44 protein-coding genes (1 of these 44 running past the window's edge) are annotated in these 57671 nt (G+C 73.1%); 23 read left to right on the top strand and 21 right to left on the bottom strand.

All coding sequences use genetic code 11. The features are described from left to right. Nucleotides 1–3302 carry part of the coding region annotated (locus tag ABD879_RS13550) for an Lhr family ATP-dependent helicase (RefSeq protein ID WP_345021201.1) on the bottom strand (this coding region is incomplete at its 3' end). Its footprint begins 752 nt before the window's first position, so 3302 of the 4054 annotated nt are shown. A gap of 126 nt (nucleotides 3303–3428) precedes the next feature. Between ABD879_RS13550 and ABD879_RS13545 the strand changes: the two genes are divergently transcribed. Both ABD879_RS13545 and ABD879_RS13540 read left to right on the top strand, forming a co-directional pair. Beyond that, entirely contained in the window at nucleotides 3429–4733 is a 1305-nt protein-coding gene (locus ABD879_RS13545) for an alpha/beta hydrolase fold domain-containing protein (RefSeq protein WP_345021199.1), read from the top strand. Between the two features lie 9 nt (nucleotides 4734–4742). Beyond that, entirely contained in the window at nucleotides 4743–4937 is a 195-nt protein-coding gene (locus ABD879_RS13540; protein WP_285493091.1) for a DUF3046 domain-containing protein, read from the top strand. Nucleotides 4938–4975: 38 nt separating this feature from the next. On the opposite strand, the gene ABD879_RS13535 is transcribed toward ABD879_RS13540, so the two are convergent. The 4 genes from ABD879_RS13535 to ABD879_RS13520 all read right to left on the bottom strand — a co-directional run bounded on the left by ABD879_RS13535 (nucleotide 4976) and on the right by ABD879_RS13520 (nucleotide 8078). Next, on the bottom strand, nucleotides 4976–5428 hold the full coding sequence (locus ABD879_RS13535) for a DUF350 domain-containing protein (protein WP_345021198.1): 453 nt from the start codon (nucleotides 5426–5428) through the stop codon (nucleotides 4976–4978). Between the two features lie 31 nt (nucleotides 5429–5459). Further along, nucleotides 5460–6617 carry a glutathionylspermidine synthase family protein gene (locus ABD879_RS13530; RefSeq protein WP_345021197.1) on the bottom strand — a complete coding sequence of 386 codons (1158 nt, stop codon included), beginning with the start codon at nucleotides 6615–6617 and terminating at the stop codon, nucleotides 5460–5462. 2 nt (nucleotides 6618–6619) lie between these two features. Beyond that, nucleotides 6620–7006 carry a hypothetical protein gene (locus ABD879_RS13525; protein WP_345021195.1) on the bottom strand — a complete coding sequence of 129 codons (387 nt, stop codon included), beginning with the start codon at nucleotides 7004–7006 and terminating at the stop codon, nucleotides 6620–6622. A 211-nt stretch (nucleotides 7007–7217) separates the two neighbouring features. Then, entirely contained in the window at nucleotides 7218–8078 is an 861-nt protein-coding gene (locus ABD879_RS13520) for an ATP-grasp domain-containing protein (RefSeq protein ID WP_345021193.1), read from the bottom strand. Between the two features lie 243 nt (nucleotides 8079–8321). Between ABD879_RS13520 and recA the strand changes: the two genes are divergently transcribed. The 3 genes from recA to rny all read left to right on the top strand — a co-directional run bounded on the left by recA (nucleotide 8322) and on the right by rny (nucleotide 13858). Further along, a complete protein-coding gene (recA, locus tag ABD879_RS13515; protein WP_345021191.1) occupies nucleotides 8322–9440 on the top strand; it encodes a recombinase RecA in 1119 nt (372 codons plus the stop codon). Between the two features lie 1731 nt (nucleotides 9441–11171). Further along, the gene (locus ABD879_RS13510; protein ID WP_425549632.1) at nucleotides 11172–11765 is read left to right on the top strand and encodes a regulatory protein RecX; all 594 of its coding nucleotides are present in this window, start codon (nucleotides 11172–11174) and stop codon (nucleotides 11763–11765) included. Nucleotides 11766–12280: 515 nt separating this feature from the next. Then, entirely contained in the window at nucleotides 12281–13858 is a 1578-nt protein-coding gene (rny, locus tag ABD879_RS13505; protein WP_345021189.1) for a ribonuclease Y, read from the top strand. A gap of 241 nt (nucleotides 13859–14099) precedes the next feature. On the opposite strand, the gene ABD879_RS13500 is transcribed toward rny, so the two are convergent. The 5 genes from ABD879_RS13500 to ABD879_RS13480 form a co-directional block, all read right to left on the bottom strand. After that, complete coding sequence (locus ABD879_RS13500) at nucleotides 14100–16058, bottom strand: S9 family peptidase (RefSeq protein WP_345021187.1); 1959 nt, start codon at nucleotides 16056–16058, stop codon at nucleotides 14100–14102. A gap of 212 nt (nucleotides 16059–16270) precedes the next feature. After that, nucleotides 16271–17269, bottom strand: a complete 999-nt coding sequence (locus tag ABD879_RS13495; RefSeq protein ID WP_345021184.1) for an amino acid ABC transporter permease — start codon at nucleotides 17267–17269, stop codon at nucleotides 16271–16273. Further along, nucleotides 17266–17967 (bottom strand): amino acid ABC transporter permease, encoded by a 702-nt coding sequence (locus ABD879_RS13490; RefSeq protein WP_345021181.1) that lies wholly within the window; start codon nucleotides 17965–17967, stop codon nucleotides 17266–17268. Before ABD879_RS13490 ends, ABD879_RS13495 begins: the two co-directional genes overlap by 4 nt. A gap of 207 nt (nucleotides 17968–18174) precedes the next feature. After that, on the bottom strand, nucleotides 18175–19044 hold the full coding sequence (locus ABD879_RS13485) for a glutamate ABC transporter substrate-binding protein (RefSeq protein WP_345021179.1): 870 nt from the start codon (nucleotides 19042–19044) through the stop codon (nucleotides 18175–18177). A 42-nt stretch (nucleotides 19045–19086) separates the two neighbouring features. Next, nucleotides 19087–19917, bottom strand: coding sequence for an amino acid ABC transporter ATP-binding protein (locus tag ABD879_RS13480; protein WP_345021177.1), 831 nt, complete (start codon nucleotides 19915–19917; stop codon nucleotides 19087–19089). A gap of 280 nt (nucleotides 19918–20197) precedes the next feature. Here ABD879_RS13480 and miaB point away from each other — a divergent pair, with 280 nt between their 5' ends. Then, entirely contained in the window at nucleotides 20198–21727 is a 1530-nt protein-coding gene (gene miaB / locus ABD879_RS13475; RefSeq protein WP_345021175.1) for a tRNA (N6-isopentenyl adenosine(37)-C2)-methylthiotransferase MiaB, read from the top strand. A 307-nt stretch (nucleotides 21728–22034) separates the two neighbouring features. Here miaB and ABD879_RS13470 read toward each other — a convergent pair whose 3' ends face one another. Next, nucleotides 22035–22229 (bottom strand): antitoxin, encoded by a 195-nt coding sequence (locus tag ABD879_RS13470; RefSeq protein WP_345021172.1) that lies wholly within the window; start codon nucleotides 22227–22229, stop codon nucleotides 22035–22037. Nucleotides 22230–22330: 101 nt separating this feature from the next. Here ABD879_RS13470 and miaA point away from each other — a divergent pair, with 101 nt between their 5' ends. Further along, nucleotides 22331–23263 carry a tRNA (adenosine(37)-N6)-dimethylallyltransferase MiaA gene (gene miaA / locus ABD879_RS13465; RefSeq protein WP_345021205.1) on the top strand — a complete coding sequence of 311 codons (933 nt, stop codon included), beginning with the start codon at nucleotides 22331–22333 and terminating at the stop codon, nucleotides 23261–23263. Continuing rightward, on the top strand, nucleotides 23221–24048 hold the full coding sequence (gene dapF / locus ABD879_RS13460) for a diaminopimelate epimerase (RefSeq protein WP_345021170.1): 828 nt from the start codon (nucleotides 23221–23223) through the stop codon (nucleotides 24046–24048). Before miaA ends, dapF begins: the two co-directional genes overlap by 43 nt. Nucleotides 24049–24330: 282 nt before the next feature. On the opposite strand, the gene ABD879_RS13455 is transcribed toward dapF, so the two are convergent. After that, entirely contained in the window at nucleotides 24331–26232 is a 1902-nt protein-coding gene (locus ABD879_RS13455; protein WP_345021169.1) for a sensor histidine kinase, read from the bottom strand. A gap of 331 nt (nucleotides 26233–26563) precedes the next feature. On the opposite strand from ABD879_RS13455, the gene ABD879_RS13450 reads away from it, so the two are divergent. Next, the gene (locus tag ABD879_RS13450; RefSeq protein WP_345021167.1) at nucleotides 26564–26983 is read left to right on the top strand and encodes an ankyrin repeat domain-containing protein; all 420 of its coding nucleotides are present in this window, start codon (nucleotides 26564–26566) and stop codon (nucleotides 26981–26983) included. Between the two features lie 530 nt (nucleotides 26984–27513). Here the strand turns inward: ABD879_RS13450 and ABD879_RS13445 are convergent. Beyond that, nucleotides 27514–28134 (bottom strand): TetR/AcrR family transcriptional regulator, encoded by a 621-nt coding sequence (locus tag ABD879_RS13445; RefSeq protein ID WP_345021165.1) that lies wholly within the window; start codon nucleotides 28132–28134, stop codon nucleotides 27514–27516. A 101-nt stretch (nucleotides 28135–28235) separates the two neighbouring features. Between ABD879_RS13445 and ABD879_RS13440 the strand changes: the two genes are divergently transcribed. The 5 genes from ABD879_RS13440 (at nucleotide 28236) to ABD879_RS13420 (ending at nucleotide 35124) form a co-directional block, all read left to right on the top strand. Further along, complete coding sequence (locus ABD879_RS13440; protein WP_345021163.1) at nucleotides 28236–29246, top strand: hypothetical protein; 1011 nt, start codon at nucleotides 28236–28238, stop codon at nucleotides 29244–29246. A 178-nt stretch (nucleotides 29247–29424) separates the two neighbouring features. After that, the gene (locus ABD879_RS13435; protein WP_345021161.1) at nucleotides 29425–30423 is read left to right on the top strand and encodes an ABC transporter permease; all 999 of its coding nucleotides are present in this window, start codon (nucleotides 29425–29427) and stop codon (nucleotides 30421–30423) included. Nucleotides 30424–30482: 59 nt separating this feature from the next. After that, a complete protein-coding gene (locus ABD879_RS13430) occupies nucleotides 30483–31403 on the top strand; it encodes an ABC transporter permease (RefSeq protein WP_425549633.1) in 921 nt (306 codons plus the stop codon). Next, a complete protein-coding gene (locus ABD879_RS13425) occupies nucleotides 31400–33409 on the top strand; it encodes a dipeptide ABC transporter ATP-binding protein (RefSeq protein WP_345021157.1) in 2010 nt (669 codons plus the stop codon). Before ABD879_RS13430 ends, ABD879_RS13425 begins: the two co-directional genes overlap by 4 nt. Further along, nucleotides 33406–35124 (top strand): ABC transporter family substrate-binding protein, encoded by a 1719-nt coding sequence (locus ABD879_RS13420; RefSeq protein WP_345021155.1) that lies wholly within the window; start codon nucleotides 33406–33408, stop codon nucleotides 35122–35124. Before ABD879_RS13425 ends, ABD879_RS13420 begins: the two co-directional genes overlap by 4 nt. Before the next feature lie 25 nt (nucleotides 35125–35149). Here ABD879_RS13420 and ABD879_RS13415 read toward each other — a convergent pair whose 3' ends face one another. The 4 genes from ABD879_RS13415 to ABD879_RS13400 form a co-directional block, all read right to left on the bottom strand. Next, nucleotides 35150–35839 carry a hypothetical protein gene (locus tag ABD879_RS13415; protein WP_345021153.1) on the bottom strand — a complete coding sequence of 230 codons (690 nt, stop codon included), beginning with the start codon at nucleotides 35837–35839 and terminating at the stop codon, nucleotides 35150–35152. Between the two features lie 129 nt (nucleotides 35840–35968). After that, entirely contained in the window at nucleotides 35969–37363 is a 1395-nt protein-coding gene (locus ABD879_RS13410; RefSeq protein ID WP_345021151.1) for a (Fe-S)-binding protein, read from the bottom strand. After that, a complete protein-coding gene (locus ABD879_RS13405) occupies nucleotides 37363–38571 on the bottom strand; it encodes an FAD-binding oxidoreductase (protein ID WP_345021148.1) in 1209 nt (402 codons plus the stop codon). The genes ABD879_RS13410 and ABD879_RS13405 overlap by 1 nt, the downstream gene beginning before the upstream one ends. After that, nucleotides 38571–40025 carry an FAD-linked oxidase C-terminal domain-containing protein gene (locus ABD879_RS13400; RefSeq protein WP_345021146.1) on the bottom strand — a complete coding sequence of 485 codons (1455 nt, stop codon included), beginning with the start codon at nucleotides 40023–40025 and terminating at the stop codon, nucleotides 38571–38573. Before ABD879_RS13400 ends, ABD879_RS13405 begins: the two co-directional genes overlap by 1 nt. Before the next feature lie 98 nt (nucleotides 40026–40123). Between ABD879_RS13400 and ABD879_RS13395 the strand changes: the two genes are divergently transcribed. Beyond that, nucleotides 40124–40828 (top strand): hypothetical protein, encoded by a 705-nt coding sequence (locus tag ABD879_RS13395; RefSeq protein WP_345021143.1) that lies wholly within the window; start codon nucleotides 40124–40126, stop codon nucleotides 40826–40828. Between the two features lie 58 nt (nucleotides 40829–40886). Here the strand turns inward: ABD879_RS13395 and aceB are convergent, their stop codons facing one another. Then, on the bottom strand, nucleotides 40887–42503 hold the full coding sequence (gene aceB, locus ABD879_RS13390; RefSeq protein WP_345021141.1) for a malate synthase A: 1617 nt from the start codon (nucleotides 42501–42503) through the stop codon (nucleotides 40887–40889). A 332-nt stretch (nucleotides 42504–42835) separates the two neighbouring features. Here aceB and hflX point away from each other — a divergent pair, with 332 nt between their 5' ends. From hflX to holA, 6 genes are all read left to right on the top strand, one after another. Next, the gene (hflX, locus tag ABD879_RS13385; protein WP_378272170.1) at nucleotides 42836–44278 is read left to right on the top strand and encodes a GTPase HflX; all 1443 of its coding nucleotides are present in this window, start codon (nucleotides 42836–42838) and stop codon (nucleotides 44276–44278) included. A gap of 671 nt (nucleotides 44279–44949) precedes the next feature. Continuing rightward, entirely contained in the window at nucleotides 44950–46164 is a 1215-nt protein-coding gene (hutI, locus tag ABD879_RS13380) for an imidazolonepropionase (RefSeq protein ID WP_345021139.1), read from the top strand. A gap of 116 nt (nucleotides 46165–46280) precedes the next feature. Continuing rightward, on the top strand, nucleotides 46281–47126 hold the full coding sequence (locus tag ABD879_RS13375; protein ID WP_345021137.1) for a DegV family protein: 846 nt from the start codon (nucleotides 46281–46283) through the stop codon (nucleotides 47124–47126). A gap of 1153 nt (nucleotides 47127–48279) precedes the next feature. Next, nucleotides 48280–48903, top strand: a complete 624-nt coding sequence (locus ABD879_RS13370) for a ComEA family DNA-binding protein (RefSeq protein ID WP_345021135.1) — start codon at nucleotides 48280–48282, stop codon at nucleotides 48901–48903. Next, entirely contained in the window at nucleotides 48900–51236 is a 2337-nt protein-coding gene (locus ABD879_RS13365; RefSeq protein ID WP_345021133.1) for a ComEC/Rec2 family competence protein, read from the top strand. The genes ABD879_RS13370 and ABD879_RS13365 overlap by 4 nt, the downstream gene beginning before the upstream one ends. Before the next feature lie 734 nt (nucleotides 51237–51970). Next, nucleotides 51971–52930, top strand: a complete 960-nt coding sequence (gene holA, locus ABD879_RS13360; RefSeq protein ID WP_345021131.1) for a DNA polymerase III subunit delta — start codon at nucleotides 51971–51973, stop codon at nucleotides 52928–52930. A 7-nt stretch (nucleotides 52931–52937) separates the two neighbouring features. On the opposite strand, the gene ABD879_RS13355 is transcribed toward holA, so the two are convergent. Both ABD879_RS13355 and rpsT read right to left on the bottom strand, forming a co-directional pair. Then, nucleotides 52938–53486 carry an RNA 2'-phosphotransferase gene (locus ABD879_RS13355; protein ID WP_345021128.1) on the bottom strand — a complete coding sequence of 183 codons (549 nt, stop codon included), beginning with the start codon at nucleotides 53484–53486 and terminating at the stop codon, nucleotides 52938–52940. 67 nt (nucleotides 53487–53553) lie between these two features. After that, on the bottom strand, nucleotides 53554–53832 hold the full coding sequence (gene rpsT, locus ABD879_RS13350) for a 30S ribosomal protein S20 (RefSeq protein ID WP_345021126.1): 279 nt from the start codon (nucleotides 53830–53832) through the stop codon (nucleotides 53554–53556). A gap of 260 nt (nucleotides 53833–54092) precedes the next feature. On the opposite strand from rpsT, the gene lepA reads away from it, so the two are divergent. Then, nucleotides 54093–55928: a translation elongation factor 4 gene (gene lepA, locus ABD879_RS13345; protein WP_345021124.1), complete on the top strand. Its 1836-nt coding sequence runs from the start codon at nucleotides 54093–54095 to the stop codon at nucleotides 55926–55928. 123 nt (nucleotides 55929–56051) lie between these two features. After that, nucleotides 56052–56789, top strand: coding sequence for a Uma2 family endonuclease (locus ABD879_RS13340; RefSeq protein WP_345021122.1), 738 nt, complete (start codon nucleotides 56052–56054; stop codon nucleotides 56787–56789). A 209-nt stretch (nucleotides 56790–56998) separates the two neighbouring features. On the opposite strand, the gene ABD879_RS13335 is transcribed toward ABD879_RS13340, so the two are convergent. Beyond that, a complete protein-coding gene (locus tag ABD879_RS13335) occupies nucleotides 56999–57418 on the bottom strand; it encodes a DUF4870 domain-containing protein (protein WP_345021120.1) in 420 nt (139 codons plus the stop codon). Nucleotides 57419–57671 lie beyond the last annotated feature (253 nt).

Genomic DNA, 57671 nt, shown 5'->3' with positions numbered 1-57671 from the left:
GCCCGGAACGGCCCGTGCGTGCGCGCGTACCGGGACACCAGGTCGCCGAGCGGGTCGTCCAGCGGCTCCAGGAACGCCTCGGGGACGCCCACCGGCAGCGGCACGCCCAGCGCGTCGCGCAGCCGGGCCGCGTCCTCGACGGCCGCCCAGCAGTCGCGCCCGCCGACCCGCACCCGGATCGCCCGCCGCGTCCCCTCCAGCTGCGCCGCCCACTGCGGCCCCGGCCCGCCGCCGTCTTCAGCCGCGTCGCCCGCGGCGGGCTCGGGGGCCGTGCGGGCGGCCAGCTCGGCGGCGGTCAGCGGGCCCAGCTCGCGCAGCAGGTCGGCGACGCCCTCCACGTCGCGGGCCCGGCGCTCGGGCGTCAAACGCTGCAGCCGGCGCTCGGTGTCGGCGACGACCTCGGGATCGAGCAGCTCGCGCAGGTCGGCCTGGCCCAGCAGCTCCGCCAGCAGCGCCGTGTCGAGGGCCAGCGCCTGGGCGCGGCGTTCGGCCAGCGGGGAGTCGCCCTCGTACATGAACGCGCCGACGTAGCGGAACAGCAGCGACCGGGCGAACGGCGACGGCTCGGGCGTCTCCACCTCCACCAGCCGCGTCCCCCGGCCCGACAGGTCGCGCATGACCTGCGTCAGCCCCGGGACGTCGAACACGTCCTGCAGGCACTCGCGCATCGTCTCCAGCACGATCGGGAACGAGGGGTACCGGCTCGCCACCGCCAGCAGCTGCGCGGCCCGCTGCCGCTGCTGCCACAGCGGCATGCGCCGGTCGGGGCGGCGGCGCGGCAGCAGCAGCGACCGCGCCGCGCACTCGCGGAACCGCGCCGCGAACAGCGCCGAGCCGCCCAGTTCGTCCACCACGGCGCGTTCGATGTCGTCGGGGTCGAACACGACCAGGTCCGCGCCCGGCGGCTCGTCCATGTCGGGGATGCGGATCACGATGCCGTCGTCGGCGTGCATGGCCTGCGCGTCCACCCCGTAGCGTTCGCGCAGGCGCCCGGCGATGGCCAGCGCCCACGGCGCGTGCACCCGCGCCCCCAGGGGGGAGTGCACCACCATGCGCCAGTCGCCGAGCTCGTCGCGGAACCGCTCGACGACGATCGTGCGGTCGTCCGGGACGTGCCCGGTGGCCTCCCGCTGCTCGGCCAGGTAGGACACCAGGTTGGCGGACGCCCACTCGTCCAGCCCGGCGGCGGAGACGCGCGCGCGGGCCTTCTCGGCGGGCAGCCGGGCCAGCTCGCGGGTGAACGCCCCGAGGGCCCGCCCCAGTTCGGCGGGGCGCCCGGGGGAGTCGCCGTGCCAGAACGGGAGCTTGCCGGGCTGCCCCGGGGCGGGGGAGACCAGCACCCGGTCGGGGGTGATGTCCTCGATGCGCCACGAACTGGCCCCCAGGACGAACACGTCGCCGACCCGCGACTCGTACACCATCTCCTCGTCCAGCTCGCCCACGCGGGACGCCTTCTCCCCGACGAGGAACACGCCGAACAGGCCGCGGTCGGGGATGGTGCCCCCGCTGGTGACCGCGAGCCGCTGCGCCCCCGGGCGGGCGCGCAGCGTGCCGGTGACGCGGTCCCACACCAGGCGCGGGCGCAGCTCCCCGAATTCGTCGCTGGGGTAGCGGCCCGCCAGCATGTCCAGGGTCGCCTCCAGCGCCGACCGGGGGAGCGTGGCGAACGGGGCGGCCCGCTTGACGACGGCCTCCAGGTCGTCGACGGACCACTCGTCCATCGCCACCATGGCGACGATCTGCTGGGCCAGCACGTCGAGCGGGTTGCGGGGGTGCCGCAGCTCCTCGATCTCGCCGCGCCGCATCCGCTCGGCCACCACGGCGGTCTGCACCAGGTCGCCCCGGTACTTGGGGAAGATGACGCCCTTGGACACCGCCCCGACCTGGTGCCCGGCGCGCCCGACGCGCTGCAGGCCGCTGGCCACCGAGGGGGGCGACTCCACCTGCACCACCAGGTCGACCGCGCCCATGTCGATGCCCAGCTCCAGGCTGGAGGTGGCCACGACCGCGGGCAGCCGCCCCTGCTTGAGCGCCTCCTCGATGCCGGCCCGCTCCTCCTTGGACACCGACCCGTGGTGGGCGCGCGCGACCTCCCGGGGCGCCCCCTGCGCCACCCCCGCCTGCGCCATCATGTCGGCGGGCATCCCCGCGGCCCTCCGGCCCGGTGCCTGCTCGCGCCCGCCGCCGGTGGCGTCGCCGCCGCCGGTCAGGGCGCGCCTGACGTCCCGCATGCCGATGCGCCCCGGCTCGGCGTCGCCGCCCTGGGCGGGGGCGCCGGTTCCGCCCGGGGGCGGCGGAGCGTCGTCGGGCGGGCCGTCGGGCGGGACGAGGCGTTCGAAGGCCAGTTCGTTGAGGCGGCCGCACAGGCGCTCGGCCAGGCGGCGGGAGTTGGCGAACACCAGCGTGGAGCGGTGGGACTCGATCAGGTCGAGCAGGCGGTCCTCCACGTGCGGCCAGATGCTGCGCTGCCGCGGGTCCGCGCCGCCGGAGGCGTCCACGAACCGCCCGATCTCGCCCATGTCCTCGACGGGGACCACGATGTCGAGGTCGAACACCTTGTCGGACGGGGGCTGCACGACCGTCGCGGGCCGGGTGCCGCCCAGGAACGCCGCCACCTCGTCCACCGGCCGCACCGTCGCCGACAGGCCGATGCGCTGCGCCGGGCGCTCCAGGAGCGCGTCCAGGCGTTCCAGGGACAGCGCCAGATGCGCGCCGCGCTTGGTGCCGGCGACCGCGTGCACCTCGTCGGCGATCACCGTCTCGACGCCGCGCAGCGCCTCGCGGGCCTGCGAGGTGAGGATCAAAAACAGCGACTCGGGCGTGGTGATCAGGATGTCCGGCGGGCGGGTGGCGAGCCGGCGGCGCTCGTCGGCGGGGGTGTCGCCGGACCGGACCCCGACGCGGATGTCCGGCTCGGGCAGGTGCAGGCGGCGCGCGGCCTGCCGGATGCCGGTCAGCGGCGCCCTCAGGTTGCGTTCGACGTCGACGGCCAGGGCCTTCAGCGGTGACACGTACAGCACCCGGCACCGGTGCCGCGGATCGGCCTTCCCGCCCGCGCCGCCCCGGCTTTCGGCGTCCCGGCGTCCGGCGCCCGCCGGCGCGCCGCCCGCGGCGAGCCGGTCCAGCGACCACAGGAACGCCGCCAGCGTCTTGCCCGAGCCGGTGGGCGCCACGACCAGGGTGTCGGCGCCGCTCGAAATCGCCTCCCACGCGCCCGCCTGCGCCTCCGTGGGCGCGGCGAACGCCCCGGTGAACCACGCCCGCGTGGCCGGAGAGAAGCGTTCGAGCACGTCAGCGGTCATGCAGCCATCCTGCCTCGCGGGTCCGACAGAGCGCGTCGGGGTGACGTGCATCACGTTGTAAGTGGTCGCTTTCAGAGTTGAAGTGTCAGGCAGGGACGAGTCGGTCCGCCCCCCGAGGAGCCCCCCATGTCCTTCGCCCTGTTCGCCATCGGCGTGACGGCCCTGCTGCTCGCCGTGAACGCCCACGCCCCCCGCCACTCCGCCGCCCTGGCGGTGCCCAGCTTCTTCGCCGGGTGGCTCGCCATCGAGCTGGCGCCCCACCTGCTGGTCGCCGAAGCCGTCGGGATCGGCCTGACGGCGGCCTACGGAGGGCTGGGCGCCTGGCCCGGATGGGCGGGGCTCGGCGCGGGGCTCGTCGGCATGGCCGGGACGGCCGCCACGATCGTCGCGTCCCGCCGCACCGTCGTGACCCTGCGCGAATGCGGCGCGCCCATGGAGATCGACCCGTCCGAGACCCGCAAGACCTCCCGCTACCCGATCTCCCACCTCGTCCTCCCGCCGCTGTGCCTCATCCCACGGCGCGGCGTGCGGGTGCACCGCAATGTCGAGTACCGCCGGGAAGGACGGCTGCGCCTCAAGCTGGACGTCTACCGGCCCGCGTCCTCCGGGGAGCGACTGCGGCCAGGGGTGATGCAGATCCACGGCGGGGGCTGGGTCATCGGCGACAAGCGCGAACAGGGGCTGCCCCTCCTCAACCACCTGGCGGTGCACGGCTGGGTGGGGTTCAACGTCAACTACCGGCTCAGCCCCAAGGCGACCTGGCCCGACCACCTCATCGACCTGAAGCACTTCATCGCCTGGTACCGGGAGCACGCCGCCGAGTACGGGGCCGACCCCGACTTCCTGTGCGTGACGGGTGGTTCCGCCGGGGGCCACCTGGCCGCGATGGTGGCGCTCACCGCAGGTCAGGCCGAGTACCAGCCCGGCTTCGAGGACGCGGACACCTCCGTGCGGGCGGCGGTCCCGTTCTACGGGGTGTACGACCTGGTCACCCCGGGGCTGTGGCCCGCCCCCATGGGGGCGACCGCGCTCATGCAGCGCATGGTGCTCAAGAAGTCCTTCACCGAGGACACCGAGGCGTTCGTCAAGGCGTCCCCCATCGCCCACCTCCGCCCGGACGCGCCGCCGTTCTTCATCGTCCACGGCAGCCACGACAGCCTCGTCCCGGTGGCCGAGGCGCGGCGTTTCGCGGAGCGGCTGCGGGAGACGTCGCGCTCACCCGTGGTCTACGCCGAGATGCGGGGCGGCCAGCACGCCTTCGACGTCTTCCCCTCCTACCGCACGGCCCGCGTCGTGGAGGCGGTCGAACGGTTCCTGACGGGGCTGCACCGGCAGCACGCCGAAGGCGTCCAGGGGCACGCCGAAGGCGCCCGGCGGCCCTCCGTGCCCGGTGAGATCACCGACTCGGTCGACGGGGGCCCGGTCGGATAGCGTGGACGGGTGCGGCTGACACAGTTCTGGGAACGGATGAACGAGCAGTTCGGCGAGGGCTACGCGGAGAGCGTCGCCAAGGACTACGTGATGGCCGAACTGGGCGGCCGCACCATCGAGCAGGCCCTGGCCGACGGTGAGGACGCCAAGAAGGTGTGGCAGGCCGTCTGCGCCACGTTCGACGTGCCCCCGCACCTCCACTGACGTCCGCACCGTCCCCGGGCGGCCCCGTGCCTCCCGGGTCAGCCGTAGACGGCCATGGCGGTCACCAGGCCGATCGCCACGTTCGCCACGCCCAGCAGGACCACCGCGGGCTCCAGCTTGGACTCCTGCACGCAGCCGCGCACGTCCACCCCGACCAGGCGGTCGAACACCAGCACGGCGAGGGCCTGCGCGACGACGCCGACGCCGCCGAACACGGCCACCCGGATCAGGCCCTCCAGCAGGTCCCCGCCCGCCGAGTAGATGGCCACGGCCACGATGAGGCCGATGCCGATCGTCGCCGCGCAGGCCAGGAACGTGGCGTTCGGGCTGCGGTCGCGGCGGATGATCGAGATCAGTCGGCCGGGCGTCGTCCAGTCGACGACGTAGAAGCCCAGGACGAACAGGGCCAGGCCGACCGCGGCATAGGCGAAGATCGCTCCGACACCCTCGGCGAGGATCGGCCCGAGTTCGTCGTCGAGCGCGAGTGACATCGTTCTCCTTAGGGGTTTTCCGGGGATCCGGTCACAGGGGAATCCGGTGCGGGACGAAGGACGAGGTGTCGTCCGTGATGAGCCCGGCGGTCTCGCGGATGCCCAGACCCGCCGACTCGTCCTCGACCACCCACGCGCCGAGCACCGGGCGGTAGCCGTCGAACTCGGGCAGCGGGCAGAACTCCTGGAAGACGAAGCCCTCCCGCCCGTACCGGCCCGCGGTGTGCTGCTCGGTGCCGTCGCGGGTGACGATGCTCATGCTGGCGCCCTCGCGCCCCAGCAGCGGCTTCTTGACGTACGCCGTGAGGTCGGACGGGGTGTTCAGGTAAGTGGGCAGCAGGTTGGGGTGGCCCGGGAACAGCTCCCACAGCAGCACCAGGAGCGCCTTGTTGGACAGCACCATCTTCCAGATGGGCTCGATCCACGCCGTGGGGGCGTCGGCGACGTGCCGCCCGAACGGCTCGGCGACGATCCACTCCCAGGGGTACAGCTTGCACAGCGTGCGGATCTCGTTGTCGTCCAGGTCGACGAACCGTTCGCGCTGCGGGTCCCAGCCGATGTCCTCCATGGCGATCGCCACGCCCGGCAGGCCCGCCTCCTCGGCGGTCTCCTGCATGTAGGCGATCGTCATGACCTCCTCACCGGTCTCGTCGCCGTTGGTCCAGGCGAAGTGCAGCGGCCCCTTGCCGAAGCCGGGCGCCATCGCCTTCCAGCGGTCGACCAGGCGCTCGTGGATGGAGTTCCACTGGTCGTCGTCGGGGTGGACGTCCTTGAGCCAGTACCACTGGATGATGGAGCTCTCCACCAGCGAGGTGGGGGTGTCGGCGTTGTACTCCAGCAGCTTGGCCGGGCCGGTGCCGTCGTACCACAGGTCGAACCGCCCGTACAGGTGCGGGTCCCTGCGGCGCCACGACTCCTCGATGAGGGGCGCCACCCACTCGGGTATGCCGAGCACGTGGTAGCGGCCGGTCTTCACCACATGCTCCACCACCTGCAGGCACATGCGGTGCAGCTCCTCCACCACCTCCTCCAGGGCCAGCACCTCGTCCATCTCGAAGTCGTAGTGCACGGACTCGTCCCAGTAGGGGCGGGAGAGGTGCTCCGGGTGGGCGGTCCTGTGGAAGGCCAGCCCCTGGGCCTCGATCCGGGTGGTCCAGTCGGGCCGGGGCGCGGAACGGACGCGTCGCAACGTCAGCTCCCGCTGCGTCCGCTGCCGCCGAACCCTCCGCGGAGGGTCTTGCCGGTGCTGGACTTGATCTTGCCCCTGCTCGGGGCGTAGTGGCTGCCGCCGGAGACATAGGAGGAGCCGGAGCTGTCGCTGCTGCGCCTGCCGCCGTAGTACCAGAAGTAGCGGCCGTAGTCGGGGGAGGTGTACGAGTAGGTCCGCTCGCAGAAGAAGTCGGGGACCACCTTGTAGCCGCCTTGGACGTTCCCTGTCGGGATGGCCCGGCGGTCCACGCAGTACGCGATCGTCGTCTTGGAACTACAGGCCACCAGCGTGAGCGACAGGGCGCTGACCATACCGATCTTCACCGCCCGGGAACTGAGCCGGGGCCGCGGGATGTCCTGTGGGGGCAAGGGACACGTCCTTACGAAACGAGACGGCGACCGCTTGGCGGGTTCCGTAACCGGGGGTGAAAGGTGCCCGCCGGCGACGGATCCGCGTAGCGGAGCCATAGCTTAGGGGTGCTCGATCATGGGACGGAAGCCGCTGCTGTCCCGGTTCCCCCCGATATGGATACGCGCTCCCGAGTGCGGTGCGTCACCGTGCGTCCGCGCCCCGCCCCGCTCAGTCGGGGATCGGCAGGTGCGCGTACAGGTCCATCGGGTCGACCGTGGACGGCAGGTCGCTGACCTGGCCGTCGCCCACCTCCACCACCCGCCACTGGCCGTCCTCGCGGCGCGCCATGTCGGTGGTGATGAACCGGCAGCCGAGGCTCCGCACGGCGGGCGCCACCGCCTCGTACTCCGGTTCGATCTCCACGTCGGGGTTGTCGGGGTGCGGCCCCACCAGCGCGGGTTCGCCGTCCACCCACCACACCCGCGCCTCGCCGGCGCCGTCGAAGCGTTCGTACTCGCGTACGACGATCCCGCCCGCCAGGAAGTCGTCCTGCAGCGCGATCATCTTCGCCACCACCGAGCGCAGCTGCGTCAGGTTCCTGACGTCCGGCACGAAGCACGCCTGCTCCCACTCGTGCTTGCGCGACTTGACGTAGTCCTTCACGACGGCGGGGCCGGGGGACAGGGGCCGCACCAGCTCGGCCAGGTCGCCGGGGTCCCCGCGCGGGTCCACGGGCCGCCACACGCTGTGCGGCGTCAGACCCGCGAACGTGTCGTGCCAGCCCGGCAGCTCATGCGCGCGTTGATAGTCCTCGGGGTGGGTGAGCAGGATCGTGCCCCGCTGCTTGAGGGCCGAGGCGAGGGCGGCGTACTCGCGGCTGGTCATCATCCAGCCGCGGTACCAGGCGGGCCCGAGATCGTCGGGGACGGCCCGTATCGCGGAGTCGATATCGCCCCGCCGCAGGGCGTCGTGGTCGATCAGGGCCGTCTCGCCGTAGTGGTCCCGCACGGCGGCGGCCTCGCGGGCGAAGTGTGGGTCAACGCGCCGGGGGTGGAGCGGATCGACGCAGAATAGGACGGTCAGCGTCATGGTCATACCCTCCGTGACTGCGCCAGCGTACGGCGTCCGGGGCGCCCGGCGCACGGAGATTCCGGGTCAAAACACCACACGATCTCATGATCGAACGGATGTTCGGTAGAGTGAGCCGCGCACGCGACGTTATCCACACGCCGGCCGGCATCTCGAAACTGTCGGTGGCTCCCCGTAACGTCACCCGTGAATCGGCCGGGCTCACCGGGCCGCGACAGCACCGGACAGACAAGGGGCACCTCAATGGCAGCGAACGACCGGGAGAAGGCTCTCGAAACGGCACTGGCCCAGATCGAGCGCCAGTTCGGCAAGGGCTCGGTGATGCGGCTGGGCGACGAGGCGCGGGCACCGGTCGAGGTCGTGCCGACCGGTTCGATCTCCCTCGACATCGCCCTGGGCATCGGCGGCCTGCCGCGCGGCCGGATCGTGGAGGTCTACGGCCCCGAGGGCAGCGGTAAGACCTCCATCGCGCTGCACGCGGTGGCCAACGTGCAGAAGAACGGCGGCATCGCCGCGTTCGTCGACGCCGAGCACGCGCTCGACCCCGAGTACGCCCGCAAGCTCGGCGTGGACATCGACGCCCTGCTGGTGTCCCAGCCCGACACCGGCGAGCAGGCGCTGGAGATCACCGACATGCTGATCCGCTCCGGCGCCATCGACATCGTGGTCATCGACTCGGTGGCCGCGCTGGTGCCGCGCGCCGAGATCGAGGGCGAGATGGGCGACAGCCACGTCGGCCTGCAGGCCCGCCTGATGTCGCAGGCCCTGCGCAAGCTCACCGGCGCGATCAACCAGACCAAGACCACCGCGATCTTCATCAACCAGCTGCGCGAGAAGGTCGGCGTGATGTTCGGCTCGCCCGAGACCACCACCGGCGGCCGGGCGCTGAAGTTCTACGCCTCCGTCCGCCTGGACGTGCGCCGCATCGAGACCCTCAAGGACGGCACCGAGCCGGTCGGCAACCGGGTGCGCGTCAAGGTCGTCAAGAACAAGATGGCCCCGCCCTTCCGCACCGCCGACTTCGACCTGCTCTACGGCCAGGGCATCAGCCGGGAGGGCGGCCTGATCGACCTCGGCGTCGAGCACGGCTTCGTCCGCAAGTCCGGCGCCTGGTACACCTACGAGGGCGACCAGCTCGGCCAGGGCAAGGAGAACGCCCGCAACTTCCTGCGGGCCAACCCCGACATCGCCGACGAGATCGAAAAGAAGATCAAGGAGAAGCTGGGCGTCGGCCCCAGGCTCGACAAGGAGGCTCCGGAGACCGCCGTGGCCGCCGCCCCGTCGGCCGCGCCCGCCGCCTCCCGGACCGCGGCCGCCACGGCGCGCAAGGGCGCCAAAAGCGCCAAGCCCGGTGATTCCTGACGGGGAATCCGCCGATCCGGGTGACTACTGACGAAGAGTGGGCGATGATCTCGTATGCAGGGCGGCGGCGCCTTGCCCGGCACCGGCGGACCGGTGCACGGTCCTTCCCCGATGGCGCCGCCGCTCCCGAGGGCCACGATGAGCGCTCACCCTGAACCACCCGACGAGTCACCCGGCGAATCACCCGGCGAATCACCCGGCGACGGGGCACCCGGCACGCCCGCATGGCTCATCCCGCCGGCCGACAACCCCTGGGGCGAGCCGCCCCGCCCGCCGAAGCGGCAGCGGATCCCCGCCAACCCGTGGGGTGAGCCCGCCGCACGGTCCAAGGGGGAGGCGGGCCCGCTCCCGTTCCCCTTGGCGCCGCCACCCGAGCGTCCCGCCTGGACCCCGCCGTCGTCCGGCGCCAACCCGTGGGCCGAAGCCGCCCCTCGCCCCTCCGAACCGGTCGGCACCGGCACGGCCCAGCCCCTCGCCGCCGAAACGAGCGGCCCCCGGGCACCGACCGCCGCACCCCAGGCCGGGGCCGCCACCCTTGAGACCGAGCACTTCGGCGACTCCACCGACCGATCCGGCACGCCGAACCTCGACCCGGACGACACGGGCACCGCTAGGAGCGCTGACTCGACCTCACAGGAGGCCGCCTCGCCCGGTGCCCCCGAGCAGGCCCTGCCGCTCCAGCAGGCCGGGCCGCCCGGGCCGCTCCAAGACGGTCCTGAGCAGGTCACCGGAGGTCCTGCGAAGCGACCGAGGAAAGCCCCAACGGCAGCCCCCGAAGCGGCCGGACCTGGCGGGCGCCCACCGGCCCCCACCCCTTCCGACGGCCCCCGGCCGGCCAACCCTTGGCTGGAGGAAGCCGACCGTCCCGCAGAGCGCACGAGCGACCCGACACGCAACACCCCTGGCACGGCGCAGAGCCATGCCCCCGAAACGCAGGCGGCCGCCGCAGAGCTCCGCACATCCGCCCCGGAGCGCCCCCGGCCCCTTCACAAGCCACAGGGCGACACCGAGGGCGACGACAGCGCCGATGAGGCGGCGTCCGGTCGTGCGTCGGCGAGTATCGGCCCGGAGGCGGATGCTCAGGCAGACCGCTTGCCGAACGGCGGCCGTGGCCGTGTTGGCGCCTTCGCTCGGATGCCGAGGGCCGACGAACCGGCATCCGATACGCGGGGCGGCGACGCGGCGGACGACGGCAGCGGTGATGACGCCGCGTCCGGTGATGCGCTGACGGGTGTCGGGTCGGAAGTGGATGCTCAGGCGGGTGGCTCGACGGATGGCGGCCGTGGTCGTGCCGGTGCATCCCTTCAGGGGCTGTGGGCCGGTGGTCCGGTGTCGGATGTGCGGGGCGGCGACGCGGCGGACGACGGCAGCGGGGATGACGCCGCGTCTGCTCGTGTGCCGCGACCCGGTGGGCTTGCCCGAAAGGCACAGGCGGATGGCGCGGTGGGTGATGCGTTGTCCGGCCCGGTGGTGCAGTTCGGCGGCCCGGAACCGGATGTGCGGGCAGGTGCCGCAGCGGGCGACAACGGCGCTGGTGACGCCGGGGCCGGGCGTGCGCTGAGGGGCGGCCCAGGGGCGGAGGCGCGGGCGGAGGGCGCGGCGCGAAGGCATGCCGCTGGCGGTGATGGCGGTGGCGTGGGCGGCCGCAGGCGGGGTGCGGATGGGCGGCGTCGGCGGGGGCGGACGGCGGGCCGCGAGCATCGGGCAGGGCGCGGCGAGCCGCTCGGGTCGGTGTGGGACGCGGGTTTCCGGCAGGACGGTGCCGGGGCGGCTGCGAGCGGCGGTCCGTCCGTCGAGCGGCCCGACGGCGATGACCCCGACGGCAGGGTGGAGGCGCGGGCGCGGGAGATCTGCCTGCGGATGCTGACCGCGGCGCCGCGCACCCGCGCGCAGCTGGCCGACGCGCTGCGCCGCAAGAAGGTGCCGGACGAGGTGGCCGAACGCGTCCTGGGCCGCTTCACCGACGTCGGGTTGATCGACGACGAGGCGTTCGCACAGGCGTGGGTGCAGTCGCGGCACCGCGGACGCGGACTGGGCAAACGGGCCCTGGCCGCGGAACTGCGGCGCCGGGGCGTGGCGGACGAGACCGTCAAGGAGGCGGTGCAGTCCCTCGGCCCGGAGGAGGAGGAACGCACGGCCCGGGAGCTGATCGCCCGGAGGCTGCCCGCCACCCGCGGCCTGGACACGGCGAAACGCACCCGGCGGCTGGTCGGCGTCCTCGCCCGGAAGGGGTACCCGCCGGGCCTGGCATACCGCGTGGTCCGCGAGGCGCTCGAGGAGGACGGCGCGAACGACGTCCCGGAGGGCGAGTGGGAGCTTGAGTGAGGCGGCGAGGCCGTCGGCGGCGCTGTCCGGTCACCCGGCCCCGGCGGCGTCCGGCGTGCGGAGGCGCCGACCGCCCCTCGCTGCTCGGCATGCCCCTCGGGGCTGCTCGGGAAGGCGGGGACGGGCGTGTTCTCGCGGGCTGCGGCGGGGCGTGGCGGCCCTGGGCAGGCGGTGTAAGGGAGCAGGTCGGCGGATGTGCGGACGTTGGTAAGGAAGTCCTCACGCGGGCGTTCGGTTAGTCCGGAATGCCCTTCGTTTGCTTGCTCATTACCTCCGTGCCGCTTACCGTTACGGCAGTGAGGAGTTACTCCGCGCACCGCGGATTGCCATACGCCCGAGCACGTTCGAGCAGCTGAGAGGTGGACAGGTAGAAGATCGCCGCCGCGCATACCGGGCCGCCCGCCGCCGGTCCGGACGCCGACCGTGCACCGGCTCGGCCGCCGCGCCGCGGGTAAATCCTCGCTGACCAGGGCTCCCGGCCGAGAGGGGCCCGCGGCCGAGGAGGGGTCTGCCTCATGGAGAGCGTCCTGTTGGGTGCCGCGCTGCTGGTGACCCTGGTCGCTCTCGTGATGGTGCTGCGACGTCCGGGCGTCGTGCCGCCCCCCGCCCCGGCCGAGGACGAGCTGGACGCGGTGCGCCGGGAGGCCGAGCAGATCCGTGCCGCCGCCAAGGCGGACGCCGAGCAGATCCTCGAACGCGCCGAGACCCAGGCCCAGCAGATCGCCAGCTCGGTGCGCGCCGAACTGGACGAGGAGGCGCGGACGCTCCGCGACGACCTCAAGACCCTGCGCGACGACCTGGAGCGGCGGGAGGCCCGGCTGGCCGAGCGCGAGCAGCGGCTCGACGCCGAGGTGCGGCGCCTGGAGGAGTGGTCCGCCAAGCTGGCGGAGACCAAGCGGACGCTCGCCGAACGCAAGGAGGAGCTCGGCCGCCTGGAGGAGGAGCGCCGCCGCGTCCTGGAACGCGCCGCCGGGCTGACGGCCGAGGAGGCCAAGACCGAACTGGTCCAGGCGATCGAGAACCAGGCCAAGCGGGAGGCCATCCCGATCACGCGGGAGATCGAGAACGCGGCCCGGGCCGAGGGCGAGAAGCGCGCCCGCAAGATCGTGACGTTGGCGATCCAGCGGGTGGCCAGCGAGCAGACCGCCGAGTCGGTGGTGTCGGTGCTGCACCTGCCCGGCGACGAGATGAAGGGCCGCATCATCGGCCGCGAGGGCCGCAACATCCGCGCGTTCGAGTCCACCACGGGCGTCAACCTGATCATCGACGACACGCCCGAGGCGGTGCTGCTGAGCTGCTTCGACCCGGTGCGCCGGGAGGTCGGCCGGCTGACGCTGGAGAAGCTGGTGCTGGACGGCCGCATCCACCCGCAGCGCATCGAGGAGGTGTACGAGCGCAGCAAGCGCGACGTCGAGCAGCTGTGCATCCGGGCCGGTGAGGACGCCCTGGTCGAACTGGGCATCACCGACATGCACCCGGAGCTGATCGCGCTGCTCGGCCAGCTGCGCTACCGCACCTCCTACGGGCAGAACGTGCTCAAGCACCTCATCGAGTCGGCGCACATCGCCGGGATCATGGCCGCGGAGCTGCGGCTGCCGGTGGAGCTGGCCAAGCGCTGCACGCTGCTGCACGACATCGGCAAGGCGCTCACCCACGAGGTGGAGGGCAGCCACGCGCTGATCGGCGCGGAGATCGCCCGCCGGTACGGCGAGCACGAGGACGTCGTGCACGCCATCGAGGCGCACCACAACGAGGTCGAGGTGCGGACGGTGGAGGCGGTGCTGACCCAGGCCGCCGACGCGATCAGCGGCAGCCGCCCCGGTGCGCGCCGCGAGTCGCTGGAGGCGTACGTCAAGCGGCTGGAGCGCCTCGAGCAGATCGCGCGCGACAAGCACGAGGGCGTGGAGAAGGTGTTCGCCATGCAGGCGGGCCGCGAGATCCGCGTGATGGTCAAGCCGGAGGCGGTCGACGACATCCAGGCCCAGGTGATCGCCCGCGACATCGCCAAGCAGGTCGAGGACGAGCTGACCTACCCCGGGCAGATCCGCGTCACGGTCGTCCGCGAGTCCCGCGCCACCGAGTTCGCCCGCTGATCGGGAAGACCGCCCGGCCGGGCGTCATGAGGGCTCGCCCGCCGACGGGGCCGTCAAAGCGTTCTGGACAGGCTGAGACGCCGACGGGCTTGCCGGGCCTCGCCTCGGGGCTGTCGGGGCGTCTGCCGCGGGATCAGGCGTGCCTGCGGGCGCGCCGGGGCGCGGGGTCGGACGTCGTTGTCCGGCCCACCGGGAGTCGGGCTCGGATTCGTCGGGTTTTGCGGGTGCTTGTGTCCGGGGGTCAGGAGAGGGTGAGGGGCTTGGCGTCGCGTGGGGTGAAGCCGAGGGTCTGGCCGTAGAAGGCCAGTTCGGCCTCCAGGCAGGCGATGACGGTCTCGGCGCGGCGGAAGCCGTGGCTTTCGCCCTCGAACGTCAGGTAGGCGTACGGGACCTTCTTGGCGGCCAGGGCCTGGGCGAAGCGCTCGGACTGGTCCGGGGGGACGATCGGGTCGTCCAGGCCCTGCAGCAGCAGGACCGGGCAGGACGTCTTGTCGGCGCGGTTGAGGGGGGAGCGCTCCTCGTAGGCGCGCTCGAACCCCGGCAGCGGCCCGACCAGGCTGAACAGGTAGCGCGACTCGAAGTCGTGGGTGGCGTCCGCGAAGGTCTTCAGGTCGCTGATGCCGAAGTAGGACGTGCCGGCCTTGAACACGTCGGTCTGGGTGACGGCGGCCAGCGTCGTCCAGCCGCCCGCGCTGCCGCCGCGGATGGCGATGCGCGCCGGGTCGGCGATGCCGCCGGCGGCGAGGGCCCTGGCCGCGGCGACGGCGTCCTCGACGTCCACCACGCCCCATTGGCGGCGCAGGCGCTCCCGGTAGGCGCGGCCGTACCCGCTGGAGCCGCCGTAGTTGACCTCCACCACGCCGATGCCGCGGCTGGTGAAGTAGGCGCGCTCCAGGCTCAGGACGCTGGAGGCGCGGCTGGTGGGGCCGCCGTGCACGAACACCACGAACGGCGGCAGCTCGTCGGCGGGGCCCTCGGCGTCGGGGCTGGCGGGCGGGTAGACCAGGGCGTGGACGGGGCGTCCGAACGGGCCCTCGAGCTGCTCGGCGCGCGGCCGGGGCAGGTAGGCGGCGTCGGGCAGGTCGGTCAGCTCGCTGCGCAGGGCCTCGGAGCGGCCGGTGGCGGTGTCGATGCGCACCACCGTCGGCGGGGTGGTGGGGCCTCCGGCGATGCCCACCACGGCGGTGCCGTGGGCGGACAGCGCGGGCTGCCAGTGCTCGTAGGGGACGTCGACGTCGGTCAGTTCCAGCGTCTCGGGGTCGTAGATGCCCAGGCGCATGTCGCCCTCCCCGTGCAGGACGGCGAGACGGCCGTCCTCCAGCAGGGCGTAGGGCATGCCGCCGAGCGTCCACAGCGGCGCGGCGAACTCCTCCTCGGCCGGGTACAACGCGGTGGCCGACTCCCCGTGCAGGCCCACCTGGTAGATGTTCCACCACCCGGGCCAGTCGGAGACGACGTACAGGGACTCCTCGTCCCGCCAGATCGGCGCCAGGGCCGATTCGGTGAGGCCGCCCTTGACGGTGTAGGGGGTGACCGCCTGGCCGTTCTCAAGGGTCGCCACGCGCAGCTCCGTGCCCTCCCACGGCATGCGGGGGTGGTTCCACTGCACCCAGGCCAGGCGCCCGCCGTCTGGGGAGGGGGCGGGGCTGGCGTAGAAGTCGGCGCCGCTGACCAGTTCCCGTATGGCGGAGGCGTCCTGCGCGGCGCTTCCGTCCAGGGGGACGGCGACGATGGCGCGGCGGATGCCGTCAGGGGTGTGCCCCTCGCACACGCACCACACCTCGGCCCCGTCCGGGGACAGGACGTAGTCGGCGTAGCGCAGGCCGCCGGGGACGGCGGGCTCGGGCGTCAGGGGGCGGGGCTTGGCGTCGCCCGGGTCGAGCCGGTGCAGGCGCTGGTCCTCGTAGTGGGAGAAGACCAGCGCGTAGCCGCCGGCGACGGGCACGGGCAGGTACGAGCGGCCCCCGTACTCGTGGACGCGCGTGCGGGCGTCCCAGGGCGGCGGAAGCAGTTCGGTGCGATGGCCGGCCCGCAGATGGATGACCGTGGTACGCCCGCCCTCCTCGGGGCGGGTCTCCTGCCACCACACGTCGGAATCGTGAACGGTGGGGAAACCGAGGCGGAGCCGGGCGCGGGCGACGTCGGCGGCGGAGATGGGGGACGGCCAGGAGCCGTAGGGGAGAGTCGCACGAGCGGTCATATGCGAATCGTCCCGCATACAGGCACCGGTTGGGGCCATGACGGGGCAGTTGACCTCGGAAAGATACAAGGCGTTCACGTGGGACGCCCCAGCGGCGGGTCAACGCCGCGGCAACCCGGCGCATCCCGGCCGTTCATCTGGGCTTTCCCGACGTGAAGGGGGCGCCGACGCTTGTGGCGCCGGCGCCCCCTGGGGTGGGAGAGGGTGATCGGTCAGGTGGCGGCGCCGGTGGCGCTGCCCGCGGGGGCCATGCCGGGGGCGGGCGGCGCGCCCGTCCCGGTCCCCATGGTCTTGGCGGACGTCTTGCGGCTGCGGCGGCTGCGGCCCTCCAGCCAGGTCGCCACCCGGCTGAGCGCCATGTTGATCGCGATGTAGATGACCGCGACGACCAGGCCCGCCTGGATGAGGTTGTTGTTGTAGTTCGGCGGGATCTGCTTGAACCCGGCCTGGAGCAGCTCGGCGTAGGCGATGATGAAGCCGAGCGCGGTGTCCTTGAGCAGGACGACCAGCTGGCTGACGATCGCCGGCATCATCGCCGTGACCGCCTGCGGCAGCAGCACCAGCCGCATCACGCCGTTCTTGCGCAGGCCGATCGAGTAGGCGGCCTCCGCCTGCCCCTTGGGCACCGACAGCACGCCCGCCCGCACGACCTCGGCGAGCACCGAGCCGTTGTACATCACCAGGCCGAACACCACCGCGGCGAACGCGGGCACGGTGATCGTCCCGGCGTTGATCTCCACGCCGAAGATGGAGAAGAAGTAGTCCACCGACATGCGCTGGAGCTGGCCCAGCGGGGACTCGGCGATGACCGGGCTGATCTTGTTCGGCAGGAAGAACGCCAGGAAGATCAGGATCAGCAGCGGGATCGCGCGGAAGAACTCCACGACCGCGCCCGCCGGGACCCGGATCCACCAGTGGTCCGACAGCCGGGCCAGGCCGAACACCGCGCCGAACAGCAGCGCCAGCACCGAGGCGACCGCGGCGGCCTTCAGGGTGTTCCACAGGCCGGGCAGGATCAGGTTGTCCCAGACCTGCCACTCGATGAACGGCTTCCACAGCCGGCCCTCGAACTGGCCCTTGTCGGCCAGCCGCCAGACCAGCGCGGCGATCACGGCGAGCACCGCGACCGCCGACACCGCGGTCAGGATCCGGTTGCGCGCCTGCGCCCGCGGGCCGGGCGCGTCGAACAGAACGTTGGCTTCCTTGCTCATCGCGCCACCGCCATCCGCTTGGCCAGCCAGCCGAAGAAGAACCCGGTCGGCAGGGTGAGGATCATGAACCCGATCGCCACGCCGATGAACAGCGGGATCGCACCGCTGCTGAACGACGGCAGGTCGAGCAGGTCCTTCATGACCGTCGCCGTCTCGGCGTAGCTCGCGGCGGCCGCCACCGTGGTGTTCTTGATCATCGCGATGAAGATGCTGCCCAGCGGGGCGATCACCGTGCGGAACGCCTGCGGCAGGATGATCATGCGGAGCGACTGCATGAAGGTCAGCCCGATCGACCGGGCCGCCTCGGCCTGGCCCAGCGGCACGGTGTTGATGCCCGAGCGCAGCGCCTCGCAGACGAACGCGCCGGTGTAGGCCGACAGCCCGATGACCGCCCACCAGTAGTAGGTCGTGCCCGGATCGTCGGAGAACTGCAGCGCCAGGGTGTCGTTCAGGCCCAGGGCGCACATGAGCAGCACCAGGGTCAGCGGCGTGTTGCGCAGGACGTTGACGTACACCGTCCCGACGGAGCGCAGCACCGGGACGGGCGAGACCCGGAAGCTCACCAGGATCGTCCCGATGATCAGGGACAGCACTCCGGCGCCCACGGACAGGCGCACGGTGGCCCAGAAGCCTTCGATGATCTTGTCGAAGTTGTCGAAGAACGGGCCGAAGTCGAATAGCTCGCTTAGCTGTGACATGACGTTCCAGCGTTCGGGGACATGCCGCTGCCGCCCCGGCGGGCGCGCCCGCGGCGGACGCACCCGGAGGCGCCCATCGGGGACGTGCGCCTCCGGGGAGGACACCGGCGCGGGACGGCCTCAGCCCGCGGCGGGACCGGACCCGGGCGGGGCGGCCCGGGGCCGCGGCCCGGCCGGCGGGCTCAGGCCGTCATCCAGCGGTCGGTCTCAGGCGCAGCCTTCCATCTGCGGAGCGGTGGTGACGAGCTTCAGCCCCGTGCCCGAGAAGTGCTTCTCCAGCAGGGTCTTGGCGGTGCCGTCGGAGTACATCTTCTGGATGGCCTGGTTGACGGCCTCGCAGGTCTCGGTGTCGCCCTTCTTGATGCCGACGCCGTACTTCTCGTCGGTGAAGGGGTCGTTGATGACCTTGAACGAGCCCTTCTGCTGGTTGGCGAACCCGGCCAGGATCAGGTCGTCGGTGCTGACCGCGTCCAGCGCGCCCGCCTTCAGCTTGGCCGCGCACTCGGAGTAGCTGGAGGCGTCCACCAGCGTCACGCCCGAGATGCCCAGCTTGCCGTCCGGCGGGCCCTCGGTCACGCGGCGGAACGAGTTGGAGCCGGCCGCCTTGCACAGCTTCTTGCCCTTGAGGTCCTGGGCCTTCTTGATGGAGTCGTCGTCAACCCGGACCATCGTGTCCTGGTGGGCGACGTAGTACGGGCCGCCGAAGGTGACCTGCTGCTTGCGGGCGTCGGTGATGGAGTAGGTGGCCACCACCAGGTCGACCTGGCCGCCGCCCAGGAAGGACTCGCGGTTGGCGGACGTGGTCTCCTTGAACTCGATGCCGCTCTCGGGGACGCCCATCTGCTGGGCGATGTACTTGGCGACATCGACGTCGAAGCCCTCGAAGGTGCCGTCGGGCTTCTTCAGCCCCAGGGCGGGCTGGTCGTACTTGATGCCGACGACGAGCTTCTTGGTCTCCTTGGCCTTGGCGACGACGCTCTTGGCCTCGGTCTTCTCGGTGTCGCTGCCACAGGCGGCCAGCGCCAGGGACAGCGCCGCGGCGGCGCCGATGACAGCGCCGAAACGACGTACTCGCATGCTGTGGTGCACCTCTGCTTTCTGCTGGAGTCCCCGTTGCTCTCAGTGCGTAAGGATTTTGGAGAGGAAGTCCTTGGCGCGCTCGGTGCGCGCATTGGTGAAGAACTCGTCGGGGGTGTTCTCCTCGACGATCTGACCGTCGGCCATGAAAACGACCTTGTTCGCCGCACGCCGGGCGAAACCCATCTCATGGGTGACCACGATCATGGTCATGCCCTCCCGGGCCAGCTCGGTCATCACGTCGAGCACCTCGTTGACCATTTCCGGGTCCAGCGCCGAGGTGGGCTCGTCGAACAGCATGACCTTGGGCTTCATGGCCAGCGAGCGCGCGATGGCGACGCGCTGCTGCTGCCCGCCCGACAGCTGGGCGGGGTATTTGTGCGCCTGGCTGGCGATCCCGACCCGGTCGAGCAGCTCCATCGCGTGCTTCTCGGCCTCCTGCTTGGGGACCTTGCGCACCTTGATCGGCCCGAGGGTGACGTTCTCCAGGATCGTCTTGTGGGCGAACAAATTGAAGGACTGGAAGACCATGCCCACGTCGGCGCGGTGCCTGGCCAGTTCCTTGCCCTCCTTGGGCAGTTCCTTGCCGTCCACCAGGATCCTGCCGCCGTCGATGGCCTCCAGGCGGTTGATCGACCGGCACAGGGTCGACTTGCCGCTGCCGGACGGCCCGATGATGACCACGACCTCGCCGCGGTTCACCGTAAGGTTGATGTCCCTGAGGACGTGCAGATCGCCGAAGTGCTTGTTGACGTTCTCCACCACGACGAGAGGCGCCGCGCCCGCGTTGTCGTCCTGGGGCCCGCCGTCGACCTTGGTGACCTCCTCGGCCACGTCCTTGCCGAGGTCGGGCCCGCCTCCGCTGTCCGTCATGGGCTCGGACTTTACGACATCCGCGGCGGGGCTCCGGCTTCGGAGCGGTACCGATACGATCACGAATCCGCACGTCGGCGGCATGTTCGCGGGCTCCGGGGCCCCGGCCGGCGCGCCGCCGCGCGACGATGATCGCACGTCAGGGCACATGTCTCCCCTCCGCCCCCGCGGGTGCCGCCGTGCCCGGGGCCGGTACCGCTTCGTGACCTTGACAGCGGGCGCCCGGGCGTGCCGGAGCGGCGCGCGGTGCCCGGGGCGGCGCGTACCCTTGGTGATTGCCATGACCGCACCTGCAGACAGCGGCGCCCGTACGTACGAGATCCGTACCTACGGCTGCCAGATGAACGTCCACGACTCCGAGCGCCTGGCCGGGCTGCTGGAGGCGGCCGGATACGTGCGCGCCGACGGCGCGGAACCCGACGTGGTGGTGTTCAACACCTGCGCCGTCCGGGAGAACGCCGACAACCGGCTGTACGGCAACCTGGGCCATCTGCGCCCGGTCAAGGACGGGCACCCGGGCATGCAGATCGCGGTGGGCGGCTGCCTGGCGCAGAAGGACCGCGACGCGATCGTCAAGCGCGCGCCGTGGGTGGACGTGGTGTTCGGCACCCACAACATCGGGTCGCTGCCCGCCCTGCTGGAGCGCGCCCGCGTGCGGCGCGAGGCGCAGGTGGAGATCGAAGAGTCGCTGGTGACCTTCCCCTCGACGCTGCCGACGCGGCGCGAGTCGCCGTACGCGGCATGGGTGTCGATCTCCGTCGGCTGCAACAACACCTGCACCTTCTGCATCGTGCCGTCGCTGCGCGGCAAGGAGCGCGACCGCCGCCCCGGCGAGATCCTCGCCGAGATCGAGGCGCTGGTCGCCGAGGGCGTCATCGAGATCACCCTGCTCGGCCAGAACGTCAACGCCTACGGCTCGGGGTTCGGCGCGCTGGGCTCGGCCCCCGACGACGTCCGGGAGATGACGGCGGGCGGCCAGTCGGCGTTCGCGGGGCTGCTGCGCGCCTGCGGCGGCGTCGCGGGCCTGGAGCGGGTGCGCTTCACCTCGCCCCACCCCAAGGACTTCACCGACGACGTCATCGCCGCGATGGCCGAGACGTCGAACGTCATGCCGTCGCTGCACATGCCGCTGCAGTCCGGCTCGGACCGGGTGCTGAAGCGGATGCGCCGCTCCTACCGGCAGGAGCGCTTCCTGGGGATCATCGAGAAGGTCCGGGCCGCGATCCCGGACGCGGCGATCACCACCGACATCATCGTGGGCTTCCCGGGCGAGACCGAGGAGGACTTCGAGCAGACCCTGCACGTGGTGCGCGAGGCCCGCTTCTCCGGCGCGTTCACCTTCCAGTACTCCAAGCGTCCCGGCACCCCGGCGGCCGCCATGGACGACCAGGTGCCCAAGGAGGCCGTGCAGGAGCGCTACGAGCGTCTGGTCGCCCTCCAGGAGCAGATCTCCTGGGAGGAGAACAAGAAGCTGGTGGGGCGCAGCCTGGAGGTGCTCGTCGCCGAGGGCGAGGGGCGCAAGGACGGGGAGACGCGGCGGCTGTCCGGCCGCGCCCCCGACAACCGCCTGGTGCACTTCCGCGCGCCGGACGAGCCCGTCCGCCCCGGCGACATGGTCACCGTGGAGGCCACCTACGCCGCCCCGCACCACCTGGTCGCCGACGGGCCGGTGCGCGCCGTGCGCCGCACCCGGGCGGGGGACGCCTGGGAGGCGCGCCGGGGCGAGTCCAGGCCGACCGTGTCGCTGGGCATGCCGACCATCGGGCGCCCCGCGGCGCAGCCCGCCTCGTCCGCCTGCTCGGCCCACTGAGGCGCCGTACCGGGCTGCGCGGGTCTCCGCCCGCCTCCGCCGCCGCAGAGGGGGCGGGGACGTGCTCCTCGCCGGGGCGATGCGCGCATCCGCCCGCCCGCCACCGGCTCCGGACCGGATCTGACGCCCGGCAAGGGCGCAGACGGCCGCCTGGGGCGGCGCGCCGGTTCCGCGGCAAGGCAGCCGCGCGCTTCGGGCGGCCCGCGAGCACGACCACCTGCCGGAGCGGCCGCCCCGTGCGCGCCGCGACGTCGGCCCGCGGGGCGCACCGCGCCGCGGGCCATCCGACGGCGGACCGGACGCTTGATTATTCGGGCCGGTCGGCGTCGCCCCGGCGGCTGCGGTCGATGTACTCGTCGGCCCTGCCCTCGGCCTCGTGGATCTGGTCGGAGTACTTGCCCCCGGTCTTCTCGTCGATCTTGTGTCCGGCCTTCTCCACGCCCTGCCGGGCCTTGTCGGAGTGCTGGCCGAGCATCGACTTGACCTTGTCGACGATGGACATGCTCATTCCCCCCGAATTGGTGTGCGACGCCCCGGAGAGCGCCCGTATGAACCGTCTATACCCGCACGCTTGCCACAATTAAGCCCGTGACCTCACCCGATGTGATCGCCGTGGTGGGCCCGACGGCCGCCGGCAAGTCCGACCTGGCGGTGGAGCTGGCGCTGCGGCTGGACGGCGAGGCCGTCAACGCCGACTCCATGCAGCTGTACCGGGGCATGGACATCGGCACGGCCAAGCTCACCCCCGAGGAGATGCGGGGCGTCCCGCACCATCTGCTGGACGTGTGGGACGTGACGGTGACCGCCAGCGTGGCCGAGTACCAGCGGCTCAGCGACCGGGCCATCGCCGACATCCGGGAGCGGGGCCGCACGCCCGTGCTGGTGGGCGGTTCCGGGCTGTACGTGCGGGCCGCGCTGGACCACCTGGAGTTCCCCGGGACCGACCCCGCGGTGCGCGCGCGCTTGGAGAAGGAGCTCGCCGAGGTCGGCTCCCACGCGCTGCACGGACGGCTGCAGGAGGTGGACCCCAAGGCGGCCCAGGCGATCCTGCCGAGCAACGGGCGCCGCGTCGTCCGGGCCCTGGAGGTGATCGAGATCTCGGGGCGGCCGTTCAGCGCCACCCTGCCCGAGCACCGCTACCGCCACGACGCCGTACAGATCGGCCTGCTCGTGCCCCGTCCCGAGCTGGACCGGCGCATCGCGGCGCGGGTGGAGCGCATGTGGCGGGCGGGGCTGGTCGACGAGGTCCGCGAGCTCGAGCGGCAGGGCATCCGCAACGGGCTCACCGCCTCCCGCGCCCTCGGCTACGCCCAGGTGCTGCGGTACCTGGCCGGGGAGTGGACCGAGGAGCAGGCCAAACAGGAGACCATCCGCGCCACCCGGCGGTTCGCACGCCGCCAAGAGTCGTGGTTCCGCCGCGACCCCCGCGTGCACTGGCTCCCCTACGACGCGCCCGACCTGGTGGCCCGCGCGCTGCGGATACGATCGACCACATGCGCTTCGTCAAGGGACACGGGACAGAGAACGACTTCGTGATCGTGCCTGATCCCGGCGGTTCCCTGGACCTCACGCCCGCCATGGTGGCGCGGCTGTGCGACCGGCGCGCCGGGATCGGCGCCGACGGCGTGCTGCGCGTCGTCCGCACCAAGGCCATGGGCGACGCCCACGCCGCCGCGGCCGACGACGCCGAGTGGTTCATGGACTACCGCAACGCCGACGGCTCCGTCGCCGAGATGTGCGGCAACGGCGTCCGCGTCTTCGCCCGCTACCTGGTGGACGCGGGTCTGGCGGGGCCGGGCGAGTGGAACGTCGCGACCCGGGCCGGGCTCCGGAGGGTCTCCTTGGGGGCGACCGGTGACGTGAGCGTCGCCATGGGCGCCCCCGTCCCGCTGGGGGCCGGGCAGGCCGCCGTGGACGGACGCACCTACACCGGCGTCCGCGTGTCCATGGGCAACCCGCACCTGGCGTGCCCCGTCGACGAGCCCGTGGCGACGCTCGACCTGACCCGCGCCCCCTCCTTCGACCCGGAGGTGTTCCCCGAGGGGGTCAACGTGGAGTTCTTCCGCGCGGTGGGGGACCGGCACCTGGAGATGCGCGTGTACGAGCGCGGCTGCGGGGAGACCCGCTCCTGCGGCACGGGAACCGTGGCGACGGCGGCAGCGGCGGCCATCGACCCCGACACCGGGACGATCCCCGAGGGCGTGTGGACGGTGGACGTGCCCGGCGGGCGGCTGACCGTCACCTTCGACGGCGTCACCAGCCACCTGAGCGGCCCCGCCGTTCTGGTCGCCGAGGGCGACATCCGCTCCGACTGGCTGTGACCGGCGGAGTAAGCAAAGGGTTCCCGGAAGGGTCGGGACCTTTGTCCCTGACCCCCGGGACCGCGCCCGGCCTAGCGTTCTACCTGCACACCCTCTGGTGGATGGCACCCGCGGGCCGGGAAGGGAGCCCCGGTTCCGCGGACGTGCCCGAGGGCCGGCGGCATCCTTCTTGGCGGGGGGCGGTCGCCGGCCCTCCACTCTCGCGCCCCGACGGATGCCGCGGGGGCGTCGTCGGAAGGCGCGGGGACGGGCACCCGGGCACGGGTGGGCGCCGTTAGGACGTCAGCCGTGCCCGTGGTTGCCGTTGGAGATGGGCAGCCAGGCGCGCACCAGCGTGCCGCCGTTCGGGCCGGGCCCCACCGTGCAGTAGCCGCCCAGCTCGGCGGCGCGTTCCCGCATGGACGTCAGGCCCACCCCGGCGCGCGGCTCGGACGGCAGGCCGACGCCGTCGTCCCCGACGGTGACGTGCAGGTCGCCGTTGAGATGCAGCCGCACCACCGCCGCGTCGGCCTTGGCGTGCCGGTGCACGTTGGTCAGCGCCTCCTGCACGATGCGGTACGCGGCGACCTCGGCGGCGGCGGGCAGCGTCGTCAGGTCGCCCTCGACCTGCACGTCCACCCGCGGGCCCTTCCCGGTGGACACCACCCCGCCCAGGGCGCGGATGGCGCCGGCCAGGCCCAGGTCGTCCAGCGCGGGCGGACGCAGGTCGTAGACCAGGTCGCGCACCTCGCCTATGGTGCGGCCCATCATCGACCGCAGGTTCTCCAGCAGGGCGTCGACGGCGGCGGGGTCGCTCCGCAGGGTGACGCGGGCCGCGTCCACCGTCATCGCCAGGCTCGCCAGGGTGGGGCCCAGCCCGTCGTGCAGGTCGCGGCGCAGCCTGCGGCGCTCCTCCTCGCGGGCGCGCAGGATGCGCTCGCGGGAACGTTGCACATCGGCGGCGAGCCGGGCCGCGTTGGCCAGCTCCGCCAGGTTGCGGGCCAGGACGCCGGTGAGCCGCGGGTCCGGCGGGCGCCCCGGGGCGGGGTCGAACAGCAGCCGCCCCACCGTCTCCCCGTACCACACCAGGGGGACCCGCTGGGGCCGCTCGCCCAGGGAGCCGCTCTCGGCCGACATCAGCCGCCCGTCCCGGTCGGTCACCTCGATGGCCACGCCCGTGGCGTGCAGCGCCTCCCGCACGGCCTCCGTCGCCATCGACAGGGCGCCGGACGGGCCGGGGGCGGTCTGCATGAGCGCCTGCAGCCGGTCGGCGATGCGGTACGGGTCGCGCTCGCCGTGGATGATCCGGTCGACGGCGGCCTGCAGGCGGCGCCGCGCGGGCTCGAACACCGCGCCCGCCGCGATGGCCCCGGCGAGCCCGGCCAGCGGCCCCCGCTCCGCGGCGACCAGGCTGGCCATCCCCAGCAGCGCGAAGTACACGCCGGTGATGATGACGATCAGCCCCGAGTAGACCAGCGTCCGGCTGATGACCAGGTCGATGTCGAACAGCCGGTACCGGGTGATGGCGACGGCCACGCACAGCGGGACGCCGGCGACCGACACGTTGCGCACCACGTCCCCGATCGGGGTGGTCTCCCCGACGTAGATGACCGCCATCGCGATCACTCCCGGGTACACGACCCAGGCGATCTGCCTGCGCACCTCGGGCGACGAACGCACGAACCGGATCGCCACCGACGTCAGCGCCAGCGCCAGCGTCCCCAGGATCGTCGCGCTGATCGGCAGCGGGATGTCCTGGAACGGGTAGACCGACACGCCGTTGTGGAACTGCCGCGCCTCCGGGTCGACGGTCAGGTGCACGCACACGATCAGCGGCACGGTGCACGCCGCCGCCAGCACCGGCGCGAACCACCGGGACACCAGCCGCCCGTCCGGGAAGATCAGCGGCAGGACGAGCGTGAGCACGAACGTGTCGACCGCCCACAGCCACTGGCCCAGCCACGTCCACAGCCAGGCCCCGGCCCAGCCGTGCAGCTGCGACAGCGGCCCCAGGTTGAGCGCCAGCACGTACACGCCCGCGCTGACGCCGCTGCCCAGCATCACCCAGCCGACCCGCAGCCCCGGCCGGTACCGCAGCAGCAGCGCCGCCGTGGGCGCCCAGATCACCGCGACGAGGATCTCGGGGTGCCACCACACCATCCGGCGGTCGGCGGGCAGCCAGCACCCCAGTACGAGCGACCCCACCGCCGCCAGCACCGCGCACAGAGCCAGCGCTAAGACCGCTCCGCCCCTGCCCCTTACCCGGCCCCGCTGCACCGTGCCCATGTCGAAGGCGCTCCCGACCCCTACCGAGAAAGAAGTAATGGAATGTTAAAGCGTCCTGCTGCTCACCCCGCGCTTTTACGTGTCCGGCTATGGACACCTTTCCGTCACCTGAGCTGGAACCAGAACGCCCGCTCGACCGTCCGGTAGGGGGGGAGGAGTCCAGGCGCGCGCCCGTGAGCAGTGTGCGGGTCGATCTGCCGGCGTCGGCGGGCGCCCTCCGTGGCGGCGCCTTCGCGGCTCGGGGGGTGGCATGGATCCGGAGGCGGCCGACACGGCCCTGTTCGAGGCCATCGAACGAGGCGACGCATCGGCCGTCGAACACGCGTTGGCGTGCGGCGCCGATCCGAACGCGGTGGACCCGCGGTTGCCGGCTCCGTTCCTGTTCCGGGCCCTGTCGACCGCGGCCGCGCGCGGGAACCCCGAGATCGTGCGTGTGCTGCTCGCGCGCGGCGCCGACGTCGACGGGCGGGACGCGGGCGGCGGAACAGCGTTGATCTGGGCGTGCAACGGCGGCTTCGTCGAATGCGCACGCCTGCTCCTGGAGGCAGGGGCCGACGTCCACCTGCGCAACGACGACGGTTACACCGCCCACGGGCGCATCCCCGGCGACCGTAGGGAGCTCATCGAACTGCTGCGCAGGTACGGGGCGACCGAGGGCCGGACCTCCTGACGGCGCCGCGTCGTGCCGCGTTCGGCCGTTGCCGTGAGTGCGGCGCGGTAGGCGACGGCCCGAACACTGCCCGAACTTCGTACCGCACGTGGTCCGTCTCCTTGCGGCTGGGCTCTGTGGCGTGGGCGCTGGGTCCGGTGACGTGTGGTCGGCACGCGTTCCTGACGCGGCGTCCTGAGGCGAAGGGGGCGGGCGCCTCAGGACGGCGGGACTCGTCTCCGCACACGATGAGGGTGTCGCCAGACGGAGTACTGCCGCCGCTCACGCGACGGCAGGGCGGCAGAGCACACGCCCCGGTCACGGCCACGTCTTCCATGGCGTGGCCGTGCCGGACGTCCGGTGGCCGCGTTCACGGCCGCCTCGCAGGGCGGGCCTCGAACCTCGACAGGGGCGGGTTCGAGGCACCGTTGCACCGAACGGCCTTGCCGCAGGCCATGGCTTGCGGCCGGTCCGGCTGAGGGCGCCGCGCCGGTGGGTGCGGGCGCGACGGGCCGGTCGAAGCGCTCTGTCCGCGCCGGGCGGGGCTGGGCTCAGGAGGAGGACTCGGGCGGCGCCGCGGTGCTGTGCCTGAGGGCGTACAGCCCGTCGCGGATCGTCTCGGGCGAGACGTCGCCGAGGATGACCCGCTGGACCATGAAGCCGGGAAGCAGCGCCAGCAGCGTCTTGGCCACCGCCTGCGGATTGGTGTCGGGAGGCAGTATGCCGACGTCGCGCAGGCGTTCGGCGTAGGTCGCCCACAGCGCGTGCACGGGCCGCAGGACGCTTGCGATGTGCTCCCTGTAGCCGGAGTCGTGCATCGCCAGCGACCACGCCTGGGGCGCCAGCGCGAACGAGCCCAGGTACGACTCGCCGATCTCCACCATGTGCGTCATCAGGCGCTCCAGGGCCTCCTCCGGGGGCGGCGGCGGGTCCTCGGCGACGATCTCGTGCAGCGTCCCGCCCATCATCGCGATGGCCTCGGAGGCGATCGACTCGACGATCTCGGTCTTGCTCTTGAAGTACCGGTAGACGGCCCCGGCGGACAGGCCGGCCTCCGCGAAGATGTCCTGCATCGACGTCTCGTGGAAGCCCTTGCGGATGAAGCAGGCGCGGGCGGCGTCGAGGATCTGCTGCCGGCGCTGCTCCAGGTGCGCTTCGCTGACTCGCGGCATGGCCACAATGTAAAACGAATATTCGTTCTTGACAAACCCCGGCCCCTCCGGCACGCTGAGCGTCATAAAGAACGAACGTTCGCTTTCGTCAGGAGGCAGCCGTGTCCCCCACCGCGTCCCCCGCTGCGTCCCCCACGCAGGCAGGACGGATCGCCGGCATCATCGTCGCCGTCGTGGTCGTCCAGTTCCTCATGCTCGTCGCGTTCGCTTGGCCGGCGGCGCGCAGCGCCCCCCAGGACCTGCCCATCGTCGTCGCCGGGCCCCAGGCGCAGGCGGTGGCCCAGCGACTGGAGCAGCAGCGGCCCGGGGCGTTCGACGTCAAGACCCTCCCCGACGAGGCGGCCGCGCGGGAGGCGCTCACCGACCGCGACGCCTACGGCGCCATCGTGACCACCCCCCAGGGGCCCCAGGTGCTCGTCGCGTCCGCGGCCTCGCCGGCCGTCGCGCAAGTGCTCCAGCAGCTCGCCCAGAACATGTCGCCCTCGGCCACGCCCGCCGTTCCCGTCCGCGACGTGGTGGCGGCCGACCCCGACGACCCCAGGGGAGCGGGCTTCGGCGCCCTGGCGCTGCCCCTGGTGATGTCCAGCCTGGCCGCCGCGGTCATCGTCACCTTCCTCGTTCACGGCATCGGCCGGCGGGCCGTGGCGGTGACGGGCATCGCCCTGCTGGGCGGGGCGTGCGCGGCCGCGCTCGCCCAGGGCTGGCTCTCCGTGCTCCCCGGCTCGTACCTGGCCGTGGCGGGCGTCATGGCGCTGGCGATCGCGGCCGTGGCCGGTGTGATCACGGGCTTCACCTCGGTGATGGGGCGGCCGGGCATCGGCGTCGGCGCGGTGCTGTTCATGCTGATCGGCAACCCGCTGTCGGCCGCCACGTCGGCGCCGGAGATGCTGCCCCAGCCGTGGGGCGACCTCGGCCAGCTGCTTCCCCCCGGCGCCGCGGCCACGCTGCTGCGGTCGGTGGCCTTCTTCGACGGCGCGGGAGCGGGCGCGCCCCTGGCCGTGCTGCTCTGCTGGATCGCCTTCGGCGCCCTGCTGATGACCGTCGGCGGGCTGCGCGGCCGCCGCGCCGAGGCGCCCGAGGGCGCCCGGGGCGAGCCCGTCCCGGTGCACTGACGCCGATTCGCTCCTTCCCGACCCCGGTGGGCCCGCCGCCCGCCGGGGTCGTCCCATGTATGCGCCCGGACCAGCGGTTTTCCCACGGCCAACCCGCCGAGATCGGCTCGTCGTCCCGCGCTTAGAGTGAGCGATTAGTAGCATTCCGTCACGTCGCGTGCTCGGGGAGGGGGGTGGCATGACGACGTTCCTGCTGCGGCGGTTGGCCGGGCACGCCGTGCTCGTCGTGCTGGCCGCCAGCGCCGCCTACCTGCTCGCCGCCGCGGCGCTGAACCCGCGCTCCAACTACGCCGACCGCAGCCCGCGCCCGCCCGACGCCGTCGTCGACGCCGAGCTGACCCGGCTGAACCTCAACGACGAGACCCCGCTGCCGCAGCGCTACGCGGTCTGGGCGCGGGGCGTGCTGCACGGCGACTTCGGACGCACCTGGCAGGGGGAGCCGGTCAACGACGAGCTGTGGCGGCGGCTGCGCGTCAGCCTGCGGCTGCTGGCGGCGGGCGCGGTGCTCGGGGGCGTGCTGGGGGTCCTGCTGGGGGTGTACGCGGCGTCCCGCAACGGCCGCATGGCCGACCGGCTCATCACGTTCGGGTCGTTCCTGCTGCTGGCCGTGCCGGTGTTCGTGCTGGCGGTGCTGCTGCAGCTCGCCGCGAGGCAGGTCAACGAGTTCACCGGGCTGCGCCTGTTCGAGTGGGTGGGCGAGTCGTCTCCGGGGGCGGGGGAGGGGCCGTTCGGCGCGCTCGGCGGCTTCGGCGACCGCATCCGGCACCTGCTGCTGCCCACGGCCACCATCGCCCTGGCCCAGTTCGCGCTCTACTGCCGCTACCAGCGCGCCATGATGCTGGACGTGCTGGACGCCGACTTCGTCCGCACCGCCCGCGCCAAGGGTTTGCGCCGCAGGGACGCGCTGCTGCGGCACGGCCTGCGCACGGCGCTGATCCCCATGACCACCTACTTCGCCTACACGTTCGGGCTGCTGCTGCTCGGCGCGATGTTCACCGAGAAGATCTTCGGCTGGCACGGGCTGGGGGAGTGGCTGGTCGACTCCATCACGCGCGGGGACGTCAACGTGGTGGCGGCCGTCAACTGCTTTGCCGCCGCCGCCGTGCTGCTGGCCGGGCTGCTGTCGGACGTCGCGTATGTCGTCCTCGACCCCCGCGTGCGGAGGAGGGCGGCGTGAGCGGCAACGGTGCGAGGGGCCGCGGCCCGTGGGGCGGCGGCCATGCGAGGGACGGCGGGATGAGCGTCGCGGGCCCGCTCGACCTGCCCTCGCCGCGCGCGCTTGCGGCGCGGCGCGTACTGGGCAACGGGCGGGCCGTGACGGGGCTCGTGCTGCTGGCCCTGCTGTTCCTGCTCGCGTTCGCCGGGCCCCTGGTGTCCCCCTGGGGCCACGACGAGATCGACTTCACCGCGTTCCGCCGGCCCCCGTCGCCGGAGCACTGGTTCGGCACCACCGGCAGCGGACGGGACGTGTTCGCGCTGACCGTGCGCGGCATGCAGAAGTCCCTGCTCATCGGATTGTGCGTGGCCGTGCTGTCGACGGGCCTGGCGGCGGTGGTGGGCGCCGTGGCCGGATACCTGGGCGGCTGGGTCGACAGGCTGCTGATGTGGGGGGTGGACCTGTTGCTGGTTCTGCCGTGGTTCCTGGTCGTCGCCGTGCTGTCCCCGGCGCTGGGGGGACGCTGGCCCCTGCTCATACCGCTGCTGGCCGCGTTCATGTGGATGGTGACGGCCCGCATGGTGCGCGGCATGACGCTGTCGCTGCGCCACCGCGAATACGTCCTGGCGGCCCGCTTCCTGGGGGTGAGCACCCCCCGCATCATCGCCCGCCACATCCTGCCGAACCTGGCGTCGCTGCTGATCGTGGACGCGAGCCTGGGGGTCAGCGTGGCCATCATCGCCGAGAGCGCCCTGTCGTACTTCGGCTACGGGGTGCGGCCTCCCGACACCTCGCTGGGCACCCTCATCGCCGACGGCAGCGGCACCGCGCTCGCCTACCCGTGGCTGTTCGGGTTCGCCGGGGGGCTGCTGGTCCTCATCGTCGTCGCGGTCAACCTGACCGGTGACGGGCTGCGCGACGTCCTCGACCCGGCCGTCCCCCAGCACCCCCGGCCCCGCCCCAGGCCGCGCATGCCGTGGCGGTACGGGGGGCGCACATGAGCGTCCTGACGGTACGGGACCTGCACGTCACCTACCCGCCGGGCGTGCGGGCCGTCCGCGGCATCAGCCTGGAGGTGGGGGCCGGCGAGGTCCTCGGCGTCGTCGGCGAGTCCGGCTCGGGCAAGACCGCCCTCGCCCTGGCCGTGCTCGGCCTGTCCCCCTCCGGCGCGGACGTGCGCGGCTCGGTGCGGCTGCGCGGCCGCGAACTGGTCGGCCGCTCCGACGCGGAGATGTCGCGCCTGCGCGGACGCGACATCGCCATGGTGTTCCAGGACCCGCTCTCCGCGCTGACCCCCGTCCACGCCGTCGGCGACCAGATCGCCGAGACGATCCGGGTGCACGCGGGCGCCACCCGCCGCGCCGCCCGCGCGCGCGCCGTCGAACTGCTGGACCTGGTGGGCATCCCGGACGCGCCCCGCCGCGCCCGCGCCTACCCGCACGAGTTCTCCGGCGGCATGCGGCGCCGCGTCATGATCGCCATGGCGATCGCCAACGATCCGGTGGCGCTGGTCGCCGACGAGCCCACCGGCGGCCTGGACGTCACCGTCCAGGCGCAGATCCTCGACGTGCTGCGGGTCGCCCGGGAGGCCACCGGGGCGGCCGTCCTGCTGATCACCCATGACCTGGGCGTGGTCGCCGGCGTCGCCGACCGCGTCATGGTGATGTACGCGGGCCGCGCCGTGGAGACCGCACCGGTCGACCAGATCTACCACCGGCCGCGCATGCCGTACACCATCGGGCTGCTCAGGTCGCTGCCGCGCGCCGACGGGGCGGTCCGCCCGGTGCCGATCGACGGCGCGCCGCCGTCGGCGTCCGCGCCGCCTGCGGGATGCGCGTTCGCGCCGCGCTGCCCCGTGGCGCTCCCGCGGTGCGGCGACACGGTCCCCGAACCGGCGCCGGTCGGGCCGGGCGGCCACCGCGCCGCGTGCCTCAACATCGAGGCGACCGCCGACCTGGACGCGGTGTTCCCCTACCGGCCGGCGGCGCGCCTTCCCCAGGCCCCTCCGCGCCACCAGCGGCCGGTCGTGCTGAAGGTGGAGGACCTGGTCCGGCACTACCGGCAGCGGCGCGACCGGCCGGTCCACGCCGTGGACGGGGTGACGTTCGACGTGCGCGCGGGGGAGACGCTCGGGCTGGCCGGGGAGTCGGGCTGCGGCAAGACCACCGTGCTGATGGAGATCCTCAATCTCGCCCGGCCCCAGCGCGGCCGCATCACCGTCTTCGGCGAGGACACCGCCGCGCTCGCCGCCGCCGACCGCAAACGGCTGCGCCGCGACCTGCAGGTGGTGTTCCAGGACCCGTTCTCGTCCCTGGACCCGCGCATGCGCGTCGCCGACATCCTCGCCGAGCCCCTGTCCGCGCACGGCATGCCCGGTCCGAAGATCTCGCTGCGGGTGCGGGAGCTGCTGGGCGTGGTCGGGCTGCGGGAGGAGCACGCCTGCCGCTATCCGCGGGGCCTGTCCGGCGGGGAGGCCCAGCGCGTCGGCATCGCCCGGGCCCTGGCCCTGGAGCCGCGGCTGCTGCTGCTGGACGAACCCGTCGCCGCCCTGGACGCGTCCGTGCAGGCCGGCGTCCTGGAGCTGCTGGACGAGCTGCGCGCCCGCCTCGACCTGTCGTACCTGTTCGTCGCCCACGACCTGGCGGTGCTGCGCCATGTCGCCGACCGCGTCGCCATCATGTACCACGGCCGGCTGATGGAGGTCGGCGCCGCGTCCGCGGTGTACCAGAGGCCCGCCCACCCCTACACGCGCGCGCTGCTGGACTCCGTCCCGCTGCCCGACCCCCTGCGCGAACGCAAGCGCCGTCGCATCCCGCTCCAGGGCGACCCGCCCGATCCCTCCGCGCCGCCCGCCGGATGCCGTTTCCGCCCGCGCTGCCCCCGGTACACGGCGCTCCGCAACGACGCCCTGCGGCGCAGGTGCGAGACCAGCGATCCGGCCCTGCGCGTCTTCGACCCGTCCGCGGACCGCCTGGTCGCCTGCCACCACGCGGAAGGCGTCAAGTGAGCCGCCGCCTCTTCGCCGTCGAGCCGCTGCCGCGCGCCGTCTGCGCGATCGGCCTGGCCGTGGCGCTGCTCGCCGGAGCGGGCGGATGCCGCGGCACCGCCGACAGGCCCCGGGTGGACGCGCGCAAGCTGCCCGCCTCCGACGTCAACCGGACGCCTCGTGAGCAGATCCGGGACGGGGGCACTCTGCGGTGGCCGCTGCCCGAGTTCCCCACGCAGTGGAACTTCCACCACGTCAACGGCACCAAGAGCGTGGTCACCAACGTCCTGCAGGGGCTGCTGCCCCACGTGATGCGGGTCGACGCCAAGGCGGTGCCGCACCCGGTCCCCGAGTACGTGGAGTCGGCCCGGGTGACGCGGGAACGTCCCGAACAGGTCGTCACCTACCGGCTCAACCCCCGGGCGAGGTGGTCGGACGGCACCCCCATCACCTACCGCGACTTCGCGGCGCAGGCGCGGGCCCTGTCCGGGCGCGACCCCCGGTACCAGGTGGCCATCAACACCGGGTACCGCAACATCCGCAGTGTCGAGCGGGGGGCCGACGACCGCGAGGTGGTGGTGAGGTTCGCCCGGCCCTACGCGGACTGGCAGGCGCTGTTCAGCCCGCTGTACCCGGCGTCCACCACGTCGGATCCCGTGACGTTCAACACCGGGTGGCAGGGGCGGATGGGCCCCACCGCCGGGCCGTTCCGGCTGAAGAAGATCGACCGTACGGCCAAGACCGTCACCGTTGTGCGCGACCCCCAGTGGTGGGGGCGCCCCGCCAAACTCGACCGCATCGTCTACCGGGCGATGGACGTGGCGGCGATGCCGGAGGCGTTCGCCAACGGCGAGATCGACCTGATGGACGTCAACGTGGACGCGGGCACGCTGCGCCGGGCCGAGGGCGTCCCCCACGCCGACATCCGCCGGGCGGGAGGCCCCGACTGGCGGCAGTTCACGCTCAACGCCGCGTCCCCGCTGCTGGCGGACGTGCGGGTGCGGCGCGCGGTCATCCTGGGCATCGACCGCGACGCCCTCGCCCGGGCCGCGCTGGGGGACCTGGGCTGGCCCGCCCAGACCCTCGGCAACCACTTCTTCATGAACACCCAGGAGGGCTACCAGGACAACTCCGGCGACCTGGGCCGCCACGACCCGGCGGCGGCGGAGCGGCTGCTGGACGAGGCGGGCTGGGTGCGCCGGGGGAAGTACCGCGTCAAGGACGGCCGGACGCTCGCGCTGCGTTTCGTCGTGCCGTCGGGGATGCCCGGCAGCAGGCAGGAGGGCGACCTCACCCGCGCCATGCTGGCCCGGATCGGCATCCGCGTGGACGTGCGGCAGGTTCCGGTGGACGACCTGTTCGACCGGTACGTCACGCCGGGCGGCTTCGACATCGTGCCGTTCTCCTGGCTCGGCACCGCGTTCCCCATGTCGGCGCTGCGCTCGGTGTTCTCCCGGCCGAGCGGCGACCGCATCCAGCAGAACTACGCCCGGGTGGGCACGCCCGCCATCGACGCCCTGCTGGAGAAGGCCGTCCACGAGGTCGATCCGGCCAAGGCGCGCCGCCTGATCAACGAGGCCGACCGGCTCATCTGGCGGCTGGCCATCGTGCTGCCCGTCTACCAGCGGCCGCAGATCGTCGCCGTCCGCAGCGACCTGGCCAACCTCGGCGCGCTGGGCTTCTTCGAGCCCCCGTACGAGGACATCGGCTTCACCGGCGCCGCGGCCGGGCCCTGAGGCGCCGCGACGGCCCTCTTCGGGGTCAGGGGAGGGCGAGTTCGACGCCCTTGCGGTCGCTGGTGTAGCGGGCGTTCCACACGTACAGCTTCAGGTCGGACGGGTCGAGGTCGTCCTCGACCGGCAGGTCGGACGCCACGCGCACCACGTAGGACGCGCCCGCCGGTATGAGCGTGTCGGCGCCGTCCCGGACCGGCGGCTTGGAGCCTTCCAGCCGGGCCACGACCTTGCTGCTGTTCGGCAGCGTGCACATGGAGTCGGGGATGCCGGGCTGGGGCATGCACCGGTCGCGCGCGGAGGCGGGCACATCGGAACGCGGCATGAACAGGTCGGCGGGGTAGTCCAGGAGCACCGGGCGACGGCCGGTGTTGGTGATGACGTAGTCGGCGTAGGCGTAGGTGGATCCGGATGGCGGGGGCCGGCCGTCCCCGAAGGGAAGCGGATCGACCCCCGTCTTGATGGCCGCCAACCGGTATCCGTACCCCTCCGGCGTGGTGAAGGTCAGCGAGCGCCCGGTGGTGGGGGACGGCGTGGAGGCGGGCCCGCCCTCGCCGGCGAGGGAGGTGGAGCCGTCGCCGTCCCCGTCGGGCTGCAGGACGGCGATGCCGGCTGCCACCACCGCGATACCGGCCGCGCCCGTCAGCGCCCCCGCCAGGCCCACCCGGCCCGCGCTCCTCTTCTTGCGGTGGCTGCGTGGACGGTAGCTGTTGGCCATGGTCGTTCCCCGGGTCGACTCGCGCCTCTGGCGTCTCTGCGGGTACAGCAGTGCGCGCCGGTCTCAGGCCGACGCACTATACCGGACATATCGCTCACCACGGCGTACGTGCCGAACGGCGGAAACGGCTCAGATCGGGCGTTCCAGCAGGGAGGAGCGGTTCAGTCCGCGCAGCGACGCGTCCAGGATCTCGGCCGTGTGCGCGACGGCGATCCGGTCGCCCCGCCGGGCGAGCGCGTCGCGGATCTGCATCGCGCATCCGGGGTTGGCGGCGACCAGCAGCTCGGCCCCGGTGGCCTGCACGCCGGCCGCCTTCCGGTCGCCGAGCTCCGCGGCGGCCTCGGGCTGGAACAGGTTGTAGGTGCCCGCCGAGCCGCAGCAGATGTCCGGGTCGGCGATCTCCCGGACGGTCAGCTCGGGGATGCCCGCCAGCAGCGCGCGCGGCTGGGAGCGCACCCCCTGCGCGTGCGCCAGGTGGCATGCGTCGTGGTAGGCGACCGTGACGGGCAGCGGGTGCCGCCGTGCGCGCGGCCCCAGCTCCACCAGGTACTCGGTCAGGTCGCGCGTCTTGGCCGAGAGGGACTCGGCGCGTTTCGCCCACGCCGGGTCGTCGGCGAGCAGCTGCGCGTACTCCTTCATGGCCGACCCGCACCCGGCCGCGTTGACGACGATGACGTCCACGCCCTCGAACGCCTCCACGGTGCGGCGGGCGAACGCCCGCGCCTCCTCCTGCCTGCCCGCATGCAGCGACAGGGCGCCGCAGCAGCCCTGCCCCCGGGGGATGACCACGTCGCAGCCCTCCAGCGCCAGCACGCGCGCCGTGGCCGCGTTGACCCCCGGGAAGAACTCGCGTTGCACGCACCCGGTGAGCATGCCGACCGTCGCCCTGCGCTCCCCGCGCGCGGCGACGCGTTCGGGGAGCCTGGGCAGGGGCCTGCCTAGGGGCGGGGCGAGGCGTTCCATCGCCGCCAGCGAGGGCGAGACCCGCTCCAGCAGCCCGAGCAGTCCGCTGCGCCGCATCAGGCGGCGCAACCCCGTGCGCTGGTAGGCGCGCAGCGGACCGCGCAGCGCGCGCAGCCGACGCGGGTACGGGAACAGCCGGAACACCGCCTCCCGGGTCAGCCGTTCGACGACGGGGCGCGGGTGGTCCTGCTCCACCTCCGCCCGGGTCATCTCTATGAGCCGGTCGTACCGCACCCCCGACGGGCAGGCCGTCACGCACGCCATGCACCCCAGGCAGCGGTCGAAGTGCTCGACCATGGGCGCCGACAGCGGTGCCCCGTCCACGTGCTGCTGCATGAGGTGGATGCGGCCGCGGGGGGAGTCCATCTCCTCGCCCCACAGCACGTACGTGGGGCAGGTGGGCAGGCAGAACCCGCAGTGCACGCAGTCGCTGAGGAGCCGGGGCAGCTCCCCCTCCCGCGGGGCGGTCACGTCCGTGCCGGTGCCGGGGGCTTCGCCGGCGCCCGCGCCGTTCGCGGCAGCCGGGTCGTCCGGGGCCGCAGGGTCGTTCAGGGCGGTCATCAGATGCCTCCAGCGAAACGGCCGGGGGAGAGGCGGTGGTCGGGGTCGAACTGGTCCTTCACACGCCGCATCAGCGGCAGGGCCGGGACGGGGCCCCACATGTCGATAACCTCCCGTACCCCCTTGGGGGCGTAGCAGACGACCGCTCCGCCGTGCTGGGGGGCGAGCGCGCCCCGCAGTTCGGCGAGCACGCGTGCGACGTCCTCCGCGCCCATCGCACCCGGCAGGCCGACGTGCCCGTGCCCCGAGGCCGACCACACCGCCGCAGCCTCCGGCGGGAGGGCGCCGAGCAGATCCGTCAGCGACGCCGGGGGCGCGCTCACCTCGATGAGGGTCGTGCCGTCGGGATAGGCGCCCCAGCCGTCGGGAGCCTGCTCCGCGATGCTCGCCTGCGGGCCCAGCAGGTCAGCGACATGGGCGGCACGGGCGGCCACGCCCCCCGGTACGCCCTCGACCAGCACCCCCAGCGCGAGCCCCTCCCCGGGGGACGTCCAGCACTGCAGGGCACTGGGAACCACCGGGGAATGCAGGACCGCCTGCACGGCCTCGTGGGCGGCCCCCGCATCCGCCACGGGAGACGTCACATAGGCGCACGCGGACGGCAGCGGATGCAGGCGGAACGTGGCCTCCACGATCAGCCCCAGCGTGCCGTACGAGCCGCACAGCAGCCGCCCCAGGTCGTACCCGGCCACGTTCTTGACGACCTTGCCGCCCGACCGCGCCGTCCGCCCGTCGGCCCGCACGATCGTGATCCCGATGACCAGGTCGCGCGGCGCCCCGTACAGCAGCCGCAGCGGCCCGGCCGCCCCGGTCGCGATCGTCCCGCCGACCGTCGACCCCGCCAGCGGCACGTCCAGCGACAGCCGCTGCCCCCGCTCGGCGACCGCCTCGGCCAGCCGCCGCATCGGCAGCCCCGCCTGCGCGGTGACCACCAGGTCGCCCGCCGCGTGCTCCACCACCCGGTCCAGCCGCCGGGTGTCGACCAGCAGGTCGCAGCGGTGCGGCGGCAGGCCCCAGTCCAGCCGGGTCTCCCCGCCGCGCGGCACCACGGCCAGCCCGTGCTCGGCCGCCACGCGCATCACCTCGGCCGCCTCGGCGACGTCCGCCGGCGCCGCCACCCAGCGCGGCACGACGCCGAGCACGCCCTCCTCCGGCTCACCGGGCCGCACGTCCGCGCAGACCTTCGCCAGGGCGTCCACCGCCTGCATCAGAACTGCTCCGCCTTCCCCTGCGCGACGAGCGGATGCACGCCCCTGCGGACGCCCGGGACCTCCCCGCACAGCCGGGGCGTGGGGAACACCTTGCCCGGGTTGCACAGCCCCGCCGGGTCGAACCCGCACCGCACCATCTGCATCGTGTCCAGGTCGGTCTCGCTGAACATCCGCGGCATGTACCGCGCCTTGTCCACGCCCACCCCGTGCTCGCCGGTGATCGACCCGCCGTGCTCGATGCACAGGTCGAGGATCGCCCCCGACACCTCCTCGGCGCGCTCGGCCGCCCCCGGCACGGCGTCGTCGAACAGCACCAGCGGGTGCAGGTTGCCGTCCCCGGCGTGGAAGACGTTGGCGACCCGCACGCCCGTCTCGGCCGACAGCTCGTCGATGCGCGCCAGCACCTCGGGCAGCGCGGTGCGCGGGATCACGCCGTCCTGCACGATGTAGGCGGGGCTGATCCGGCCGACCGCCGCGAACGCCGACTTGCGGCCCGTCCAGATCAGCGCCCGCTCGGCGTCGTCGGCGGCGACCCGGATCTCGAACGCCCCCGCCTCCCGGCACAGCCGCTCCACCTCGGCGAACTGGTGCTCCACCTCGGCCGCCGGGCCGTCCAGCTCGACGATCAGCACCGCCCCCGCGCCCGGCGGGTAGCCGCAGCCCACCGCCGCCTCGGCCGCCTCGATCGACAACGCGTCCATCATCTCGATCGCGGCCGGCACCACCCCCGCCGCGATGATCGCCGACACCGCCGCGCCGCCCGCCTCGATCGTGTCGAACGCCGCCAGCAGCGTGCGCACCGTCTCCGGCAGCCGGGTCAGCCGCACCGTGATCTTGGTGGTGATGCCCAGCGTGCCCTCGGCGCCGACGAACGCGCCCAGCAGGTCGTAGCCGGGGCCGCCGGCGCGCAGCGTGGTGATCTCCCCGTCCGGGGTGACGATCTCGCAGGCCAGCACGTGGTGCGCGGTGAAGCCGTACTTCAGGCAGTGCGCGCCGCCGGAGTTCTCCGCCACGTTGCCGCCGACCGAGCAGATCTGCTGGCTGGACGGGTCGGGCGCGAAGTAGTAGCCGTACGGGCGCACCGCTTTGCTCACGTCCAGGTTGATCACCCCGGGCTCCACCACGGCCCGCCGGTTGGGGATGTCGATCTCCAGGATGCGGCGCATCCGGGCCGTCACGATCAGCACGCCGTCCGTGCGCGGCAGCGCCCCGCCCGACAGGCCCGTGCCCGACCCGCGCGCCACGTACGGCACGCCCGCCGCCACGCACGCCCGCACGATCCCGGCGATCTGCTCGGCGGACTCCGGCAGCACGACCAGCCCGGGCACGGCGCGGTGCGCGGTCAGCCCGTCGCACTCGTACGTGCGCAGCCGCACCGGGTCGGTGATCACGGCGTCCGCGCCGAGAAGTCCGGTGAACCGCTCCGCCAGCGCCCGAAGTGTCTGCTCCATCCTGTTCACCTTCCCTCCGGTGCCGCGTTCACCACAAGATCGCGCGAGGGCGGCGTTCGCCGGACATACCGGGGCAGGGTCGGGTAACTTCCCGGGCCATGCTCCCCGAGTTCCTGACCGCCGACCTCACCTTCCCCGAAGGCACCGTCCGCGAGCAGCTGGAGATCGCCCAGACGTTGGTGCCGGGGACGCTGCTGGCCGCCAGCGGGCTGGCCGACGAGCTGCGGGAATGCGCCGAGGAGGGGCTGTACCACTTCTGGGTGAACACCCTCCAGGACATCGGCGTCTGGGCCGAGGGGAACGGCCGCGACGCCGAACTGCCCCCGGAGTTCTGGGTCCGCGTCGCGCAGGCCGCGCACGGCATGGAGTTCCCCGAGTTCGTGCCCTACTGCCTGGGCAAGGCGCAGGGCTGGCCGCGCCGGGACCCCGCCGACGTCATGGCCGCGTTCGCGACGCTGCCGGAGGCCGACGGCCTGACCAGCGAGCTGCGCGCGGCCGGCGACCGGGTGGCCGGGCTGCTGGCCGACGACGACCCGGCGGCCGAGCCGCTGCTGGCCGCCGGCGATCTGGAGGGGCTGGCGCACCATCTGCGGTCCGGCGCCTACGACCGGCTCGGCGAGGAGCTGAGCGAGGTGTTCTCCGCCGCGTTCGACGAGGTGTTCGCGCTGGTGACGAGCAAGGGCTTCCCGTTCGAGCACCGCGCCCACGCGTGGGCGATCATCGGGGCGAATCCTTTCCGGGTGGTCCTGGACGAGGGGCTGGTGTCGCTCGCCCACGCCGAGGTGTGGTGGCGCGCGGGCTGACGGGCGCGGCGCGCCGGACCCGGTGCGGGCCCGGATCCGGCGCGCAGCGCCGGGTTGGTCACGGGAAGCGGGCGTACGCCGGGGTGGTCAGGAACTCGGCGTACTCGTCGGCCAGGGTGACCTCCTTGAACAGCGCCACCGCCTGCTCGTAGCGCGGCTCGTCGTAGGCCCCGCCCAGCTCCTTGCGGATCTTGGCGAGCTCCTCGTCCATGATCCGCTCCACCAGCTCGCGGGTGACCTTCTGCCCGTCGGCCAGCTCGACGCCGTGGCGCATCCACTGCCACACCTGCGACCGGGAGATCTCCGCGGTCGCCGCGTCCTCCATCAGGTTGTGGATCGCCACCGCGCCCGACCCGGCCAGCCAGGTCGCCAGGTAGCGCAGCGCCACGTCGATGTTGTTGCGCAGCCCCGCCTCGGTGATCTCGCCGGGCGTGGCGCTGAAGTTCAGCAGGTCGGCCGCCGACACGCGGACGTCCTCGCGCAGCCGGTCCAGCTGGTTGGGCCGGTCGCCGAGCACGCCGTCGAACACCTCGCGGCAGACCGGGACCAGGTCCGGGTGCGCCACCCAGGACCCGTCGAAGCCGTCGCCGGACTCGCGCGTCTTGTCGGCCCGCACCTTCTCCAGCGCGACCTTGTTGACCTCGGGGTCGCGGCGGGACGGGATGAACGCAGCCATGCCGCCGATGGCGTGCGCGCCGCGCTTGTGGCAGGTGCGCACCAGCAGCTCGGTGTAGGCGCGCATGAACGGCGCGGTCATGGTGATCGCGTTGCGCTCGGGCAGGACGAACTCGGCGCCCCGGTCGCGGAACTTCTTGATGATCGAGAACAGGTAGTCCCAGCGGCCCGCGTTCAGCCCGGCCGAGTGGTCGCGCAGCTCGTAGAGGATCTCCTCCATCTCGAACGCCGCCGGGATCGTCTCGATCAGCACGGTGGCGCGGATGGTGCCGCGCGGGATCTCCAGGATGTCCTGGGCCCGGTTGAAGACGTCGTTCCAGAGCCGCGCCTCCAGGTGGCTCTCCATCTTCGGCAGGTAGAAGTACGGGCCCCGGCCCTTGTCCAGCTGCCGCCGCGCGCAGTGGAACAGGTACAGCCCGAAGTCGAACAGCGACCCCGACATCGGCGCGCCGTCCACCAGGACGTGCTTCTCCTCCATGTGCCAGCCGCGCGGGCGGACCACGATCGTGGCCAGCTCCTCGTCGGGCTTGAGCGCGTACTTCTTGCCGCTGGAGGGGTCGGTGAAGTCGATCGTGCGGTCGAGGGCGTCGCGCAGGTTGAGCTGGCCCTCGATCATGTTCGTCCACAGCGGGGTGTTGGCGTCCTCGAAGTCGGCCAGCCACACCTTGGCGCCGGAGTTCAGCGCGTTGATCGTCATCTTCCGGTCGGTGGGACCGGTGATCTCGACCCGGCGGTCCTCCAGGCCGGGCGCGGGCGGGGCGACCCGCCACGTCTCGTCCGCCCGCACCGACGCCGTCTCGGGCAGGAAGTCCAGCGTCCCGCCCGCCGACAGCCGCCGCTGCCGCTCGGCGCGGGCCCGCAGCAGCTCCTCGCGCCGGGGTCCGAACTCGCGCTGCAGCGCGGCCAGCAGGCTCAGCGCCTCGGGCGTGAGGATCTCGTCGTATCGGTCGTGCAGAGGGCCGGTGACCTCGATGCCCTCCGGGCCGTCGGGTGCAGCCATCGTCCCGCCCTTCTTTCGTATCGTGAAAACTCACTTCTGTTACGTGGAGAAAGCTACTCGTCCGTGCTCGCGACGGTCAAAGGGGGGTGGCCGACGCGATCCGGTCGACACGCCCCCTACCCGCTCCGCGCCGCCGCCACCATCGGTCACCCTTCTGTTGCGAACTGTGAGGGCGTCGGTCGCTTTCGTCCGGTTGCCTGCGGGCGCGGCCGGGTAAGGCCCCGACAGGTGGGGACACCTGTGACGTGGGAATAATCGGATGACCCGGCGACCGCACCGTGAGACGATCGGCGGGAAGACACAGCCGCTCAGCGGCGTTCTACCGAGGACATATGACGCAACTCTTCTCTGAGGACCACGAGCCCCGGATCCCCGACGCGCTCCGCGACGAGCCGATGACCGGGGACCTCGACCTGGAGGACCGCCGGGCGCTGCGCCGCGTGGCGGGCCTGTCCACCGAACTCACCGACGTCACCGAGGTCGAGTACCGCGCCCTGCGGCTCGAACGCGTCGTGCTCATCGGCGTGTGGACCGACGGCACCGCCGAGGCGGCCGACAACTCGCTGCGCGAGCTGGCGCTGCTGGCCGAGACCGCCGGATCGCAGGTGCTGGAGGGCCTGATCCAGCGGCGCAGCCGCCCCGACCCGGCGACCTACATCGGCGCGGGCAAGGCCGCCGAACTGCGCGACGTGGTGGCCGCCACCGGCGCCGACACCGTGATCTGCGACGGCGAGCTGTCGCCCAGCCAGCTGCGGCACCTGGAGGAGACCGTCCAGGTCAAGGTCATCGACCGGACCGCGCTGATCCTGGACATCTTCGCCCAGCACGCCCGCAGCCGCGAGGGCAAGGCGCAGGTCGAGCTGGCCCAGCTCGAATACCTGCTGCCGCGCCTGCGCGGCTGGGGCGGCAACCTGTCCCGGCAGGTCGGCGGACGCGCCGCCGGCGGCGTCGGCATCGGCGGCCGCGGCCCCGGCGAGACCAAGATCGAGCTGGACCGGCGGCGCATCCGCGCCCGCATGGCCAAGCTGCGCCGCCAGATCGCCGACATGGCCAAGGCCCGCGACACCAAGCGCGGCGAGCGGCGCCGCAACGAGGTGCCCGCCGTGGCGATCGCCGGCTACACCAACGCGGGCAAGTCGTCGCTGCTCAACCGGCTCACCGGCGCCGGGGTGCTGGTGGAGGACGCGCTGTTCGCCACCCTGGACCCCACCGTCCGGCGCGCGCAGACGCCCGGCGGCCGCGCCTACACGCTGGCCGACACGGTCGGGTTCGTCCGGCACCTGCCGCACCAGCTGGTCGAGGCGTTCCGCTCCACCCTGGAGGAGGTCGTCGACGCCGACCTGATCCTGCACGTGGTGGACGGCTCCGACGCCGACCCCGAGGCGCAGATCGACGCGGTCCGCGAGGTGCTGCGCGAGATCGGCGCCGAGGGCATCCCGGAACTCGTCGTGATCAACAAGGCGGACGCCGCCGACGAGCTCGTGCTGGCCCGGCTGCAGCGCCGGGAACCGCACAGCGTGGTCGTCTCGGCCCGCACCGGCGCCGGCATCGCCGAGCTGCGCGCGGCCATCGAGGCCGACCTGCCCGGCCTGGAGCGCGAGCTGCGGGTCCTGGTGCCCTACGACCGCGGCGACCTGGTCGCCCGGGTGCACAGCCGCGGCGAGGTGCTCAAGCTCGAGCACCTGGCCGAGGGCACCGCCCTGCACGCCCGCGTCCCCGACGACCTGGCCGGCGAGCTGGAGCGCTTCCAGGACCTGGCCGCGACCACCTCCTGACGCAGGCCGCCCAGGTGCGCGGTGTCAGGGGGCGTCCCGTCCGACGCGGATGCGGGCGGCCTCGGCCGCCCGCCCGCAGTGGTCCGGCCCCGGGCGCGGCGATTACCCACAAAAGCAGTGGCTTGCGGGGGAAGATGCGGTAACGTTGCGCGACAGGGGACATTGGGGGCGCCCCTCCGGAATCCGCCCTTCGGAGCGGGCCGATTGCGGGCCCCGTGGTCGCCGAACGGTGACAGCTTCTCCAATCCGCTTGACGCCTCCGCCGTAACCCGTACGGTCGTATCACTAGGGGCGGGTGAGGCGTCGATGCGGTGCGCACAGGCATTCCATGGTGTATCGGGTGGCATGTGCAAGCTGTCCGGTTGCCGGACCTCGGTGAACCGTTCGCGCGTACGTCTCGCACTCTCCCCGGCCCGCCGCCGCCTTCCTGGAACCTCGGTCGAGACGCCCGCGTTGACGAGCCAGAGGTTGTCGGCCGGGCCGTCAGTGCACTACCGTGACGAAACCGATATCTACGGTCTCGTTGCTCATGGCGATCGAACGATCGCCCAACCCTCCAGCGGTGAGTCGCCGGCACCCAGTCGGCGTTTCGGATCGAGAGCAGGTGGCCCTCTTCATGGCGTCCCGTTCAGCGCCGAACGGCGCGATGTCCCATCCGGGTCGGTGACCCGATGACGGTACGGCTGTTGACGAACATCGGCAGGCTCTGGACGGGCACCGACGTCTGCAGCAACGCCGCCGTTCTCATCCACGACGACCGGATCGTCTGGGCAGGCCCGGCGGCCGACCTGCCGCAGAGCGTGCCCGGCGTCATCGACGACATCGTCGACGTCGACCACGTGGAGAACCTCGGCGGCGGACTGGTCACGCCCGGGCTGATCGACGCCCACTCGCACCCCGTCTACGCGGGCAACCGCTGGGCCGAGCTGGCCATGCGCACCAGCGGCTCGTCCCACTCGGCGATCGCCGCGGCGGGCGGCGGCGTCAACTCCACGGTCACCGTGACCCGCGGCACCGACCCGTGGACGCTGTGCAACGGCGTCCGCGAGCGGCTGCGCCAGTGGATCCTCGCGGGCACCACCACGGTCGAGGCCAAGACCGGCTACCACCTCACCCGCGACGGCGAGCTCGCCGACATCCGCATGCTGCGCTCGCTGGAGGGCGAGCCCGCCATGCCGCGCATCCACGCCACCTTCCTGGCCGCGCACATCCTGCCGCCGGAGTTCTTCGGCCGCCGCCGCGACTACATCGACGCCGTCCGGCTGTGGGCCGCCGACGCCGCCGCGGCGGGCGCCGACAGCATCGACGTGTACTGCGACGAGGGCCACTTCACCGCCGAGGAGGCCCGCGCCCTGCTGCTCACCGGCAAGCGCGCCGGGCTCAAGGCCCGCATGCACGCCTGCGCCAACGAACGCGTCGGCGCCGCGCAGGTCGCCGCCGAGGTCGGCTGCGCCTCCGCCGACCTGCTCACCCACGCCAACGACGACGACATCAAGGCCCTGGCGCACGCCGGGGTCACCGCCACCGTCTGCCCGGGCAGCGCGCTCAACAGCTCGCGGCCCCCGGCGCCGGTGCGCGCCATGCTCGACCGCGGCGTCACCGTCGCCCTCGGCACCGACCACAACCCCGGCCAGTGCGGCATCACCTCGATGCCGCTGGTCATCGGCCTGGCCGTGGCGATGTACGGGCTCAGCGTCACCGAGGCCCTGCGCGCCGCCACCCTCGGCGGCGCGGCCGCGCTGCGCGTCGGCGACCGCGGCTCCCTGGCCCCGGGCATGCTGGCCGACATCGTCCTGTGGGACGCCGACCACGAGGGCGCCTTCGCCTGGGCGTTCGGCCTGCGCGCCCTGCGCGTGTGGAGGGGCGGCGTCCCCGTCCAGTCCTGAACGGCGACCCGAGCCCGGCCGCACCGCGCGGCCGGGCGTCATCCGCGGGGGCGACGGACACGACACCGTTACAGGCGGACACCCTCGCGTCATCTCCCGAGGAGTAGCCTCGCCTCATGGCCAGCGCGGTTGCGGTCGTCACGGACTCCACTGCCCACCTTCCTGCGGGCCTCGCCGAACGCCACGGGATCACCGTCGTGCCGCTGCAGGTCGTCATCGGCGGCACGGTACGGGACGAGGGGCAGATCACCAGCGACGAGGCGGCGCAGGCCCTCCGGCAGTGGCATCCCGTCACCACCTCCCGCCCGTCGCCCGAACGCTTCGCGCACGCGTTCAAGGCCGCCGCGGGAGGCGGTGCGCGCGCCGTCGTCTCCGTGCACCTTTCGGCGGCCATGTCCGGCACCGTGGAGGCCGCCAGGCTCGCCGCCGAGGACGCCCCGGTGCCCGTCCGCGTCGTCGACACCGGCGTCATCGGCCTCGGCCTGGGCTTCGCCGCCCTGTCGGCGGCCGCGGCCGCCCGACGCGGCGCCGACGCCGACGAGGTCGCGGCCGCCGCCGAGCAGCGCGCCCGCCTGTCCCGCTCCCTGATCTACGTCGACACCCTCGAACACCTCCGCCGCGGCGGCCGCATCGGCGCCGCCGCCACACTGCTCGGCTCGGCCCTCATGGTGAAGCCGCTGCTGAGCATCGTCGACGGCCGCATCGCCCCGCTGGAGAAGGTCCGCACCTCCTCCCGGGCGATCGCCCGGATGGAGGAACTCGCCGGCGACTTCGCCGGCGACCGCCCCGTCGACCTCGGCGTCCAGCACCTGGCCGCCGCCGCCCGCGCCGAAACCCTCGCCCGCCGCCTGCGCGACCGGATCCCCCAGGTCAAGGACGTCTACGTCGGCGAGGTCGGCCCCGTCATCGGCGCCCACGCCGGCCCCGGCATGCTCGGCGTCGTCGTGGCCCCGCACCTGTGAGCCGAGTTATCCACAATCTCCGCGAGGTCTGTGGCGGCCCCGTCCACCCCGCCTAACGTCGAGCCTCGTGAGACACCTTGCAGCCCCGCCTTCGGCCTACATCCGCTCCGTTCCCACCGACCCCCGCCGGCCGTCGGCGGCTCCCCGCAGAGCCGCCCCGCGCTCCGTCACCCCACGCCCGCCCACCGCCCCGACATCCGCCGGGCGCCTGATCGCCCTGCCACCGAAGCACCACACCGCCCCTCCGCACGTGACACACCAGCCGGACGACACGCCCCAACCCGCAGAAACACCCGTCATCCCGCCACCCAAAGCACCCCCACGCACGGACAAAGCACGGCGACCGAACGCCCCCCTGCCTGCGCGCACCACGCAGACACCCCAACGAAGGCGGACACATGCAGGCGCAGTGTCAACGCTTCCGTCGCCCGAGTCGCGCCTGCGCTTGAGCGTGGCACGGCGCGTGGACGAGCCCTCGGATGGCGGCGAGCACCGTGCACCGGACGGGCAAGGCATTGTGCGTGTCGCCCGGAAACCGGGGCGTTGGCTGGCACGTGCGGGCGCGGTGTCAGCGCTCCCGTCATCCAAGACACGCCTGCACTTGCGCGTGGTGCGGGGTGTGGACGAGCCCTCGGACAATTGCGGGCGCCACACCCCCAACCGTCAGGAGACTCAGACGCCGCAGCGTAGGTCGGCACGTGCGGACGCGGTGTCAGCGGTCCCGTCACCCGAGTCGCGCCCGCGCGCAGGTGTGGTGGGGCGTGTGAATGGGCCCGGGGACGGGGGTGTCCGCCGTGAACGTCGTGCAGTCGGTGGAGAGGGCCCCGTGGGTGCCGCTCAGCAGCCGCAGCGTCGGTCGGCGCGTACGGGGGCGCCGCCGGAGGCGGGCGGGCTCGGTCGTCAAACGCGTCCGGTGCGCGGTGGACGGGGCGACGAGGGGGTTCGTCGCGCGCCGGGGCGCGGAGAGACGCAAACAGGTCATGCGGGCGTGCACGGAGGGGGCGCCGAACCGGTGCGGGCGGACGAAACCGCAGGCGGACGGGCAGAGGCACGAGGCCTCGGGGTGCTGGGTGCGGTGCGTCCCGGCCCCGGATCGGAACCGCCTCGCCCACCGGGCGACGGGACCCCGGGAAGGCGCGGACGCGTCGCCGACGTGCTGGTGCGGCTGGATCCCGGGGCGGGAGGCGTGCGGGCGCTGGCCATCGTGGCCCTGGTCGCGGCGCTGGTGGCCGCCGGTTACCTGTGGCTGGCGCGACCGCGTCCCGTCGCCGAGGTCGGAGGGCGGCCGACACTGCTCGCCGGCTCGTCGGCGCCCGCCCCCGCGGGCGGCCAGGGCGCACCGGTCATGGTGCACGTGTACGGCAAGGTCAGGCGGCCCGGCGTGGTCACCCTGCCCGCCGGGTCGCGGGTGGCGGACGCCATCAAGGCGGCCGGGGGAGTGCGGCCGGGAGCCGGTACGGGCGCCCTCAATCTCGCCCGAAAGGTGGTGGACGGCGAGCAGATTCCGGTCGGTGTGCGAGCACCGTCCGCCGCCTCCGCACCGGACGCGACACCCGCCGGGACGGCCGGGCCGTCCGCCGCCGGTGCGCAGCTCGACCTCAACACGGCCAGCGTCGAACAGCTCGACCAGCTCCCCGGAGTGGGGCCCGTGCTCGCCCAGCGCATCGTGGACTACCGCACTCGGCACGGCGGGTTCCGCTCCGTGGAGCAGCTCCAAGAGGTCTCGGGCATCGGCGAGCGGCGGTTCGCCGACCTCAAAAATCTGGTGCGCGTATGAAGGACCATGACCTGCGGCTGGTCGCCCCGGCCGCGGCCGCCTGGCTCGCCGCGGCGGTCGCGCTGGGAACGGGACGGGCCGTCGCGTACGGCATCGCCGGTGCCGCCGTGGTCGCGGTCGCGTTCGTCGCCCGCCGCCGCAGCGCCGCACGCCGCTGGTGCACGCTGGCATTGACGTGCGCCGCGGCGTCGGCCGCCGGGGTGGGGCTCCGGGCCACGGCCGTCCAGTCCGGCCCGGTGCGCGACCTCGCCGACGCGGGAGGCCGCGCGGCGGTCGAGGCGGTGGTGACCGCGGACCCGCGGCAGGTCGCCGGGCGGCGGTTCGCCCTGATACGGATGCGGGCCGAGACCGTTGACGCCGGCGGGCGCAGGACGAGGGTGCGCGTCCCGATCCTGGCGGTCGCCGCCGATCGGCGCTGGATCGGGCTGCTGCCCAGCCAGCGGGTGCGCTTCACCGGCCGGTTCGCCCCGCCGAGGCGGGCCGAACTGCTCGCCGCCGTGGTCGTGGTGCGCGGCCCGCCGGACGTGCTGGGGCCCGCCTCGACCGTCCAGCGGGCCGCCGAGCACGTGCGCGCCAGGTTGCGTCTGGCCGTGGCCCGGCTGCCGCCCGACCAGCGCGGCGTCCTGCCCGGCATGGTCGTGGGCGACACCTCCCGGCTCGACCCCCGGCTCACCGAGGACTTCCGGACCGCCGGGCTCACCCACCTGCTCGTGGTGTCCGGCGCGAACCTGGCGATCGTCGTCGGCGCGGTCCTGGGCCTGTGCCGGCTGGCCGGGCTGGGACGGCGGCGGGCGCCGTTCGTCGCCGCACTGGCCGTCCCGGTGTTCGTGGTGGTCGCCCGTCCGGAGCCCAGCGTGTTGCGGGCGACCGTCATGGGGCTGATCAGCCTGCTGGCGATGTTCACCGGACGGCGCCGGCAGGGGGTGCCCGCGCTCTGTGCCGCGGTGCTGCTCCTGGTGCTGATCGACCCGACGCTCGCCCGCTCCTACGGGTTCGCGCTGTCCGTGCTGGCCACCGCCGGCCTGCTCGTTCTGGCGCCGCCGTGGCGGGAACGGCTGCGGCGCCGGGTCCCGGGGCCGCTGGCCGACGCCCTGGCCGTCGCGGCGGCCGCGCAGATCGCCGTCGCCCCCGTCCTGGTGATGCTGTCCGGAGAGGTGGGCGTGGTGGCCGTCCTGGCGAACCTGCTCGCCGCACCGGCCGTGCCGCCCGCCACGCTCCTCGGCGCCGCCGCAACCGTGATCGCGCTGCTCTGGCCCGCGGCGGCCCAGGTCGTGGTGTGGCCTGCCGGGCTGGCGGTCGGCTGGATCGTGTGGGTGGCCCGCACGGCGGCCGGCCTCCCGTACGCCACCATCCCGTGGCGCGGCGGCGGGCTCGGCGCGCTGGCGCTGCTCGCCGCCGGCGGCTGCGCCGTGCTGATCCTGAGGTACCGCCGCGCCCGGCTCGTCGCCGCGGCGGCCATGGCGGGCACGCTCGTCGCGGTCGCCGGCCTGCGGATCCTGTCTCCGGGCTGGCCGCCGCCGGGCTGGATGATGGTGGCCTGCGACGTCGGGCAGGGCGACGCCCTGGTGCTGTCGACCGCGCCCGGACAGGCCGTCGTGGTGGACACCGGCCCAGAGCCCCGCCCGGTGGACGCCTGCCTCGACCGCCTCGGCATACGCGACGTCCCCCTGCTCGTCCTCACCCACCCGCACGCCGATCACGTGGACGGCATCGCCGGCGTCCGCGACGGACGAAGCCTGCACACGGTGCTGACCACACCCCTCGGCACCGCCGAGGAGGCCCTTCCGGCCCTCGGGCCAGCCGGCCGCACACGGTGCGCCGATCTCGGTGACGCCCGGCCCTCTCCCGCGCGGCCGCGATGTGGGGCGGTGGCGCGTCCCGCGCCGGCCGGGCAGCGCTGGCGGATCGGCGAACTGACCTTGTCGGTCCTGGGGCCCGCGGTGACCGGGCCCCGGCTGACCCGCCGCGACGACGGGACGACCATCAACAACGCCAGCGTCGTGCTGCTCGCCCGGCGCCCGGGATTCAGCGCACTGCTCGCCGGAGACGTCGAACCCGAGGCGCAGCGCAGCCTGCTGGGCGTCGTGCCGCCGGTGCAGGTGCTGAAGGTGCCGCACCACGGGTCCCGCAAACAGGAGCCGCGGTTCCTGGCCGCGACACACGCGAAGATCTCCATCATCTCGGTCGGACGCGACAACGACTACGGCCACCCGTCCACCGCCACCATGGACACGCTCCGCCGTCTGGGCATGCGCATCCACCGCACCGACGAGGACGGAGACATCGCCGTCGTACGTACCGCAGCGGCCCTGGCCGTCGTCACCCGCCGCTGACCCGCCCCGCCTGCGTCGTGCATGCTGTGTTTTTTGGGCCTGTTGCTGTTCCTCGGTGTAGGCGCCGGTTCGCGTGATCGTGTGGTGAGTACTGAGGCGGGCATCTGTTGCTGATTCCGGCCCGGGTGACAGGTTTGCTTCGTTCATCGAGGTCGGTGGGCGCCTGCCTGACTGCGCGGGCGGCGGAGGTGGCGATCTCGCTGGGGGCTGTGTTCCTTCGTCACCGGTGCCCTCCTAGAGGGTGTCCGGCGGATCATGGTGGGTCCGTAGCAATGCGGTGGCCAGAGTGCTCCGGCGCGGTGGTGACAGGCCGACCCTGGCGTGAGGTGGCGATGTCCCGCGTCACTCGGGGGCGAACGATGCGCTATTCGACCACCTTGCGGTGTCGACCGGGGCGGCTGCCGCCGGAGGAGGGCAAGTGGCCATCAAGATCCATTGGACACGACCGTGGGCGTGTCCGGTGGATCATGGTGGGGTCGCAACGGTGCGGCGGTCCCGGCCCGGCGGTGCGCGCTTGGCGTGGCGGGTGCGCTGCCGCGTCGTCGCTGAGCCGGTTGGTGATGTTGCGGCGTTGGCGGGGTGGTCGCACAGGCGGCGGGTGACCTGGATCCGCCGGATAGGGCCTCGAGGCGGGCTCGAAGTGTGCGGCTGGTGGGAGGGCAAGAGGGTGGGGTTTCGGGGTGGGGGTTGTGATGAGTGGCTTGGGGACGGCTGGGGCGTGGCATGCTGCTGGGGTGTCGGGTGAAGCCCTGAATCTGATCGTCGGAGACGAAGAACTGCTCGTGGAGCGGGCGGTCGCGGAGATCGTGGCGGAGGCGCGGGCCGCCGATCCGGAGGTCGAGGTGATCGACCTGGTGCCGGGCGGGCTGGAGCCGGGGCGGCTGGCGGAGCTGACCTCGCCGTCGCTGTTCGGAGGCGGCAAGGTGCTGGTGCTGCGGTCCGCACAGGACCTCGGCAAGGACCTGACCGCCGAGGTGCTCGCCTACGCCGAGCAGCCCGCCGACGACGTCGTGCTGGTGGTCGTCCACCATGGCGGGGCCAAGGGCAAGGCGCTGGTGGACGGGCTCACCAAGCTCAAGGCCCGCAAGATCGCCCGGCCGAAGATCACCAAGATGGCGGACCGGGTCGCGTTCGTCCGCGAGGAGATCCGCCGGTCGGGCGGCAAGGTGTCGCAGGACGCGGCGCGGTCGCTCATCGATGCGGTCGGCAACGACCTGCGGGAACTGGCCGCGGCGTGCAGTCAGCTCGTCGCCGACACCGGCGGCCGGGTGGACGACGCGGCCGTCGCGCGCTACTACCGGGGCCGCGCCGAGGTCAGCGGGTTCACCGTGGCCGACAAGGCGATCGAGGGGCAGCTCGCCGACGCGCTGGAGCAGCTGCGGTGGGCGCTGGCGACCGGCGTCGCGCCGGTGCTGATCGTCAGCGCGCTCGCGCAGGGCGTGCGGGGGCTGGCCAAGGTCGGCGGGGCGCCGCGGGGGGCGCGGGGGGCGGCGCTGGCCAAGGAGCTCGGCATGCCCCCGTGGAAGATCGAACGCGTGCAGCGGCAGCTGCGCGGCTGGTCCGGCAACGGTGTCGCGCGTGCGCTGAGCGTGGTCGCCGAGGCCGACGCGCAGGTCAAGGGCGGTGCCGCCGATCCGGCCTACGCGCTGGAGAAGGCGGTGGGAGAGATCGTCGCCGCACGGGCGCTGCGCTGACCCGGGGTCAGTCGCCGAAGCACAGGTACTGGGGCGGGACGCTCTCGACCAGCCAGACGTTGTTGGGGGTCACCCGGAACAGGTGGCCGTCAGCGGCCATGCGGCCGGAGGCCACGGTGAGGACGACGGGGCGGCCGCGGCGGGAGCCGACGCGCTCGGCGGTCCGGCGGTCGGGGGACAGGTGGACGGCGTGGCGCCTCATGCGGCGCAGGCCCTCGCGGCGGATGGCGGCCACGAACCGGGACGTGGTGCCGTGGTAGAGGAACGGCGGCGGGGGCGTGACGGGAAGGCCGAGATCGACGTCGACCGAGTGGCCCTGGTTGGCGCGGATGCGCCGACCGGTCTCGTCGAAGGCGTAGCGGCGCTTGTCGTTGACGGCCACCACGTGGTCGAGCTCGTCGCGCGAGACGGGAAAGCCGTGCCGGGCGGCGGCCGACAGCAGCTCCTCGACGTCCACCCAGCCGTGCGGATCCAGGGTGATGCCGATGTCCTGGGGGCGGTGCCGCAGATGCCGGGCCAGATACTTGGAGATCGTCACGGTGCGGCGTTCGTCCATGGGGCCGCAGTAACGCCGGACGCCGCGGCCCCACCGGGCCGCGGCGTCGACCGGACGAGCGCGAAGGTCACTCGGCGGCGGCCGCCTGCAGCTGGGCGGCCCGCTTGGCGATCGCCGACTTGCGGTTGGCGGCCTGGTTCTTGTGGATGACGCCCTTGCTGACGGCCTTGTCCAGCTTGCGGGCGGCGTGCCGCTGCAGCGCGATCGCCTGCTCGACGTCACCCGCCTCCGCGGCCTCGCGGAACTTGCGGATCGCCGTCTTCAGCTCGGACTTGACGGCCTTGTTGCGCAGGCGGCGCTTCTCGTTCTGCTTGTTCCGCTTGATCTGGGACTTGATGTTAGCCACGTCGTAGTGCCTCAGCTAGGTTGCGATCCTTCGCCTGCCCACATATACGGACAGGCTCCGACGAAAGGTTTGGGACGGGGGCGACGGTGCCCCAGGGCACGACGCTACGCCACACGCAGTCGCACAGCCTATCAATCACCGACGTCCCGCCAAAACCGAGCGGCGCCCCGTGCACCGAGCACGCCGCGCGGCATGGGACCATGGGATGCGGCAGGATCTGCCGCATCCATGTCCACCAGTGAGTTTGCGAACGGACGCCGGTGCCTGAGCCGAACAAGACCGATCCCGCGATCATCCGGAACTTCTGCATCATCGCGCACATCGACCACGGCAAGTCGACGCTCGCCGACCGCATGCTGCAGCTGACCGGCGTGGTCGAGGAGCGCCAGATGCGCGCCCAGTACCTGGACCGCATGGACATCGAGCGCGAGCGGGGCATCACGATCAAGAGCCAGGCGGTCCGGCTGCCGTGGACGGGGCCGGACGGCCGCGACTACGTGCTCAACCTCATCGACACGCCGGGCCACGTCGATTTCTCCTACGAGGTGTCCCGGTCGCTGGCGGCGTGCGAGGGCGCGGTGCTGCTGGTGGACGCGGCGCAGGGCATCGAGGCGCAGACGCTGGCCAACCTGTACCTGGCGCTGGAGGCCGACCTGCACCTGATCCCGGTGCTCAACAAGATCGACCTGCCCGCGGCGCAGCCCGACCGGTACGCCGAGGAGCTGGCCGGGATCATCGGCTGCGACCCGTCCGAGGTGCTGCGGGTCAGCGGCAAGACCGGCGAGGGCGTGCCCGAGCTGCTCAACCGGATCGTCGAGACGGTCCCGGCGCCGGAGGGCGACGCCGACGGGCCGGCCCGGGCGCTGATCTTCGACTCGGTGTACGACACCTACCGCGGCGTGGTGACGTACGTGCGGATCGTCGACGGGCACCTGTCGCGCCGCGAGAAGAGCCTGATGATGTCCACGGGGGCGGCGCACGAGACCCTGGAGGTCGGGGTGATCTCGCCCGAGCCCAAGCCGGTGGAGGGGCTCGGCGTCGGCGAGGTCGGCTACCTGATCACCGGGGTGAAGGACGTCCGGCAGGCGCGGGTCGGCGACACCGTCACCGGGGCGTCGAATCCGGCGCCCGAGCCGCTGGGCGGCTACCAGGACCCCAAGCCCATGGTGTTCTCCGGCCTGTATCCGGTGGACGGCGACCAGTACCCCGAGCTGCGCGACGCCCTGGACAAGCTGCGGCTCAACGACGCCGCGCTGATCTACGAGCCGGAGACCTCGGCCGCGCTGGGCTTCGGCTTCCGCTGCGGCTTCCTCGGCCTGCTGCACATGGAGATCGTCCGGGAGCGGCTGGAGCGCGAGTTCGACCTGTCGCTGATCGCCACCGCGCCCAACGTGGTCTACCGGGTGGTGATGGAGAACGGCGCCGAGCACGTGGTCACCAACCCCAGCGAGTTCCCCGAGGGAAAGATCGGCGCGGTGTACGAGCCGGTGGTGCGGGCGACGATCCTGTCCCCGAGCGACCACATCGGCGCGATCATGGAGCTGTGCCAGGGCCGGCGCGGCGTCCTGCAGGGCATGGACTACCTGTCGGAGAACCGGGTCGAGATCCGCTACACGCTGCCCCTCGCCGAGATCATCTTCGACTTCTTCGACCAGCTCAAGTCGCGCACCCGCGGCTACGCCTCGCTGGACTACGAGCCCAGCGGCGAGCAGGAGGCCGACCTGGTGAAGGTGGACATCCTGCTGCAGGGCGAGTCGGTGGACGCCTTCAGCCAGATCGTGCACCGCGACAAGGCCCGCGAGTACGGGCTGATGATGACCGGCAAGCTCAAGGAGCTCATTCCGCGGCAGCAGTTCGAGGTGCCCATCCAGGCCGCGATCGGCGCCCGCATCATCGCCCGCGAGAACATCCGCGCCATCCGCAAGGACGTGCTCGCCAAGTGCTACGGCGGCGACATCTCCCGCAAGCGCAAGCTGCTGGAGAAGCAGAAGGAAGGCAAGAAGCGGATGAAGACGATCGGCCGCGTCGACGTCCCGCAGGAGGCCTTCGTCGCCGCCCTGTCCACCGGCGAGTCGTCGGACAAGGGCAAGAAGTAGCGCGCCGCCCGCCCGAACCTCCCGGGCCCGCGGGTCGACGGGAGGTAGGGCGTTGTTGCGGAAATGGTAAAGCGGTGGTGACGCAGTGTTCATGCGGGAACACTGTGTGTCGTGACCCATACGTTGTTGCATCAGGTTCTGGTCTCCGACCTGGTGGTGCCGATCGGGCTCGCGGAGACCGAGGACCAGGAGTCGCTCACGGGGTTCGGCGCCCGGCTGGCCGACGACACCTGGCTGCGGTCCGACCTGATGGTCTTCCGCAAGGAGCAGGCCAGGGACGACCTGTGGTACATCGACGGCGGGCCGCTGCTGGCCGTCGAGGTCGCCTCGGACGCCTCGCGCGCGGCCGACCTCGGCCCGAAGAAGGCGATGTACGAGCGCTTCGGGGTGCCGTCGTACTGGGTGGTCGACCTCAAGGGCGACGAGCCCGAGGTCGAGGTGTTCGAGCTCGGCTGCGACGGCCGGTACGCCGAGGCGGCCCGCGTGACCCGGGGCCGGTCCCGCACGCTCACCCGGCCGTTCCCGATCGAACTCGCCCCCGACGTCATCTTCGACCGGCTGCCGCGCCGGTCCGCTGCGAGGAGGACAGCCACCGTGCCCGACCAGCCGCACCGCATCGGCCCGGATCTGCCGCACTGCGAGGAGCCCATCCTCATCGACGCCTTCGGGCACCGCTGGCCCACGGGCGCCGAGAAGGTGGAGCTGTGGGACGGCTGCCCGGTGTTCTACGGGGAGTGGGACGAACGCGACGTCGAGATCGCCCAGCGCGCCTATCCGGGGCGCGTCATCCGGCTGGACCAGCCGCCTGGCGAGCCCGGCACCATGACCGTCCTGCCCGGCCCCGGCGACCCGGCGCACTGAACGGCGCCCGCGGCCGCGACCGGCGCGGCCGCGGGCCACCCGGATCGTCCGCAGTGCTCCGGTCTTCCGGCCGGGGGCGGAGAGGCTGAACGCCTGCGGAGCGACCGCAGGCCCCGCCGCCCGGCGCGGCGGGCGGCGGGGCCTGGTGGAACAGGAGGCCGCATCCGCGGCACAGGCCGAATCCCCGGCCTTCGAGGCCGGGGAGCACGTCACTTGAACAGCGGCCAGGCGATGATGGACGGCACGCGGCGGAACTCGCCGCGGTTGGCGGCGCGCGCCGCGTACACCAGGAAGACGAAGGTGACCAGGCTGAACACCAGCGGCACCCAGATCAGCACCTCGACCAGCAGCGACAGCAGCGCCCCGACGACCCACACGGCGACCGCCGCGACGCCCATGTTGAGCCCCTGCGCGGCGTGCCACCGGACGAACGGCGAGCGGCCCCTGCCGACGTAGACGACCAGCGGCGCGATCACACTGACCACGAACTGGCCCACATAGGCCATCAGCGCCCACGTCATGTCGTCGTGGCCGGAGGGGCCCTGGGGGTGGCCGCGGTGGCCCGGCGCCGCGGCGGGCGGGAGGGGCTGGTGACCGTAGCCGGGGGACGGCGGAGGCCCGTAGGCCATGGCGGGAGTCCTCTCGAATGCCTGTTGTGTGGCGAACCGTGCGACTCCTATGACGCTCCGGAACCCGGCCCGGTTCACGGCCGCGGCCCGTCGGGTGCGCAGAGCCCGGAGCCGGCGGCGTTGTGCCGAAGCCGGCCGGGCGGCGTTCCGGCGGCGCACGGCATCGGCCGCGGGCCGCCACCGGAACCGTCCGGGCCGCCTGACGGCAGGGGCGGCGCCCGGCCGAGCCGCCGCCGTCGTGCGGCGCCGGCCG

It is taken from the genome of Actinomadura keratinilytica (genome assembly GCF_039539665.1).
GTDB lineage: Bacteria > Actinomycetota > Actinomycetes > Streptosporangiales > Streptosporangiaceae > Spirillospora > Spirillospora keratinilytica.
This window is presented reverse-complemented; position numbering and strand designations above follow the sequence as displayed.

What these genes read in the sequence shown, in the direction of transcription:
- ABD879_RS13545 (WP_345021199.1), top strand. Translation starts at nt 3,429, where the DNA reads ATGTCCTTCGCCCTGTTCGCCATCGGCGTGACGGCCCTGCTGCTCGCC.
- ABD879_RS13535 (WP_345021198.1), bottom strand. Translation starts at nt 5,428, where the DNA reads ATGTCACTCGCGCTCGACGACGAACTCGGGCCGATCCTCGCCGAGGGT.
- ABD879_RS13520 (WP_345021193.1), bottom strand. Translation starts at nt 8,078, where the DNA reads ATGACGCTGACCGTCCTATTCTGCGTCGATCCGCTCCACCCCCGGCGC.
- recA (WP_345021191.1), top strand. Translation starts at nt 8,322, where the DNA reads ATGGCAGCGAACGACCGGGAGAAGGCTCTCGAAACGGCACTGGCCCAG.
- rny (WP_345021189.1), top strand. Translation starts at nt 12,281, where the DNA reads ATGGAGAGCGTCCTGTTGGGTGCCGCGCTGCTGGTGACCCTGGTCGCT.
- ABD879_RS13500 (WP_345021187.1), bottom strand. Translation starts at nt 16,058, where the DNA reads ATGACCGCTCGTGCGACTCTCCCCTACGGCTCCTGGCCGTCCCCCATC.
- ABD879_RS13495 (WP_345021184.1), bottom strand. Translation starts at nt 17,269, where the DNA reads ATGAGCAAGGAAGCCAACGTTCTGTTCGACGCGCCCGGCCCGCGGGCG.
- ABD879_RS13490 (WP_345021181.1), bottom strand. Translation starts at nt 17,967, where the DNA reads ATGTCACAGCTAAGCGAGCTATTCGACTTCGGCCCGTTCTTCGACAAC.
- ABD879_RS13485 (WP_345021179.1), bottom strand. Translation starts at nt 19,044, where the DNA reads ATGCGAGTACGTCGTTTCGGCGCTGTCATCGGCGCCGCCGCGGCGCTG.
- ABD879_RS13480 (WP_345021177.1), bottom strand. Translation starts at nt 19,917, where the DNA reads ATGACGGACAGCGGAGGCGGGCCCGACCTCGGCAAGGACGTGGCCGAG.
- miaB (WP_345021175.1), top strand. Translation starts at nt 20,198, where the DNA reads ATGACCGCACCTGCAGACAGCGGCGCCCGTACGTACGAGATCCGTACC.
- ABD879_RS13470 (WP_345021172.1), bottom strand. Translation starts at nt 22,229, where the DNA reads ATGTCCATCGTCGACAAGGTCAAGTCGATGCTCGGCCAGCACTCCGAC.
- dapF (WP_345021170.1), top strand. Translation starts at nt 23,221, where the DNA reads ATGCGCTTCGTCAAGGGACACGGGACAGAGAACGACTTCGTGATCGTG.
- ABD879_RS13450 (WP_345021167.1), top strand. Translation starts at nt 26,564, where the DNA reads ATGGATCCGGAGGCGGCCGACACGGCCCTGTTCGAGGCCATCGAACGA.
- ABD879_RS13445 (WP_345021165.1), bottom strand. Translation starts at nt 28,134, where the DNA reads ATGCCGCGAGTCAGCGAAGCGCACCTGGAGCAGCGCCGGCAGCAGATC.
- ABD879_RS13435 (WP_345021161.1), top strand. Translation starts at nt 29,425, where the DNA reads ATGACGACGTTCCTGCTGCGGCGGTTGGCCGGGCACGCCGTGCTCGTC.
- ABD879_RS13430 (WP_425549633.1), top strand. Translation starts at nt 30,483, where the DNA reads ATGAGCGTCGCGGGCCCGCTCGACCTGCCCTCGCCGCGCGCGCTTGCG.
- ABD879_RS13425 (WP_345021157.1), top strand. Translation starts at nt 31,400, where the DNA reads ATGAGCGTCCTGACGGTACGGGACCTGCACGTCACCTACCCGCCGGGC.
- ABD879_RS13415 (WP_345021153.1), bottom strand. Translation starts at nt 35,839, where the DNA reads ATGGCCAACAGCTACCGTCCACGCAGCCACCGCAAGAAGAGGAGCGCG.
- ABD879_RS13410 (WP_345021151.1), bottom strand. Translation starts at nt 37,363, where the DNA reads ATGACCGCCCTGAACGACCCTGCGGCCCCGGACGACCCGGCTGCCGCG.
- ABD879_RS13405 (WP_345021148.1), bottom strand. Translation starts at nt 38,571, where the DNA reads ATGCAGGCGGTGGACGCCCTGGCGAAGGTCTGCGCGGACGTGCGGCCC.
- ABD879_RS13400 (WP_345021146.1), bottom strand. Translation starts at nt 40,025, where the DNA reads ATGGAGCAGACACTTCGGGCGCTGGCGGAGCGGTTCACCGGACTTCTC.
- ABD879_RS13395 (WP_345021143.1), top strand. Translation starts at nt 40,124, where the DNA reads ATGCTCCCCGAGTTCCTGACCGCCGACCTCACCTTCCCCGAAGGCACC.
- aceB (WP_345021141.1), bottom strand. Translation starts at nt 42,503, where the DNA reads ATGGCTGCACCCGACGGCCCGGAGGGCATCGAGGTCACCGGCCCTCTG.
- hflX (WP_378272170.1), top strand. Translation starts at nt 42,836, where the DNA reads ATGACGCAACTCTTCTCTGAGGACCACGAGCCCCGGATCCCCGACGCG.
- hutI (WP_345021139.1), top strand. Translation starts at nt 44,950, where the DNA reads ATGACGGTACGGCTGTTGACGAACATCGGCAGGCTCTGGACGGGCACC.
- ABD879_RS13375 (WP_345021137.1), top strand. Translation starts at nt 46,281, where the DNA reads ATGGCCAGCGCGGTTGCGGTCGTCACGGACTCCACTGCCCACCTTCCT.
- ABD879_RS13365 (WP_345021133.1), top strand. Translation starts at nt 48,900, where the DNA reads ATGAAGGACCATGACCTGCGGCTGGTCGCCCCGGCCGCGGCCGCCTGG.
- ABD879_RS13355 (WP_345021128.1), bottom strand. Translation starts at nt 53,486, where the DNA reads ATGGACGAACGCCGCACCGTGACGATCTCCAAGTATCTGGCCCGGCAT.
- ABD879_RS13335 (WP_345021120.1), bottom strand. Translation starts at nt 57,418, where the DNA reads ATGGCCTACGGGCCTCCGCCGTCCCCCGGCTACGGTCACCAGCCCCTC.